Below are 55,626 nucleotides of genomic sequence, written 5' to 3'. Positions count from 1 at the left end.
CCGGCTCCTCGATGAAGCGAACCCCGGTCATGGACATGAGGCGATTTCCTTCCACTGGCATTGAGTCGATTGGCGGTTAAGTCGATGGGCTGAGCAGGGGCCGGCGCCGAGGCGCCGGCCGTTATTCGTCGGATCAGGCCGGCATCATCGGCTTGATGCGCTCGATGATGGCGGAGACGGCGTCCTTGACGGGCTTGCGCCCGAGAACAGCGAGCTGGACTTCCTCGAGGAAGGTCGCCTGGGCGCGCGCAGCCTCGGGAAATGGCGGGAAGGCGCCGCGCGCCGTCGCCAGGACCTTGGCCTCGACGGCGGCGAGCGCGTTCTTCGCCTTCAACCCCTCATCGGCATAGGTCGAGACGCGCACCGGCCCATTGCCGTTGATCGCCATGCCCAGCGTCACGCGCTTGCTCGAGACCTCCTTGATGAAGCTCCAGGCGAGCGCCTTGTCCTTGGCGTTCCGGGGGATCGCCATCGCCCAGGCTTCGACGACGGAAGCCATCGGAACCTTGCCCTTGATCGTCGCGGAGCCGGGGAACTCGATCGCCTTGATCCTGCCGGGGAACTTGCTCTGGTCGGGGTTGTTGAGCTGGGCGGCGCGGGCGAAGGGCAACGGCGAAAAGGCCGCCCTGCCTTGCTGCATCCAGGTGACGTGGTCGTCGTTCTTGGTAGTGGCATAGCTGCGCGGCAGCGCGCCGGCCTCGAACATGCCGCGCAGAGCCGAAAGCGCGGCTTCCATCGCCGCGCGATCGGGGACGAGCTTGAGATCCGCGCTGATGAAATCGCCGCCGAAGGCGCGTGCGAACATCACCGGGAAGACGGCGAGGTCGCTCGCCAGCACCATGCCGACGACCGGCGTGCCGGCTTTCGAGGTGAAGGTCGTCTTCTTGCATTGCTCGATCAGCTCTTCGAGCGTGGTCGGCGGTGCGGAGATGCCGGCCTCCTCCAGCAGCGCCTCGTTGTAGAACAGGCCCTGCGTGGCATGGCGGACGGGGATGCCGATCAGCTTGCCATCGATCGTCATGCCCTGCACGAGACCAGGCGCAATGTCTGCGAAGTCCTCGATCGCATCCTGCTTCTGATAGGGCTCGAGCGGCTCGAACAGCGCCGCGATCTGAGAGGTCGGGCGGTTGTCGATGAGATAGCCGACGCCGTATTCGGTTTCCTTCAGGCTGGCCTCGCGGAAGAGCCGGTCCTGCAGCGGGTTGGAATCGAAGGTCGTGAAGGCGATCTCCGCGTCCTTGGCCTTGAGCCAGTCCTTCAGCAGATCGCCGTCGCCGGAGCCCAGCACGGTCTGGTGGACCTTGTGGCTGAGCACGTTCAGCGTCTTGCCGGCTGCGAGCCCCGGCCGAACCGAGAACGCGGCTGCCGCGCCCATAGTGCCAGCGACGAATGTTCTGCGGGTCAGTTTCGTTTCAGGCTTCTTCGACATGGTTTCCTCCCTTTTATGGTTGGCTACCCCTTCGTCGAACCGGCGGTGAGGCCAGCCACGAGGTAGCGGTTCATGAAGACGACGAAGAGCAGGACGGGCACGAGCTGCACGGTCGAGGCAGCAAAGAGGATTCCCCAGTCCACGCCATCGATGGAGCCGATCATCTCGGAGATGACGAGCGGCGCCGTCTTGGCGCGCGTGGCCGTGAAGACGAAGGCGAAGAGGAACTCGTTCCAGGAGAACACGATCACGAAGACTGCGACCGCCAGCACGCCCGGCATCGCCAGCGGTACGATCACCTTGCGCAGGATCGTCAGGCGGCTGGCGCCGTCGATGGCGGCCGCCTCGTCGAGCTCGCGCGGGATCTGGTCCATGAAGGTGCGCATCAGCACCGTGCCGAGCGACACGAAGAAGGTCGCGTAAAGCAGGATCAGCACGAGATGCGTGTCGTTGAGGCCGAGCGTGTTGACGATCGGGAACAGCGGCAGCGTCACCACGATTGGCGGGATGAGGCGCACGATGATCAGCCCGGCGATGCTGGCGCCGAACCAGCGCCCGGAATGGCGGGAATAGACATAGCCCGCGCAGGTGCTGGCGACGATCGCGAGCAGCGTCGCGCCGACCGTGATCAGCAGGCTGTTCAGCAAGGCGTCGAAGAAGACGCCCCAGGAGCGCCAGAGCTCGACATAATGCTTCAGCGTCGGGGTGAAGATCCATTTCGGCGGCACCGCGAAGATGTCCTGCCCCGGCTTCAGCGAGGAGACGGCGATGAACAGGATCGGGAACAGCGACCAGAGCAGGATCGCTGCGACCGCGACCGCCTTGCCCAGCCCGATCAGCCAGCGCTCAGTGCGCCAGGAATCGGTGCGCCAAGAATCAGTGAGCATGGGCGAGCCCTCCCCGCCTGAGCAGGAAGACATAGGCACCCGCCAGCAAGAGCGAGATCACGACCATGATCCAGGCGGTCGCGGCGGCCGGGCCGAAGGCGTTGAAGCTGAAGGCCTCCTGGTAGAGATAGATCGCCACGACCTCGGTCGACCGGGCCGGACCACCTTTCGTCAGCAGCCACGCCTCCGAGAACAGGCGAAAGGCGAAGATGTAGCGAAACAGCAGCGCGATCAGCATCGCGGGCGCAAGCAACGGCAGCGTCACGCGCCGAAAGGCCTGCCAGCGCGTGGCGCCGTCGATCCTGGCCGCCTCGTAGAGTTCGGCGGGGATGGCAAGGCGCGCGGCATAGACGATGACGAAGGTGAAGGGCAGGTGCAGCCAGATCGTCAGGAGCCCGATCAGGGTCATCGCATGCGATGGCTCGAACGACCAATCCAGCGTCGGCAGGTTGAGCGCGCGCAGCGCCAGCGTGATCGGCCCGGCATCGGGATCGAACAGGAAGCGCCACATCACCACGGCGGTGACCTCGCTCACCGCGTAAGGCGCGAGCACCGCGACGAGCAGGAAGCGGCGGAACGGCAGGCCGCTGGCGAAGAGCAGCGCCATGCCGAGCCCAACAGCGAGTTCGAGATGGACCGCGACGACGACGAGCACGACCGTGTTCAGCAAGGCGTGGTGAAAGGCCGGATCGGCAAGGACGCGAACATAATTCTGCAGCCCGACGAAGCTCGGCGCCTGGCCGAAGCTCGACATGTTCAGGCTGAGCCAGACCACATAAAGCGACGGCAGCACGATCACGCTCAGGATGAGCAGATGCACCGGCGCAAGCAGCGGCAGAAGCCGTGCTGTTGTTGGAAGCTGCACTATTTCCTCCGGAACTCTCTTGATCCGGGCTCTCTTGGCCCGGTGATCACGTCGTCATTGTCTTTCAGTGGATGGCGTTCACCGCCGTCTTCGTCTCCTGGTCCTGCAACAGACTGAGGCTTTCGCTGTCGTCCTTGGCGGCAGGCGAAAGATCGCGCACGGAATCGCGTACCTGCAGGCTGGTCTGCAGAACCGTGCCCAATGGCGGCGAGGCATCGCCGGACATGCGCCGGCGCAAGCGCTCCCAGGCAGCGGCGGCGATCTCGGCGATCGGCTGACGGATCGCGGTAAGGCCGGTCTTGCGCGCGCTCATCCAGGGATAGTCGTCGAAGCCGACGACGGAGACCGGATCGGGGATATCGATGCGCAGCCGCGCTAATGCCGACAATGTGCTGAGCGTGATGACATTGGTCAGGGCGATGACCGCGCTCGGCCGCTTATGCCGTTCGAGCCAGTGCACGAAGGCCTCCGTGCCGCGCTCCGCATTCGATCCGAGCTCGATCACGGTCGGGTCGGCCCCCAATCTCGCGCGGATCAGCGCGGAGGCGCCGCGGACGCGCTCCCGAATCGGCGAAATCGCCAGGTTTGAGGCCGCGACGACGATGTCGCGGTGGCCGAGCTCGAGCAGATGGCGGGCGGCGATCTCGCCGGCCTCGCAATTGTCGATCGCGACCGTGTCGACGATCGACCCGTCCGGCGGCACGCGGTCGGCAAACACCATCGGCAGGCGCGCGAACTCGCTGTCCAGCCCGGCAGGGACGGCATCCGAACAGGGGATGACGATCAGGCCCGAGGGGCGCCAGGCCAGCAGCGTCCGCAAGCGCGACTGCTCCAGCCCGATATCGTCGCGCGAGCTGGCCACGATGATGTCGTAGCCGTCCTTCTGCGCCATGACCTCGAGCTGCGAGACGAGCGAGGTGAAGAACACGTCGTCGAGATCCGGCACGAGCACGCCGACGACCTTGGCCTGGCCCGAACGCAGTTGCGAGGCCGCGCGGTCAACCTGATAGGACAACTCGCGCGCCGCCCTCTGCACGCGCTCCTGCAGATCGGCATTCACCGGCTTGTTGCCACTGAAGACATTCGACACCGTGGCGATCGAAACGCCTGCGCGCGCCGCAACATCCTTGATCGTGACGCGCTTTGCCGACATGCGGTCCGCAGCCTGTTAAACGTTTTACTGTAAAACGTTTAACAGGCTGTTCGCGGCTTTGCAAATATCTTGCTCATGGGCTCGCCCCCCGGCGCCGGCCGATGGTGTCGGTCCGGAAATAGGCGGCCTTGGCTTCGATGTGCTGGGCAAATCCAATCTTGCGGTTTTGCAGCTGCATCGACAAGGATGCGTCCGCTTTCGTGCTGTCGATCATTGCCGTGCTGGTGAAGCCATGCGACGTCCCTGGCATCGACGCGAAAGTGAAGGCGTGAACGCGCCGCGTTTCGGGAGACGACCATGCAGCAGCCTGATCGCTATTTGATGGCCGGCGTGATGGGCTATCCCATCATGCATTCGCGCTCGCCCGTGCTGCATAATTATTGGCTGCGGGAGCACGGCCTGAATGGCGTTTATGTCCCGCTTGCGGTGAAACCCGAGGGGCTGGCGGCAGCATTGCGGGCGCTGCCCGCCCTCGGCTTCTCCGGCTGCAACCTGACGATGCCGCTCAAGGAGCTGGCGCTGTCCATCGTCGATCGCGTCTCTCCGATCGCACGCCAGATCGGCGCCATGAACTGCGTCATCGTCGCCCCCGACGGAAGTCTCGAAGGGCATAATTTCGAAGCGTTCGGATATGCCGAGTCGCTTGCCCAGGACGTGCCGGGATGGACGGCGGATGCGGGGCCGGTGATCGTCATCGGCGCAGGGGGCGGCGCCCGGGCTGTCATCGCCGGCCTTGCCGATCGCGGCGCCACGGATATTCGCGTCTGCAATCGCTCCGCGGCGCGGGCCGAGCAGCTTGCGGCGGAATTCGGTGTGAAGGTTCTGGCCTGGGATCGGCGGCACGACGCCATCGGAGATGCCGCCTTGCTCGTCAACACGACCAATCAGGGCATGGGCAAGGAGCAGGCGCTCGATCTCGACCTCGCTAAGCTGCCTCCCTCCGCTGTCGTCTCCGACCTGATCTACGTGCCCCGGGAAACGCCGCTGCTCGCAGCGGCGCGCGCGCGGGGCAACCGCACTGTGAATGGTCTGGGCATGCTGCTCAATCAGGCCCGGCCAGCGTTCAAGAATTGGTTCGGCGTCATGCCCGAGATCACGCCCGGTCTGCGCGCCGCCATCGAGGCGACGCTCTGAGAGCCCGTTTGGAAAGCTTCTGAGCCCTCATCCTGAGGAGCGCTCCGCAGGAGCGTGTCTCGAAGGATGCTTCAAGAGGCTCCGGAGATATCTGGAGCATCCTTCGAGACACCGCTGCGCGGCTCCTCAGGATGAAGGCTGGAGTTTCCAAACACGCTCTGAGCCTTGTCACGCGCCGAACTGGAACAGGCGCATCGGCGTATCCCACAACAGCTTGGCCCGGTCTGCGGCACGGGGAAACAGCAGATCGACCATCCCAAGCAACGGGCCGTAATCCATTCGCTCCGGTGCGCGAAGATGCGGCCAGTCGGAGGCCCACATGCAGCCATCGAGGCCGTATGACTCGACCAGCGCCTCGATGAAGGGCCAGACGTCGCGATGCGGAAAGCGCTCCTGCGAGAACTTGGCGAAGCCCGAGAGTTTGATAAAGCAGCGTCCGCTGGCGCCAAGGCGGCATAGCGCGGCAAAGCCCGGCTGTTTCAGCCCGTCAGTAATGATCGGCCGCCCGCAATGGTCGATGAGGATTTTGACGGCGCGATCCTCGATACGCGGCAGCAGGCCGAGAAACTGATCGCCTTCCGTCTGAATCTGCAGATACATGCCGAGCGCTTCGAGATGGCCGATCAGCGGAGCGATATCGGCATAATACGCGACGCTGTGATAGGTCGCGTTGATGGCGACCCCGACGATCCCCATCGCCTGCAGGGCCGTGAGCGTTTCGCGATCGCACGTGTTTGGCACGACCGCGATGCCCTTATAGCTGCCATTGCCACGGCTGATCGCGTCCAGCAGGCAGCGATTATCGTTTCCGTAGCCGGAATTGGGACCGACGATGAGGCAATGTTCGACGCCGTAGAAGGTGCGGACAGCCGCCAATTGCTCGGCGGTGCCGATCTCCTGGCCCGATGGCTCATATTTCACATCCGGCCCGTAAGGGAACCGCGCAGGATCCAGGATGTGGACGTGGCAGTCGATCTTGCGTTCTTCAAATGCGCTCATGCCGATCACACCCATGTTGCGCGATATCTATCGGCAAAAGCCATCCAGTAACCAGCCATATGCCGGCTTGACCCTCAGGCCACCGGCGCTGCCTCCGGCTTCAACTCCTCGACCGGCGGAATGCGGCCCTCGAACCAGTAGGCCGCCGCGGCGCGCGACATCGCCGCCCCATCATGGCCGATGCCGGGCACGCTGATCAGCGACCAGTTGCAGGGCAGACCGCGCCGCGCCGCCTCCGCTCTGGCGAAGTCGAGGACGAAATGCGCCCGCGCATAGCGCATCGGCCCCTGCGCCAGGGCCTCGGACTGCGCCGGCAGGTTGGGATCGCTGGTGACGATGTCCTGGTCGCCTGCGAAGATCACCATCGGCCAGGCCAGCCAGCGCGCCAGCTCCGCCTCGCCGAGGCGCAGCCCGTCGAGGCCCTCCGGGAAGCGCCGCTCCAGCGTCGGCAGCGTGTACCAGCCCGAATTGGCGGCGAAGGCCGTCTCGAACGGCGTCTGCGCTTGCGTCGCCAGCAGGCGGTGGACGAACTGGCCGCCGGCGGAATGGCCAAACAGCCTGACCTTGTCGCGCGTCGTCACGCCGGCCTGGCGCAGCGCCGCCAGCACGCGGGCGGGCACGGCATAGAGCCAGTCGCCTTCTGCGGCGATGGCGCCGTCTTCGCCGACGACGAGACCGTTATTATAGCCTTCCGCCCTCGGGAAATGGTCGTTGCCGAAGGTCGGGGCGACGATCAGCAAATTGTGCTTTTCGGCCGCCTCGATCCAGAAGTCGCGGTAGTCGTCGCCATTGCGCAGCATGCCGTGCTGGACGAAAACGACCTCGTCCTGCGGGCGATGGCGTGCCGGCCGGTAGACATTGACCTGCAATGGCCGCTGCGGGTGACGGGCGTCGATGAAAGGCAGCGTGCTGCGCCCCACCAGTGGATCGAGAACAAGCGTGGTCATGCGGCTTTCCCTGTGGTGTGCAGGTGGCAGGCGGCGCTGCGGCCAGGCGCGATCTCGACGAGGTCCGGGCGGACCTCGCGGCAAACAGCCATGGCGTGCTCGCAGCGCGGGTGGAAGGGACAGCCCGGGGGCGGGGCCAGCGGCGACGGCAATTCGCCCTTCAGCGGCTGGAAGCTGCTCTTGCGCCGCGCCGCCGAGGGAATCGCCTTGATCAGCGCGGCGCTGTAGGGGTGTGCCGGCTCGGCGAAGATCGCGGTGGCGCTGCCGATCTCGACGATGCGGCCGAGATACATGATCGCGACGCGGTCGCTGATATGGCGGACCAGGCCGAGATCATGGCTGACGAAAAGATAGGTCAGCCCGTGCCGCTCGCGCACATCCATGAACAGGTTGATCACCTGCGCCTGGATCGAGACGTCCAGCGCCGAGACCGGCTCGTCGCAGACCAGGAAATCAGGCTTCACCGCGAGCGCCCGGGCAATGCCGATGCGTTGGCGCTGGCCGCCGGAGAACTGGTGCGGGTAGCGCTCGCGATAGGCCAGATCGAGCCCGACTTCGCTCAGCGCCCGGTCGACCGCACCATTGAGCTCCGCCCTCGGCACGAGCTTGTGGACCGCAAGCGCCTCGCCGACGATACGACTCACCCGCATACGCGGATCGAGCGAGGCGTAAGGGTCCTGGAAGATCATCTGCACCTTGAGCAGATAATCGAGCCGCTCCTTGCCCTTCAGAGCCGCGGCCGAGCGGCCCTTGTAGAAGACCTCGCCCGCGGTCGGCGGCAGGATGCCGGTGGCGATGCGCGCCAGGGTCGATTTCCCGCAGCCGGATTCGCCGACCAAGCCGAGGACTTCGCCCTTCGCGACGCTGAGATCGACGCCGTCGACAGCCTTGAGGGTCGCAGGCGGCGCGTGCCGGCCGATCGCGGTCAGGATGCGCTCGGCGATATTGGCCTTGCCACGGAAGTATTTGCTGATGCCGCGCAGTTCGAACAGGGGCTCGCTCATGCCGCCACCAGGTTCGGTTTGGGGGCTGCGGGCACGGGGTTGTGGCAGCGCAGGGTGCGGCCGTCATAGGCCTGCGGCTGCGGATCGCTGTCGGCGCAGACCGGCAGCGCCCGCTCGCAACGTGGCCGGAACGGGCAGCCGGAGGGGCGCGAATCGATGCGCGGCGCGACGCCGTCGATCTGGTGCAGGCGCTCGCCCGGCTCGACCATGCTGGCCGAGGAGTTGAGCAGGCCGAGCGTATAGGGGTGGCGCGGCCGGTCGAGCACGGTCTCGACATCGCCGATCTCGACGATGCGCCCGGCATACATCACCGCCACCCGGTCGGCGAGCTCGGCGACCACGGCAAGGTCATGCGTGATCCAGATCACCGAGCAGCCGGTCTCGCGCGAGAGCTTCTGCACCTCGTAGAGGATCTGCGCCTGGATGGTGACGTCGAGCGCAGTGGTCGGCTCGTCGGCGATGATCAGGTCGGGGTCGTTCAGGAGCGCGGTCGCGATCGCCACGCGCTGGCGCATGCCGCCGGAGAATTCATGCGGGAACTGCTTCAATCGCGTCTCCGGCGAGGAGATGCCGACCCGCGCCAGCGCCTGTGCAGCCTTGGCCAGCGCCTCGTCGCGGCTGCAGTCGCGATGCTCGAGGATCGCCTCGCTCATCTGCTCGCCGATGCTGAGCACCGGGTTCAGCGTCATCAGCGGATCCTGGAAAATCATCGCGATCCGGTCGCCGCGCAATTGGCGCAGGCGTTCCTGCGAGGCGGCACGCAGATCGGTGCCATCGAACAGCACCTCGCCGGCAACGACCTCGCCCGGCGGGTCGATCAGCTGCACCAGCGAGAAGCCGGTCACCGATTTGCCCGAGCCGGACTCGCCGACGAGGCCGAGCACCTCGCCCCTGGCGACATCGAAATCGACGCCGTCCACCGCCGCCCAGGCGCCGTCCTGCGCATGGAACACGGTCTTGAGGCCGCGCACGGAAAGGAGAGGGGTTTTGCTCACGTCCACGTTGAAGCTCATGCGCGCACGTTGAAGCTGCGGCGCAGGCGGTCGCCGACGAGATTGAGCGACATGATCAGCAGCACCAGCGCGATGCCGGGGAAGACGGCGATCCAGTATTCGCCGGAGAGCAGGAACTCGAAGCCATTGGCGATGAGGAGGCCGAGCGAGGGCTGTGTCACCGGCACGCCGACGCCGAGGAAGGACAGCGTCGCCTCCAGCGTGATCGCCGAAGCGATGCTGATGCTGGCGACGACGAGCACGGCGCCGACCGAGTTCGGCAGCAGATGCGCCAGCATGATGTGGCGGGTCGGCAGGCCGAAATTGATGGCGGCCTCGATATACTCCTTGCGCCGCTCGACCAGCGCGGCCGCCCGCATCAGACGGGCGTATTGCGCCCATTGCACCAGCACGATGGCGAGGACGACCTTGTCGACGCCGCGTCCGATCGAGGCCAGCAGCACGAGCGCGACCAGGATCGAGGGAAAGCCGAGCATGAAGTCGACGATGCGCATGATGACGGCGTCGACCGCGCCGCCGAACTGCGCCGCGGTGAGCCCGGCGAGGATGCCGATGGTGAGCGCGCCAATGGTGGAGGCGAGGCCGACGAGCAGGCTGGTGCGCAGGCCGTAGAGGATGGCGCTGAACATGTCGCGGCCCTGGGCATCGCTGCCGAGCCAATAGGTGAAACCGCCCATGCCCTGCTCGCCGGGCGCCAGCCGGTTGTCCATCACGCTGAGCGCGCCGAGATCATGCGGGTTCTGCGGCGCGATCACCGGCGCCAGCAAAGCGAGCACCACCATGATGCCGAGCAGGATCACGGCGCCGCGCGTCGTCGGCCGGTTGCGCAGGCGGCGCAGGACCTTTTCGCGCAAGGGTGTATCGGCCTGCGCTGGGCCGGCGAGGCGGGGCAAGTCCGAGCGGGGCAAGTCCAGGCTCATGCCTGCTCTCCGGCGAGCTTCACCCGCGGGTCGAGCGCGGCATAGAGCACGTCGACCAGGAAATTGACGGTGACGAAGAGCAGCGTTGCCAGGAGGACATAGGCGACGACCACAGGCCGGTCGAGCTGGTAGACCGAGTCGATCAAGAGCTTGCCCATGCCCGGCCAGGCGAAGACGGTCTCGGTGATGGTCGAGAACGCGACGAGGCTGCCGAACTCGACGCCGACCACGGTGACAATCGGGATCAGGATGTTGCGCAGCACATGCCGATTGACGATGCGCCGGGGCCGCACACCCTTGGCGCGGGCATATTTGACATAGTCCTGCGTCATCGTCTCCGCGGTGCCGGCGGCGACGAGGCGCACGATCAGCGCGAGATTCGGGATCGCCAGGTTGAGGGCCGGCAGGGCGATATGGTGCAGCCCGTCCAGCGTCAGCAGGCTGGTCTGGAGGCCGAGCAGCGAGACCGTCTCGCCGCGCCCTGCCGTCGGCAGCCAGCCGAGCAGCACGGCAAAGAGCAGGATCAGCATCATGCCCTTCCAGAAGCTCGGCAAGGAGAAGCCGAGCACGGTTCCCGCCATGACGATGCGGGCGCGCCGGCTGTCGGGGTTGAGGCCGACCATCAGCCCGAGCGGGATGCCCGTAGTGAGCGCCAGCGTCATCGCCAGCAGCACCAGCTCGAAGGTCGCCGGCAACCGCGCCAGGATCAATTGCAGCGCCGATACGCCATGGACGAAGGAGCGACCAAGATCGCCCTTCAGGGCGTTGCCCATGAAGGTCAGGTATTGCTGCCAGACCGGCAGATCGAGCCCGAGCCGGCGGATCAGCGCCTGGCGCTCGGCATCGCTGACCTGCGGCGAGACCAGGAGCTCGATCGGGTCGCCGATGCCGTAGACGGCGAAGAAGACCACGACCGAGACCGCGAGCAGCACGAGCACGCTCTGGATCAGCCGCTGCAGGACATAGGCGGTCATGCCGAACCTCCAAGAGTGGAAGAGCTGACGGCCGGCTTTACTTCGCCGGCTTCACCGACATGGCGAGCATGAACTGGTCGGCACGGCCGGCGACCGCCAGCTCGGACTTGAAGGCCCAGATGCCGCTTTCGAAGTGCAGCGGGATGAAGGCGCCGTCAGCGAGGACGAGCGTCATCGCCTGCTGCAGCAACTCGGCGCGCTTTGTGTCGTCGAGCGTCGTCACCGCGGCGCGGATCACCTTGTCGAATTCGTCGTTCTTGTAGCCGCCATAATTCGAGCCGCCGAGCGTCTTGGCCTCGTTGGGGGTCGGCGGCCACTGCCGCAGGAAGGAGGCGGCCTCGCCGGTCCCCGAGCCCCAGCCGCCGAGCGCGACGCTGAATTCCTTCTTGGCGCGGCGCGGGAAATAGATCGCCCGCGTCATCGCGTCGACCTCGGTCTTGATGCCGATCTGGGTCAGGTACTGCGCGACGGCCTGGGTGATCTGGCTGTCGTTGATGTAGCGGTCATTGGTCGAGGACAAGGTGAGCTGGAAGCCGTTGGGGTAGCCGGCCTCGGCCAGCAGCTTCTTGGCCGCGGCCGGGTCATAGGCAAGCTTGGGCGGGTTCGCCAGCGTGCCGGACATGCCGGTCGGCAGGTACTGGTAGGCCGGCTCGGCGGCGCCATCCATGATGCGCTTGACGATGGCGTCGCGGTCGATCGCCAGCGACATCGCCTTGCGGACGCGGGCGTCCTTGAGCGGGTTCTTGCCGTCCGGCGCCTTGACGAAGGGGCTCTCGTCGCGGGCGACGTCGAGCTGGAAATAGATCACCCGGGTCGAGGGCGTGATGACATGGCCGAAGCGCTTGTCACCCTTGATCCGGGCAAGGTCGCGCGCGGCGGGGTTCTCGATCACGTCGTAATCGCCGGCGAGCAGGCCGGCCAGCCGCGGGCCGGCATTGGTCACCGGCAGGAATCGCACGGTTGCCCATGGCTCGGCAGGGCCCCAATAGCTCGGGTTGCGCTCAAGCTCGATCGCCGAGCCACGCACATAGCTCTTCAGCTTGTAGGGCCCGGTGCCGATCGCGGCCGTGCCGTCGTTGAAATTATTGACCGCAGGCCAGGGCCCGGTGACGCCGCAATTCTTGGCGACGTCGTAGCTGATCGGGCCATGCTCGACGATGGAGGCCGTAAGGATCGGCAGGCCCGAGAGCAGGGTCGGCAGCAGCGGCTCGGGCTCGGTCGTGTTGATGACGAGCGTGTGCGCATCCGGTGTCTCGACCGAGGCGAAATTGCCGGTGATGTCGGCGAAGGAACCGGAAACCTTGGTCTCGTTCTTCAGCGTGCGGCAGAAGGTGAAGACCACGTCCTCGGCGGTGAAGGGCTTGCCGTTCGTGAACGTCACACCCTGGCGCAGCTTGAAGGTCCAGCGATTCTTGCCGTCATTCTCCCAGGACGCGGCAAGGCCGGGCCGCAGCGCCTGCTTCTCATCCTGAAGCACGAGCCCGTCGAAGATATGCATCGCGAGCGCGTTGTTCGGGGTGAGGTCGTGATAATGCGGATCGACGGCGGTCGGCTCCGAGGCGAGCGCGATGCGTAGCGTCTGCGCCATGGCCGGCGCGCTCATATTGGCGCTCAGCAGGGTGGCGCCGAGCAGGATGGTGATGAGCGCGCGTTGACGCATCGATTTCGTCTCCGTTCCCTGAGCCTGTCGTTTCTTTGACAGCTTTATTTTCAGGAGTTAGGAAACATGAAAATGATCCGACGTCAATCAGTGGGAATGCCATGTCACGCGCCCTGAAGCCGACGACGGATCTCGCCAACCGCATCGCCCAGATCTACCCCTCGCTCAGCGAGGGCCATCGCAAGGCGGCCGACTTCGTGCTGCAGAGCCCGCTCGATTCCGCAACCGTGACGATCGAGGGGCTGGCCGAGAAGAGCGGCACCTCGACCGCGACCGTGACCCGCTTCGTCCGCGCCCTGGGCTACCGCAATTATGGCGACTTCCGCGCCGCCTTGTCGGCGGCGCTCAAGGTCGCGATGGGGCCGGTGGAAGGTCTCGCCGATGCCCGCGCCACGGCGGGCTCGGTCTTCGCCACCATGGCGACGACCCTGGAGCGTGAGGCCGCTAATCTCGACGAGGCGATCGCGACGCTGGAGGAGGAGACGGTCAACCGCGCCATCGCCCTGCTCCTGAAAGCGCGCCGCGTCTTCATCGTCGGCTCCGGCGCGAGCTATTATGTCGGCGCCTTCCTGGAGGACGGGCTCGCGCTCTATCTCGACGCCGAGGTCGTCTTCGCGTCCTCGCGCGGCGGGCCGGAACGCGCCGTCCGCCATATGCTCTCGGCCGGGCCCGACGACGTCGTCATCGCGATCTCGCTGCCGCGCTATTCGCGCAACACGCTCGAGCTCGCCAAGTTCGCCAGGAAGCGCGGCGCCGTCCTGCTCGCTTTGACCGACGGAGCGTCATCGCCGCTGGTGCCGCTGGCCGACATGACCTTCTTCGCCCCGGCCCGCAACAGCTTCCTGCCGAACTCGCCGACCGCCGCCTTCGCCGTCGCCGACGCGCTGATCACCACGCTGGCCCGCGAGCGCCCGGACGCGGTCGAGGCGCTGAAGGGCCTGAGCGAGAGCTTGCTCTGGACCTTCCACTATTAGCCCTGCGCCCACCGCGATTGACCGCGAAATCCGGCGCCCGTCATCTGCGGGAAAATGCCCCGGAAGTGATTGTTTGGAATCTCCCTGAGCCCTCATCCTGAGGAGCCATTCCCTTGGGAATGGCGTCTCGAGAGATGCTTCAGGAGGCTCCCCAACCGTCTGGACCATCCTTCGAGACGCCGCTTACGCGGCGCCTCAGGACGAGGGCTCGAATGTCCAAACGGGCTCTAAGCTCTCCGTGAAGAGTATGGGATACCCTAGTTGAGGTTCAGCCCGAGCTCACGGATGAGCGGCACCCATAATGTCCTTTCGGACTGGATCAGCTGCGCGAATTCCGCAGGCCCGCCCGCCAAGGGCTCCACGCCCAACTCGTTCATCCGCGCGCGCAAGGCAGCGTCTGCCAAGGCCGCCGCGTGAGCCTGGCCAAGGATTCCCGCCACCTCGTCGGAGGCCTTCCCGGTCGTCATCAAACCCTGCCATGCATAGGCTTCGAACGCCGATCGGCCATAGGCCTCGTCGATCGTCGGGACGTCCGGCAAACCCGCCAATCGCTTGGGCGAGCACACGGCGAGAGGGCGAACCTGGCCCGAGCGCATCAATTCGCCGCCTGCGGCATAGTCGACCATTCCGGTTTCGACGCTGCCTGACAGCAGGTCGGCGATCATCGGCGCCATCCCGCGATAGGGCACATGGGTCAGGCGCAATCCAAGATCCCGTGTCAGCCTCGCCATGGTCAGGTGATGCGGAGAGCCTACTCCAGGCGAACCGAAATTGAGGCCATCTGCCGTCGACTTGGCGCGCTCTGCGAAATCTTTCGCGCTCGCGATCGGCGATGAGCGTGCTGCGGTCAAGACGAGATGGAAGCGTGCGAGCAGCCCGATCGGCCTCAGGTCGCGATCCGGATCAAAGGGGAGTTTTGCGAAAAGGGCGGTGTTGTTGACCAGCGTGCCGTTATCCGCAGTCAACAGGGTGTAGCCGTCAGGAGGCGCCTTTGCCACCGCATCCGCCCCGATATTGGTCGATGCACCCGGCCGGTTCTCGATGACGATCGCTTGACCCAGCTTCGCGCTCATCGCGCTGCCCACGAGGCGCGCGATGATGTCGGCTCCGCCGCCCGCAGCGTAGGGCACGATCCATTTGACCGGCCGGTCCGGATAGGCAGCGTATGCCTGCGAAGCCAAGGCCAGGGCGCCAGCGCCGGTTGCCGCCAGGAAGCTTCTGCGTGTCAGTGTGTTGGTATCGGTCATCGTCTCCCCCTTTGTGATGTCTTCTTGTAAAACTCGGTTGCGTGACCCCGGGATTGGCTGTGATCGCCTGCCGCGATGCCGGGGATGGCTGACGTCATCGGCCTGCATCACGGCGCCGCCTGGATCTGGGCGCGGCACTCGCCAAAACCGATCGCGGCGAAGCCGGGCCGGCGGCAGCGGGCGCGTAAGGTAACCTCGTCGCCATCCTCGAGGAATTGCCGTTCCTCGCCACCTGGCAACAGGATCGGGTTCCGCCCACCCAAGGTTGCTTCCAGGAGCGAGCCGGCCTCAGTGGGCGCAGGGCCCGATATCGTTCCGGTTCCGATGAGATCGCCGGACCTGAGGTTGCACCCGCCGCTGGCGTGATGAGCCACGATCTGGGCTGCCGTCCAATACATGTAGCGCGCATTCGAGAGCGCCAGGCTGTGGGCGGCGAGCTCGTGCATGGCCATCCTCCGGCTCGAAATCAGCACCTCCAGCTCGATATCGAATGCCCCGCTCAGCCTATCATCGGCATCGACGAGATAAGGAAGCGGCGACGGGTCGCCCTCGGGACGCGCCGGCTGGGCTATCGCATAGGGCGCCAGCGCCTCCGGCGTGATGATCCAGGGCGATACGGTCGAGCTGAAGTTCTTGGCGAGGAAGGGCCCCAGGGGCTGATACTCCCAAGCCTGAATATCCCGGGCCGACCAGTCATTCAGCAGGCAGAAGCCGGCAATGTGCTCCGACGCCTCCGCAATGGGAATTGGGCTTCCCAGATCGTTGCCAGGACCGATCCAGATACCCAGCTCGAGTTCGTAGTCGAGCTTGCGGCAGGGGCCGAAATCAGGCGGCGAACCTCCCTCGCCCCTGGTCTGCCCGTTGGGTCGGCGGACGGACCCGCCGGATGCGCCGACGGAGGATGAGCGTCCGTGATAGCCGATCGGGACATGCTTATAATTGGGCAAGAGCGGGTTGTCGGGGCGGAAGAGCTGGCCGACGTTTCTTGCGTGATGGATGCCGACAAAGAAGTCGGTGAAATCCCCGATCGTGACAGGCAAGGGCAGGCTGCAGGAGGAGGCATGGTGCAGCATCGGCTCCACCCTGGAGCGCTCGACCGCGCCCGTCCGAAGCAATTCGGAGAGCCTGGTTCTCAACGCGCGTCGTGAGGCTGAGCCCAATGCCAGGGCATCATTGAGCACCCCGCTGCCGGCGGCCTCCACGAACGCCGCACTCCCGCCCGACAGCAAGCCCGCGCTCAAAGCGGCGGAAAGGTCGAAGATGCTGTCGCCGATCGCCGTGCAGGGCCGCCTGCGACCATCCTCGGCCGTGAAGATGCCGACCGGCAGGTTCTGGATCGGGAAGTCGGCATGACCATTCGCCGATGCCACCCAGCTCGTCAGCTGGATATCGTGCGTTTCATCGATACGCTGTCTCATGGGGTCACTGTTTGCTCGGACGGGCCGATCCATTCAGGTCGCATTCCATGCGCGCAGAGCTCTGCGCGCTGCAGGGCGCTTATCGCGGTTCGCGACGTTCCGGATCGAAATGCTTGGCGAGCTTGGCTCCGTAGTTGCCATAATCGCGCTGCAAGGTGCCGTTGCCAGCGGCGTAGGGGGTCACGGCCTGCGGGAAACGGCTCTCGAACATGAAAGCGAGGGTGTTCTCGAGTTTGTGGGGCTTCAGCTCGCTGTTCGAGGCTTTTTCGAAAGCGTCGACATCGGGACCATGCGGCAGCATGCTGTTGTGGAGGCTGATGCCGCCCGGCACGAAACCGCCTTCGGTCTTGGCGTCGTAGACGCCGTAGACCAGCCCCATGAACTCGCTCATGACATTGATGTGGTACCAGGGCGGCCGGAAGGTGTTCTCCGCCACGAGCCACCGGTCGGAGAACAGGACGAAGTCGATATTGGCGGTGCCCGGCGTCTCGGAGGGCGAGGTCAGCACGGTGAAGATCGAGGGATCGGCATGATCGAACAGGATTGGGCCGACAGGCGCGTACCGACGCAGATCGTATTTATACGGGGCATAGTTCCCGTGCCACGCCACGACATCGAGCGGTGAATGGGCGAGATCGCAGGCCCAAAGGTTTCCGCCCCATTTGACCATCATCTTGCCCCGCGCATCCCGGTCCTCATAGGCGGCAACGGGCGTGAGGAAGTCGCGCGGATTGGCAAGACAGTTCGCGCCGATGGGGCCGCGCTCCGGCAGGGTCAACGCGCCACCATAATTCTCGCAGATATAGCCGCGAGCCGATCCTTCGACGAGTTCGACAGTGAACTTGATGCCACGAGGAATGACGGTGATTTCGCCGGGCTCGATCGCGATCACGCCGAATTCGGTTCGAAACCTCAGCCGGCCCTGCTCGGGCACGATCAGCATCTCCGCATCGGCATTGTAGAAATACTCGTCCTGCATCGAGCGTGTGGCGACATAGACATGGGCCGCCATGCCGCTTTGCGTGCTGACATCGCCGCAGGTCGTGATCGTGCGAATGCCCTCGATGAAGGAGATCGGCTCGCTCGGGATCTCCTGCGGGTCCCAGCGCAGCGGCCCGATCGGCAGATCCGCGGCCGGATGCGGCGCCGAACACCACAAACCGGGAGCCATCCTGCTGAAACGTCCCCAATGCGCCACGGTCGGGCGGATCCGATACAGCCAGGATCTCTCATTGGTGGTGCGCGGTGCCGTAAAAGGCGAGCCCGAGATCTGCTCGGCATAGAGGCCGTAGGGACATGTCTGGGGCGAGTTGCGGCCGACCGGCAGGGCTCCGGGCAGCGCCTCGGTCTCAAAACCGTTGCCGAAACCCGACATGTAGCCCGCCGTAATTCCCGAGCCCGACGCGATCTGGCCTAGGGGCGATGGTGCTGGAGCGTTCATGGTCGCCTCTTTGGTTCGCGGTGTTCGATCTTGAAGCAGATGGCAGCGCGATGGCTCACTCGGCATCCGCCTGCTTGTCAGGGGCGGCATCAGTAAAAGCGGCGAGCGCCATGCAGCTCGCTTCTGCCGCCAGCAGGCGTGGCACGCTCGACAGATCGCAGCCGAAGCGGCGGGCGTTGGAAAGCTGCGGAACGAGACAGATGTCCGCCAGAGTGGGCGAGGCGCCAAAGCAGAACGGCCCCGGCGCACCGGCTAGAAGCGCTTCGCAAGCCTTCAGCCCGTCCGCGATGACATCACGCGCCCAGCTCGTGACCTCGGCCTCGGGTAAACCGAGTCTCCGGAGCCGCGCCAGAACCTTCAAGTTCTGCACGGGATGGATGTCCGCCGCGATAGCCAGTGCAAAGGCCCGGACGAGCGCGCGAGGCAGCGCATGCTCGGGCAGCAGGGGCGGCACCGGATGGGTTTCCTCCAGCCATTCGCATATCGCCAGCGACTGCGTCAGAACGCCTCCGGCCAGCTCAAGAACAGGAACCAATCCTTGCGGATTCAGCTGAAGGAAATCCGGCGCACGCTGCTCGCCATGGCGCAGATGGTGGAAGACATGCGTCGCCGTGAGGCCCTTGAGGTTGAGCGCGATGCGCACGCGCCACGCCGCGCTCGAGCGAAAATAGCCGTGGAGGGACAGCGCCCCCGCTCCCGGCCCGCCCGAATGCGCGGTATCTGCTGGGAGGCCCGAGCGATCCGGATCCTGCGCTGTGCCGTCGCACGCCACGACTTCCCCCTAGGTGCAACTGGAAACGTTGGATACGATATCAATATCCCGACCGGTTAATATCATTTCATATGAAATCAAACAAGCCGCCTGACCGGACATTTTCCCAGAGGGGCGATGGGAAGGATCCGGATATGTCTGCTGCTTCGGACGAGCCGCTGGTGCTGGCGCGTTTCCTGCCCTACCGATTCTCCATCCTGGCCGAGCGCATCAGCCGCGCCTTCGGAGCACGCTACGGCGCCGCCTTCGGCCTCGGCATCCCCGAATGGCGGGTGATGGCCGTGCTCGGCGAGTTGAGCAGATGCTCGACGAAGGAAATCATCGCCCGCACCGAGATGGACCCCGTAAAGGTCAGCCGCGCAGCCGGCCGGCTGGTGGATCTCGGCCTCGTTCAGCAAAAGCCGCACCCCGAGGACAAACGCGCGCAGATGCTGAACCTGACCCGCAAGGGGGGCGATGTTTACGGCAGGATCCTGCCGATGGCGCGCGCGCTCGAGGCTGAATTCACCAGCGTTCTGGATGCCGAGGAGCGGCGCGCCTTGGATGTCATCCTGACCAAGCTACATGGCAGCGCGGGGCGCCTGCAGGACAATTCCTGAAGACCGGGTCGTGGTCGGCGCCAATCGCGACCGACAAGACGCCCGTGATCGACAAGACGTCCGCCGAAATGCTGGAGGCACATATCGGCGGACGTCTGATCGCGGATCACCGCCGGCACGCGAGCGCCCGGATGCGGTCGAGGCGCTGAAGGGGCTGAGCGAGAGCCCGCTCTGGACGTTTCATTATTAGGCGGACCGGCCGGTTTTGGGGGTGGGCGGCATTCGGGTTGCCGGTCCGCCCGCATTGGGTGCCCTCTTTGGCTTCAGCCCACCCCGAATTTTGCAGAATTCTGTTCACGACGCTGGTCCAGGCGCGCAGGGATGCTGGCGTCGCACATGCTCAACTGGCGGCGCGCATCGAGCAGCGGCAGACATTCGTGTCGAAATACGAGACGGAGAAGCGGCGGCTCGATACGGCGGAGTGCATTGCGATCGGGCGGGCGATTGGGGGGAGCCATAGGGCGACAATGCGTAAGGCAGAATGGCCTGCATTGGTAAAATAGCTCAACGTGACCGAGATTGGCCCCTTGCGGACCCTCCCAAGGTCCGGGTTCGGGCAGGCCGGCTGGCCGAACGACTAGAGGCCGGGGCCGCCTTTCAACACCTCTGGAACTTCCGCGCGCCGCTAGCCGGGTTCGGGCTATCGCCGATCCCTTACGCCAATTCGAGCGGCCCAACCCCCAGTGACCGAGCCGTGACAGGACGAGCGCATGTCAGGCTCTAATACTGCTGGATGTTGCAAGGTTGCGAGAGGCAGCTTGCATCGAAGCTCCGAGCGAGCTCAGCGAGGCTGATCGTACTTAAACGCGTGAGCAAGAGCGTCTCAGCCGCCGCGAGCGCGTCTGCCAGCGCATTGTTGACGGCCTGCTCGACAGCGCATTCGGGATGGGCATGCTCGTTGCCGATAGCGAAAAGCCGTGGGCCACCAACCGCCCGGTGTATATCGAGAAGCGAGATCTTTTCGAGCTCGGCGGCGATCGCCCAGCCCCCGCCGTGGCCCTTCTCCGAGTGGACGTATCCCGCCGCTTTCAGGCCAGCCATCGTGCGCCGGACCACGACAGGATTCGTCCCCAGCATGCGAGCGATGGCGCCTGAGGTCATCGGGCCGTCGTGGCGAGCCATGTGCAGCAGCACGTGGAGCATTCTTGAAAGGCGACTGTCGTAACGCATGCCACAATCATTCTCGTCCCCCCTGGCATTGGCAAGGCAGAGCTATCAAGTTACTAATGAAGTTACATGACTTGTGAGGTCACATGAAGCGCGAGTTCGAACGTGCCGATCATTGGGATGCGACGGCCCGGCATTATGAGAAGACCGCGCATCCGTTTACCGCACGCTTCGCCGAAGCGGCACTGGCAAGGGTGAAGCTGTCGCCTGACAAGCGCGTGTTGGATGTCGCAGCTGGCACTGGCGCGCTGGCGTTCGCGGCCGCACGAACCGGCGCGCAGGTGCTTGCCACCGATTTCTCTGCGGGCATGGTAGCGCGCATCGCGGCTGCTGGGCTTCCCAACGTGGATGCGCGGGTCATGGACGGCCAGTCGCTCGATCTGCCTGACGCCGGTTTCGATGCGGTCTTCTCGATCTTTGGCGTCATCATGTTTCCCGACTGGCGAAAGGGTTTGGCGGAGATGGCCCGCGTGACGCGCCCGGGCGGGCATGGCGTGGTCGCGACCTGGCAAGATCGCGGGGCAGCGACCTTCCTGCTACTCGGCGAGGTGCGCGGGAGGCTATTCCCCGAGCGCAAGAGCATGACGATGCCGGAGGGGATGCTTGCGTTGAGCAAGCATGACAATTTCGCTCGCGAGCTTGTCGCCGCGGGTTACCGCGATGCGCAAATTGAGTTCGTCACTTACGACTATGAGCTCGACGTCTCCCAGCTTGCCACGCCTGATACGCTGTTCGGCATGTCCCCCGACTGGGCCGAGCTGAGCGGAGACGAGAAGGCCGCGGTAGTCGATGAAGTCCGGCGAATGGCTGGCGACCGGTCGGTACTCCCTGTTCCCTCCTCGGCCTTGGTCGCTGTCGCGAAACGATAACACGGTCGAAAGCGAACCTCATACGCATCCGAGATCGGGTCGGGAGCGGCCTTTCGACCCGGCAGCGCGGAAGGTCTGCGCTTCCTGGCGAGGATCCAGCTTCCGCTAGTTGGCGCTCGCTCGACGAGCCCCCTGCGTTCGCGGTCGACGACTGGCCCGGCGTGGTTTGCGGCCCGTGCTAGGGCGGAAACACCTGCGCGACTGGATCTCCTTTCCATCTGGGCGAGTGTCCGAAAGCACGTCTGAAGGCTTGGCCGAACGCGCTCTGCGACGTGTAGCCAACATGCGCCGCGACACTCGCGACGTTCCCGGTGCCATCGCTCAACATTTGGCGGGCGAGAACCATGCGCCAATGGGTCAGGTAATCAAGTGGTGGGCGACTGACTCGGCTCGTGAAGCGAGAGGAGAAGGCTGAGCGCGACATGCCGACGCGTGCTGCGAGCATCTCAACGGTCCAGGGACGGGCCACCTCGTCATGCATCAGCCGTAGCGCCTCACCAATCCGGCGGTCTGCCAACGCGCCGATCCAGCCGACGCATGCCTCGCCGTGCTCGGAGATGTAGGCGCGGACCGCCTCCACGATCATGACTTCGGCTAGGCGTGCCGTGATGAGCGAGCCGCCGATGCGAGCCTGTCCGATCTCGGCTTGCAGGAGTTCCAGGGTACGGGAGACGGCCATTGCCGACGGGGACGTCCTGGCTATCCGCATAAATACGGGAAGCGCGTCGAACAGGAACGTCGCGTCACGGCTCTCGAACGCGATCCCCCCACCCAACATGACCGTCTCGTCGCCTCGCAACCGGACGACCTCCCGGGTCGGATCCTCGTAAAGCGCCATGCCATCGACCGCTGCGATCGCGGGATCGCTTGCAATGGCGTAGGGCGTGTCGCCGATCAGGAAGACGTCCCCGGTCTCCAGATGCTGGGTCGGCTGGCCAGGGAGCAGGACAAAGCACCTTCCGCGTAACAGCGCGACGAATTTGAGCCGCGCCTGTCCTGGAAATGCCAATGCCCAATCGCCGGAAGCTTCGAAACGCGTGCGACGCACGCTGCGTACCCCGAGCGCTGCCAGCACCGCAGACAGGGGATCGGAAGGGCGATTGGACGATCGCGACAGTATCATGGCGTATCAAGCATAGATCATCCTGTGATGAGCTTCTAGGCTTTGCCGGAGGAGATCGAGCATGAGCATCGAAAACAAGGTCGTCGTCATCACCGGCGCTAGCAGTGGAATCGGTCGCGCCACCGCGCTTCTGCTCGCGTCGCGGGGCGCCAAAATCATCCTGGGCGCGCGACGCGAGACCCTGATCGCCAGCCTCGCGGAGGAGATCGTCAAGTCCGGCGGTCAGGCTTTTTTCCGGCCGACCGACGTGACGCGGCGCGGCGACTTGGAGGCGCTGGTGGCCCTGGCCTGCGAGCGCCATGGCCGCCTCGACGTGATCGTCAACAATGCCGGTATCGGTCCGATCTCGCGTTTCGACGCGCTGAGGGTCGATGACTGGGATGCGATGATCGACGTCAATATCAAGGGCGTCCTCTACGGGATCGCCGCGGCCCTTCCAGTCTTCGGAAGGCAGGGGAGCGGCCATGTCGTCAACGTCGTCTCGACCGCCGGCATCAAGATCCTGCCAACGATGGGCGTCTACGCCGCGACCAAGAACGCGGTGCGTACAATCACGGAAGCCTTGCGGCAGGAAGCCGGACCCCATCTCCGCGTAACCGAGATCTCCCCAGGGATGATCGCGACCGACTTCGCCGAGTCCATGACCGATGAGGCGGTGAAGGCAGCGATCCAGAAGCGCTCTTCCGCCATCGCGATTCCACCTGAGGCCATTGCCCGTGGCATCGCATTCGCGTTGGAGCAGCCTGCGGATGTCGATGTCGGCAGCATCGTGATCCGCCCGACCGCACAGGACTGACTGCAACGCCCCAAGGTACGACAGCGTGCAGTGGCCAGCCACTGACGCTCCGTGGCGAACCCAAGTGGGATTGGCTGCGGCTTTGGATCGAAGTATTCGCACTGGCCCTGGCAGGACATGTCAGCTTCGGGGGGAAGACCGAATGTCTGGAGTTGGCGCTTGCTGCATCTTGATCAGGCCTTCACCGCGTCGATGAACGCGCGAAGCCCTGCCGACATGTTCCGGCGGCTGGGATAGTAGAGGTAGAGCCAATCCTCGGGCGGGCACCATTCGTCGAGGCAGCGGATCAGGCGGCCGTCGAGGATCTCTCGCTCGGCCCGATTCTCCCAGACATAGGCCAGTGCCGCGCCCGACAGGGCGACCTGGACCATCAGCTCGTGATCATCGAGCGCGATCGGCCCCGTCGGGTGATAGGCGATCGCCTCGCCCTTCAGCTCGAACTCCCACGGGTAGCGGACGCCGCTCGGATACATGTTCTGCACGCAGACATGCTCGGAGAGTTCGCGCGGGGTCATTGGCATCGGCCGCTCGGCGAAGTAGGCGGGTGAGCCGACGATGGCCATGCGTAGTCGAGGCCGGATCTTCACCGCCACCATGCCCTCGCGCAGGCTTTCGCCGAGCCGGATGCCAGCATCGAAGCCCTCGTCGACGATATCGACGAGCCGGTCGGTCGCCACGATCTCGACTTGGAGCTGCGGGTTGGCCTTGACCAACGGACCGATCACACGGCCGAGGACAAAGGGCGCGATCGAACTCGGCACGTTCAGCCTGACTTTGCCGAAGGGCGTGTCGCGGAAGCTGTTCAAGGCATCGAGCGCCGCAACGATATCCGCGAAGGCGGGCGAGAGCTGTGCGTGCAGCACCCCGCCGGCATCGGTCAATGAGACGCTGCGGGTCGTGCGGTTGAGCAGCCGGATGCCGACGCGCTCCTCCAGGTTGCTGACGGCATGGCTGATGGCAGACGCCGTGACACCGCGCTCCTCCCCGGCTCGGCGAAAGCTCAGGTTCCGCGCGACGGCGTCGAAGGCGGAAAGCTCTGAGAGTTCTGTCGCACGCATTGATGATCCTCATTCAGCATCATGCGAAGAATTACCGATCTAATCGCGGAAGTCGAGTTGCGCCACCTTCGCGTCATTGCAGCCGGCATCCCGCCGGCCGATCACCGGACGGAGGTTTCCATGGCCGACTTCACCTTGCCCGCTCGCAACACCGCTTCGCCCTTCGCCGACCTGCGCGGCCACCATGTCGCGCTGCGCGTGCCATCCTTCGACGACGCGATCGCGTTTTATGTCGGAAAGCTCGATTTCCGCATCGTCCACCAATGGCCCTATGCCGACCAGAAGCTCGCCTATCTGGCGCTGCCCAATGACGACCACTTCATGATCGAGTTGCTGGCGGGTGGCGATCCGCTGCCGACACCGGCTCCGACCTATGCCGATCTCGGCGACAGCCTGCGCCAAGCCGGCCTGCACCATTTCTGCATCAACGTCGCCGACATGGATGCGAGCGTCGCGGCACTGCGGGCCCGGGGCGTCACGGTCGTCACCGAACCGTTCAAGCTCGACGACATCAGTCGGAAACTCGCCTTCATCGCCGACCCCTTCGGCAACCTGATCGAACTCGCCGAGGTCGTCTGACCATTTCGTGCGCCGAAATCTTCGGCGCGCGCCTCATCCCCTTCACTCATCTGGAGTTCCTCCCATGCCGCAGACATGGCTCATCACCGGCTGCTCGACCGGCTTCGGCCGCGCGCTGGCCCAGCACGTCGTCGCGCTCGGGCACAACGTCGTCGTCACCGCCCGCAACCCGGCGCAGATCGAGGATATCGCGACCGGCCACGCAGAGCGCACCCTCGTCCTCAAGCTCGACGTCACGCGGGAAGCCGACATCACAGAGGTCGTCCAGGCGGCCGAGGCGCGCTTCGGCCGCATCGACGTACTCGTGAACAATGCCGGCGTCGGTTATTTCGGCGCCTTCGAGGAAAGCGACATCGGCGCAGTGCGCGCCATGTTCGAGACCAATGTCTGGGGACTCGCGCAGATGTCGCGCGCCGTGCTGCCAGGCATGCGCCGCCGGCGCACCGGCACGATCGTGAACATATCCTCGATCGGCGGCCTGCGCGCCTTGCCCTCGCTCAGTTTCTACGCAGCTACGAAATTCGCGGTCGAGGCGCTGTCGGAGAGCCTGTCTCGCGAGGTCGCACCCCTCGGAATCAAAGTGCTGATCGTCGAGCCCGGTCCGTTCCGGACGGACTGGGCGGGCCGCTCGCCGGGTCACACCGGCACGTTCATCGACGATTACGCGGATACAGCTGGTGCCTTCCGCCGCACCATCACCGGCTATGACGGCCAGCAGCCGGGCGATCCCGAGCGCGCGGCGCGCGCCATCGTCATGGCCGTCAATGCGACCGAGCCGCCGCTGCGGCTGCTGCTGGGCAAGGCCGCGCTCGCCGGTGCGCGCGAAAAGCTCGCCGAACTCCGGACCGACTTCGACGCCTGGGCCACCGTCACCGAGGGCGCAGACTTTCCGGCTGCCTGAGGTGCCGGACGAGGCCCAATCCTGTTCAACTCACATTCAAGGATAACCATCATGTCGAAAACCGTTCTCATCATCGGAGCGGGTCCGGGTATCGGGCTCGCCACGGCTGAGCGCTTCGCGCGCGAGGATTTTCGTGTCGTGCTGGCCGCTCGAAACGCCGACAAGCTGAAGGGCATGTCGGATACGCTGTCGGGGCACGGTGCCGACGTCGTCGAGGAGATCGTTGACGTCCGCGATGCTGCCGCGGTCGACGCGCTGGTCTCCCGTTACGCGCCCGACATCGACGTACTGCACTATAATGCCGGCGTACTGCGTTATAGCGACGGGCAGTTGCGCACAGACCCGCTGGGCGACTTGGCCGTCGACACGATCGAGGACGACGTCGCCGTCAACATCACCGGCGCTCTCGCCGCACTTCGCGCCGCGCTACCCGCATTCTACGACCGTGGCTCGGGATCGATCCTGCTCACGGGCGGGGGACTTGCCACCACGCCCCATCCCGATCTGCTGACGCTCAGCGTCGGCAAGGCCGGGATCCGCGCCATGGCTCAAGGCTTGTTCGAGGTCAGCCGCGGCCACGGCGTCCATGTCGGGGTCGTCACCGTGGCGAAGTTAGTCAGCCCGGCTAGTGCGGACGCGGAGGAGGTCGCCGATCTGTTCTGGGGCCTTCACGCGCAGCCCAAAGCTGAGTGGGCTTGGGAAGAGCTCTATTCGTGATTCATCGATGCTGCGCTTCGATGTCATCGCAGCATTCGACACGCAAACTCAGCTGAGGGCGCGCCAATCGCGATCCGACGCGCGCGCTCGTCGCGTCCTCAGCGAATGCAACTCCTGCCTTGCAGTCTCGACATCGACGGTTCTCTGGCCCTCGTCGAATGCCTTATAGACCGGTCGGAGCGTCGCCTCTGCCTCATCGTAGCGTTTTGATCGTGACCGCAGATGAGCCAAGCGTGTCGCCGAGCGAAGTTCCCAGCCGCGCGCCGAGACATCGCGTGCCACGGCAATCGCACGGTCGAGAAGCGCCTCGGGGTTCGCACTGCCGGGTTCCGACACGAGCAGGATGTCTGCCTTCACGCGAAAGATCTCCGGGAGGTGCAGCGCGCTTCCACTGTCGATCGCGAGTTGTTCGCAGGACTCGATGACGTCTCGCGCCTGCCCGGCCTCTCCGCAAGCGAGCAGACCCTGCGCCGTGGCGATCATGAGCGGCGCAGTGAAAAGGCGATAATGCGCGTCATCGAGACCCCGCATTGCCGACCTGATCTGCGCGACACCGCCCTCCGGATCTCCTGTCGCGATCGCGACCTCGCCCCTGAACGCGCCAGCGAGCGCGGCATAGGGGCGAAGCGTACCGTGCTCGGCCGCGTCCTCGAGGCGCTTGATGTAGTTCAGCGCCTCCCCCCAGTCGCCACGCCAAATGAAGATCGGCGGGATGCCACTCAGTGCGACGGCCCGATGGAGCTTGAACTGTGACGAATCCACCTCGCGCACCGAAGCGCGTGCCATCGCCGCTGCTCGATCCGGGTAGCCCCGGAGCCACAACGCATGCGCCCGAATGATGCGGGCACGATTGGGATGGGTCGAATAGGAGGCGTAGCCGGCATGCGAGGCATCGGCCTCGACCAGCCCGATGGCCTCGTCGAGATGCGCCGCGACGGAGTCAAGTTGCCCGACCTGATGCAGCGAAACGCCCAGCGACAGATGAGAGGCGGCCAGCGCCAGCGGATCGGACATCGTCCGGGCGATCGCGAAGCTGTTTTGCGCGACGACGAGACCTTGGATGAAGTCCGCTCGCCGGCAGTACAGCACATGGAGATCCGCAAGGATCTCCAGCTGTTGTCGGCGTTCCCCGAATTTACTTGCGAGTGCGAGGCCCCTTTCGAAGGCCCCTTTGGTGTGCTCGCTATTCCCGCTGGAGTACATCAGCGCCTGAGCCAGTGCGGTCTGGAGACCCATTTCTGCCCTGGACCCGATCTCCTCCGGATCGAGCCGGGCGAGCGTGGCTTCGCAGACTGAGCGGCATTCCGCGAGCAGCGAGAGCGTCAGAAAGAGGCGGGCACTGCCGACCGCGAGAGGGGTCAGGACGCGAGGAACGCCATGCGGGCCGAAGCACCAATCGAGAGCGGCTCTTACATTGGGGATGTCGTCCTCGTCGGCGGACTGACGTAGGGGATCGGGCGCGACCCGCATGTCGGACCAGCGCAGAAATTCGGCAAAATAGATCGCGTGCCGCCGCGCCGCGGCCTGGAGTTCGTCCCCCGACGCCTCGGCCAGCAGATAGGCTCGCGTCGTGTCGAGCAGGCGGAAGCGCCTGGCTCCGTCGTGTCCGCTTACCGAAACCAGCGACTGGGCGACGAGGTCGTCCAGGATGCGCTCGACGTCGCATTTATCGGCCTCGCCATCCGATGCAACGGCACAGGCGGCTGCCAAACTGAAGGGGCCGACAAAGACGGCCAGCATGCGGAGTACGACCTGCGCGGGGCCATCGAGCAGATCGTAGCTCCAGGCGATCGTCTCCGTCAGTGTTCGATGGCGGCGCGCCGCCGTCCTCCTGCCGCCCCGTAGCGGCGCGAGCTGCCCTCTGAGCAACCCGGCGAGCGCCTCCAGTCCATATGTCGGCAGCCGTCCGGCGGCGAGCTCGATTGCCAGCGCGATGCCATCGAGTTGGCGGCAGATGCCGGCTATCAGCGCGGCGTCCGTATCGACCAGCCTGCGTCTGCTGCCCGCTGCGGCCGCTCTTTCGACGAAGAGGCGCGCCGCCGGATTCGACAATACGCCGTCGAGCGTCGTCTCTTGCTCCGGGGTCGGCAGTTCGAAGGGCAAAAGCGGATAGACGCACTCCTCCTCGAGCCGAATGGCCTCTCTGCTGGTCGCAAGTAGTCGTACGGTCGGCACGTCATCGACGAGGCGCTCGACGATCTCCGCCGCGGCGCCGATCAGGTGCTCGACGCTGTCGAGGATGAGGAACGCCTCTCGAAGACGAAGCCGCGCGACGATGTCCGGCATCGGATCGGCCCGTTGCACGGCAAGCCCGATCGCCGACGCGATCGCACTTTTGATAAGCGCATCGTCTTGGATCGCGCCCAGATCGATGAAGTGGATGTCGCCTGCGAACTCGGATGCGAACGCGTGCGCTGCCGCGACGGCAAGGGTCGTCTTCCCGATGCCGCCCGTTCCAACGATTGTCACGAATCGTCGCGAACGCATGCGATCGAGTAATTCCGAAAGCTCGGCTTCGCGCCCGATGGCGCGGGCCAATCGGGACGGTAATCGGATCGATCGATCGTCCGTCGGCGCGGGGCCTTGATAGGCTGCCTGCCGATCGATCGGCGTGACGGGCGCCACGAAGCAGTAGCCCTGTCCCGGCACGGTCGCGATGAAGGCGTTGTCGCTCGTCTCGCCGAGATGGCGGCGGAGTTCGACCAACTGAAATCGCAGGCTGCCCTCGCCGACGGGAATCCCCGACCAGACCTGCGCCCAGATCTCCGGTTTCGAAACGGTGCGGCCGGCGTTCTCGACGAGAAGGCGCAGAAGGTCGAATCCGCGCGCGCCGAGCTTGACGGGGACGCCTTTCCGCTCGACCCGGCGCTCCGCCGAGAAGAGACGATGATCGCCGAAGCCGTAGTCATATCGGGATGCGCCGCGATCGGGCCTCATCTCATCTGCTCCTGACCGCGCTGTCTCATCGGCCCGTTTGAACGAGGGATCAGAGACTAGCAGAGCCAGAAGGCCTCGGGCTCGCACAATATCGTTGGAACGCCTTCTGCCGCCGCTTCAGGTGGGCGGCGGCGGGAGAAGGCGAGTGGACCGGCTCGGTAAGTGGAGCCACGGACAACCTCAGCCGGACGGGCAGTTTGCGCCGGTGGCGATCCAGGCTTCGATCAGCGCCCCGAACTGCGCCTGCGTGCCCGGTGCGGGCTCACGGCCGTCGCCCGGATGCCACGCCCAGCCGACGAGGTGGTCCTCGGCCAAGTGGGATTTGATCTGCGCGAGCGAGCGCCCGCCATTCCGACCCGGGTCCTTGATCTGCTCGCAGATCTGACCGAGCGTTCGACCCTGCCAGGCCATGGAAGCTGGCGCGAGCCCCCAATGGGGCGCGCCGGGAATGGTCTTGATGCCGGCGCTGAGCGTGGCCGTGTTCTCCTGGCGATGACAGGTGGAACAGGGCAACCCTGGCGCCCCTGTGCCCATGTCGCCCGCAAACATCGGCGGAACATGGGGATGCAGGTTCTCGGCCTGCGTCGGTCGGCGGGTGGCGGGGTGGCAGTTCATGCAGCGTGGATGCTGAAGCACCTTGCCCACCTCCGTGAACAAGGCGATCGAGCGCTGGTTCGCGTCAGCGATCGACGCAAAGCTGGCGGAATCCTGGAGCGTCTTCGACCCTGGCTGAGCGCTGGCATTATCGGACTGCAGCAGTTCGATGCCGAACAACGCCGCCGCTGCCGCGACGAGACCGATCAAGGCCGTGCGGGCCGTGTTGGAGCGGAGCCATGCTGGTTGGGTGGTCATGCTGTCTGCACCATGGCGGGATCGAGCGGGAGAGCGAGGAGGCGTTTCCCGGTGATGCTGCGGATGGCATTGAGCACTGCCGGAGCAACGACCGCCGTACCGGGCTCCCCGACGCCTCCGGGTTCCTCTCGGCTGTCCATGACAACCACCTCGATCGTTGGCGCCTCGTTCATGCGCACGACTGGGTAGTCGTGGAAATTGGACTGCTCGACCTGGCCGTTGCGGACCGTAATCTTGCCGTAGAGCGCGGCACTCAGCCCGAAGATGATACCGCCTTCTATCTGCTGCCTGACGATGCCGGGATTGACCGCGCGGCCGCAGTCGACGACGCAGGTCATGCGGGGTACGCGGATGCGCCCCTGCTCGTTCATGTCGACCTGCGCGACGAGCGCGATGTGGCTCCCGAACGCCGAAAGGATCGCGACGCCGCGAGCGCTGTTGCGCGGCAAGGCTCCGTCCCAGCCGCTTTCCTTGGCCGCACGATCGAGAACCGCCAGCATGCGCGAACCAGGCTCCAGCAAGGCCCGTCGGTAGTCCACCGGGTCGCGGTCGGCCCGATGGGCCAGCTCGTCGACGACCGATTCGACGATGAAGCCGTTGCGGGTGTCGCCCACACCCCGCCAGTTCCCGACCAGAAGGCCGCTCGGCGGGTCGTTGCGAACGAAATCCACGGACAGGTTCGGCAGGACATAGGGACCGTACGCGCCGCCCGTGACGTCGAGATCGATGCCGTTCCTGAAATAGCCCGGCAGGAACCAGGCCATCACGGCCGGGCCGACAATGCGGTGGTCCCAGCTCACCGGCATGCCGCGCTCGTCCAGCCCGACCTTGACCCGACTGTGGTTGTGGAAGCGGTAGGAGCCCTGCCGCATGTCCTCCTCGCGGCTCCAGGTCACCTTGACCGGCGCATCGACCTGTCGCGCGATGAGCGCGGCTTGCGTGATCCATTCCGACTGGAGCCGGCGCCCGAAGCCACCACCGATGAGGTGGTTGTTGACCCGCACCGCTTCGGCCGGAAGATTCAGCGCCTTCGCGACGTCGTTGCGAGCCCGGCCCGGTGCCTGGCTGCCAACCCAGATCTCGCATGAACCAGGCCGGACATGCGCCGTGCAGCACAATGGCTCCAGGGCGGCGTGGGCAAGCATCGGCAGGCGGAAGTCCGCTTCGTAAGTCATCTTGGCTGCGCTCATCGCGCGCGCCGGCTCGCCCTTGGTCTCTGCGATCAGTCCCTGTGTTCCGAGCGCCGCGTCGCATGTCGCGACCAGTCCGGCGGTGTCCAGTGACGCATTTGCGCTGTCCGACCATTCCGGCTTCAAAGCCGCGAGACCCTTCCGAGCCGCGCCCGTATGGTCGGCGACGACGGCGATCGCATTGGCAAGTTCGACCACCTTCCGAACCCCCCGCACCGCCAGTGCCGGCGCGTGGTCGACGCGCCTCAGGGTCCCGCCGAACACCGGGCAGGCCATGACGCTCGCATAGCGCATTCCCGGCAACCGGACGTCGATTCCGAAGATCGCCGATCCGTTGACCTTCGCCGGGGAGTCGATGCGCGGCAGGGTCTTGCCGATGACCCGTAGCGTTCCGGCTTTGAGCGGCGGATCCTGAGGAACCGCCAATGTGCGGGCGACTTCGACGAGAGCTCCATAGCTGACCCGGCGGCCGCTTGCAGGATGTACGACCCGGCCCGCCTCGGCATGACAGGCGACAGCGGGGACAGACCAGCTGCGCGCCGCCGCCTCGACCAGCATCATACGTGCTGCCGCCCCCGCTTGCCTCATCGGCTTCCAGGCGCCGCGCAGGCTGAGTGAACCGCCCGTGATCTGCTCGCCCAGCAAAGGGCTGGCGTAGAGCACGTTATCGCCGATCGCGTGTTCGATTTTCACGGCGGATGGCTCGATCTCCAGCTCCTCGGCAACCAGCATCGCGACCGACATCAGCGCACCTTGCCCCATCTCGGCATAGGGGACGACGAGGGTGACCGTGCCATCGCGATCGATTCGGACGACGCTGTTGGGCCGAAACGACGACGCGTCCGCCGATTGCGCCATGGCGGTCTTGTCTGAGAGACGGAAGCCCAGCGCGAGTTCGCCCGCAAAGCCAGCGGCGATGGCAAGGAGGGCGCGGCGGGTCGGCGCAAAAGCAGAATTGGGCGCGTTCATGTCAGGGAGCCTTGGCCGGAAGCGGAAGGTCGGCGGCGGCCTGCTTGATGGCGGCGCGTATCCGCCCGTAGGTCCCGCAACGGCAGATGTTGCCCGACATGGCGGCGTCTATGTCGGCGTCGTCTGGGGTGGATTTGGCTTCGAGCAGCGCCGCTGCCTGCATGAGCTGCCCTGACTGGCAATAGCCGCACTGGACCACGTCGACCGCCAGCCAGGCCTTCTGCAAGGCTTGGCCCGTCGTGCTGCCCTCGAGTGCCTCTATCGTCAGGATCGGTTGCTCGCCGATATCGCCGACGGGCGTGACGCAGGCGCGCCTGGGCTGACCGCCCACGTGAACGGTGCAGGCGCCGCACATCGCGATACCGCAGCCGAACTTCGTGCCGGTCAGTCCGAAAACGTCTCGCAGCACCCAAAGCAGCGGCGTGTCAGGGTCGACATCCGCCTCGCGCCTGCTGCCGTTCACCTGGATCAACATCGGCCGTCATTCCTTTCGTGCCCGAAGGCGCCACGTATCAGCATGCAGGCTGCCGTCGCGGCCGTCAGGTTAGGAGTTGCTAGATCGCGTTAGCCGGGTCGCCAGAGCGCCAAAGCTCAGTGGCGAGTGTCGCCTGTCGGCTCACCGGAGCTGGTGCGCTCGTCCCGAAACCGACGAAGGATCGTATCTCCCAGCCAAGGCCCGACAGCCTCCCGGTCCAGCCCATTCGGGACGACGGCCTCATCAAGGGCGATCAAAACCTCGATCCCGATATCCCAGAAGACCGGCATAGAGCCTGCGGGTGCAGCGTGCGGAACATGGCCAGTGAGATAGGCCCGCAGTGCCCGCTCGTCGTCTCCCAGGACGATGTCGCTGGGCTTGCCGTCGCTGATGACGATGAGGGCCGGCCCATGGACCGTCGGTGCAATCGCGTAGCGAGGCCTTTTAAGAAAAGCATGACTGGCCGCCGCGACGAGGCCGGACAAGCGTCCGAGGCTTGTGAACCGGTGCAGGTCTGCCAAGCTCGAACACATGTCAGATCTCCTGTGCGGCGACGGGTCGCGCGGCGCCGTCTCTGTCGATGGAGGAGTGAAAGGGGGGGCCTCGGAAGGCCTTCGCCTTGAGGCGGACGGCGTGGCTCAGGCTGCGACTGCGAAGTCGGTACTGATGGAGGCCTCACGCCATAGCGCGAGCTCGCCGGCCACGAAGGCGTTCTTCGCCTCGATCGCGGCGACCGTGTCGCTGCCATAGGGCATGCGAAGGGGCGGATTGGCCGATCCGGCGAGCGTCAGGATCGCCTTGGCGAGCTTGGCAGGATCGCCTGGCTGGCGATGGCTCAGGCCGGCGGCGTGCTCTCGGACCAGTCCGGCCGTCCCGTCATAGTCCGCGATCCGCGACTCGCTGACGCTCAGCGAGCGCGCGTCGAGGAAGTCGGTCCGGAAATAGCCGGGCTCGATGATCGTGACCTTGATGCCGAGCGGCTCCAGCTCGGCGGCGAGCGCCTCGGAAAGGCCTTCGACGGCGAACTTCGTCGAGCAATACACGCCAAAACCGGCCCCGCTGCGATAGCCGCCGATGGAAGAGATATTCAAGATCCGCCCGCTTCGAGCGGCGCGCATATGTGGCAGCACGGCGCGAGTGACGTTCAGCAGGCCAAAGACGTTCGTCCGATAGAGCGCCTCGATCTCGGTGCTCGTCGCTTCCTCGACCGCTCCCAGAAGGCCGAACCCGGCATTGTTGAGGAGGACATCGATCCTGCCGAACCGCTTTATGGCCTGGTCAGCGGCGACCAAGGCTTGGCTTTCGTCGGTCACGTCGAGCGCAACCGCCAGAAGACTGGGATGCTCGCCGAGCGAAGCCGTGACCGATTGAGGGTCGCGAGCAGTGGCGACGACTGCGTCACCATTGTCCAACGCAAGCTTGGCGACGAGGGCCCCGAAGCCCCGGGATGCGCCGGTGATGAACCAGGTTTTCATGGTCGTCGTCCTTCCGTTCCGGCGGATTGCCGATGAACGAGAAGTAGCGCACCGTTTTTCGAGCGATAATCGTCCTAGTCGTCAGCGCAATAATGATTCTGGCTCAGCAATGAGCCTGCCACGAAGTTTGTAACTCTGTCTTCTACCGGTCACGGGCACGCTCCTGCGGCCGGGCCTGTTTGCATATTTGGCACGGGCGAACGTCCGCGTAGGCGGCTGTCACGGGCCGCAACTGGGTCAGGATTGCCCCCGAAGCATGCGGATGTGGACGTCCGCTTTCTGGCGATGTGCCAACTACTGCTTACGGCGCGAAGCTGACCATGTAACCATACGGCAACCACGGACTTTCGCGGCATTTCGGAAAGGCCGCGGAGGGCCACGGCCCAAAACGCAAAAAGCGCCGGGAAACCCGGCGCCTTCGGCAGTCTTCAATGCTAAGATGTCCTGGAGCGGGAGAAGGGATTCGAACCCTCGACCCCAACCTTGGCAAGGTTGTGCTCTACCCCTGAGCTACTCCCGCGTCCGGACATGGTCGCGTCGTTTCCGGCGCGAGGCCGGCTTATTGCCTCAAAGCCGGACCCAGTGCAAGCCTCTTGTTGCAAATCTTCGCGCATGACCTCGAATAAGAACCGCGCTGCGCCCTATCGACCATGCGCAACGCGGCAGTAAATCATTGAAATTATGACGATAAATGCGACATCCAGCCGAACCGACAAAGGCTTGAACGCGCCGCTTCGCGCTGTGCGCAACGGGCTGGTGGGCTTGCTTGCCTTGATGCTGGCATCGGGAATAGCCCTGCTTCTCGGCGCGCTGCCCTATGGCTCGGGCGCGCAACCCTCCCCAGGCGATGCCGTGACAATCCACGTCGCGACCAACGGCTTTCATACCGATATCCTGGTGCCATCAGTCACCGCGACCAGGGACTGGCGGCCGCTGCTTGAGGCATCCCCGATCACGCGCGAATCGGCGGACGCGCCGATGATCGCCTTCGGCTGGGGCTCGCAGAGCGCCTATACCGAACTCGGCGCGATCACCGACCTTTCGCCGCGCCTGCTCCTGAAAGCCGCCGCCTTCGACGCCTCGGTCGTGCATGTGCAGCCGGTCGCAGCCATCCGGCCGGGCCCGAACCTGCTCACCTTCGATGTCACGCAAGCCGGCTACCAGGCCCTCGTCGATCATATCGAGCAGAGCCTGCAATATGGGCCCAGCGGGTCGCCGATCGTGCTGGAAGGGCTCAGCCACGGCCTGGGCGATGCGTTCCTGCGCGGGCGCGATCGCTTCTGGCTGTTGCGCAGTTGCAATGTCTGGGTCGGCGAAGGCCTGCGCAAGGCTGGGTTGCCTGTGGGACTGTGGACGCCGCTGGCGCAATCGCTCATGTGGTCGCTGAGCTGGAATGCGCCAGCCGCAACGAGGCCGTGATGATACCCCTGACGCCAGACGAACTCTGCGCCCATCTCTCCGCCCAGGGCCTTTCCTTCCACCGGCTCGACCATCAGGCCGTGTTCACGGTCGAGGAATCGGCGACGCTGCGCGGCAAGGTGCCCGGCCTGCACTCCAAGAACCTGTTCCTGAAGGACAAGAAGGGCCGGCTCTTCCTGGTCTCGGCGCGCGAGAACGCCCGCATCGACCTGAAGCGCCTGCATGAGGTGATCGGCGCGAGCGGGCGGCTGTCCTTCGGCTCGGCGCAATTGCTGCTGGAGAAGCTCGGCGTCACGCCGGGCTCGGTCACCGCCTTTGCCGTGATCAACGACCGCGCCCACGAGGTCACCATGGTGCTCGACGCCAATCTGATGACCGGTGGCGAGATGAATTTCCACCCGCTGATCAACACCGCGACGCTGCGCATCGGCCGCGATGACATGCTCGCCTTCCTGCGCGGCACCGGCCATGAGCCTATGATCGTCGATTTGCCGGTGCCGGACGATGTCAGCGCGAACCACGCCGTTATTGCGGGGCAGGCCACAGGTCTGAGCCCGGAATGACGGCGTGGTTCCCACCAAGACACCGTTCGGCAAACCCCTCAGCCCTCATCCTGAGGAGCGCTCCGCAAGGAGCGCGTCTCGAAGGATGCTCCAGGAGGCTCCCGAACCATCTGGAGCATCCTTCGAGACGCCGCTTCGCGGCTCCTCAGGATGAGGGCTAGAGGTTCCAAACGGGCGCAAAAGCCATCCGGCACTGGAGCCCGCTGATTTCGGATGGACCGAACGCATGAGAGCAATATCAATGCGAAAACCGGCTTCCACTTTTTCGCATCATGCTCTTGCCTCCCGATGGACAGAAGCGCTCAGCCTCCCCATCTATGGGCGGGATTGCGGCGATGGCCCGGTCCACCTGATTCCGACGACCTGATAGCGACGAAGGACGACCCATGCTGGTCAATGGCGATGCGGCCGAACAACCCGGCCTGATCAAGGACACCACGACGCAAGCGTTCCGCCAGGATGTCGTGACCGAATCGATGACGCAGCCCGTGCTCGTCGATTTCTGGGCGCCCTGGTGCGGCCCCTGCAAGCAATTGACGCCGATCATCGAGAAGGCGGTCAAGGACGCCAAGGGCAAGGTCAAGCTCGTCAAGATGAACATCGACGAGCATCCGCAGATCCCCGGCCAGCTCGGCATCCAGTCGATTCCCGCCGTGATCGCCTTCAAGCAGGGCCAGCCGATCGACGGTTTCATGGGCGCGCAGCCCGAAAGCCAGGTCAAGGCCTTCATCGAGAAGCTGGTCGGGCCGGTGGGGCCGGGCGAGGCCGAGGAGTTGATCGCGGCCGCGCAAGGCGCCATCGAGGCCGGCGACACCGCTGGTGCGAGCGAGCTCTATGCCGGGGTGCTTGAACTCGAGCCCGAGAATCTCGCCGCCATCGCCGGCCTCGCCCGCCTGCATCTCGACATCGGCGATCTCGAAGGCGCCAAGGGCATCCTGGCGATGACGCCGCAGGACAAGGCGGCCGACCCGGCGATCGCCGCGGTGCGGGCGGCGATCGAGCTCGCCGAACAGGCCGCCTCGCTCGGCGACACCGCCGAACTGGAAGCCAAGGTCGCGGCCGATCCCAAGGACTACCAGGCCCGCTTCGACCTCGCCGTGGCGCTGAACGCCCGCGACCGGCGCGAGGAGGCGGTCGATCATCTGATCGCCATCATCAAGGCCGATAGAGCCTGGAACGACGATGGCGCGCGCAAGCAGCTGCTGCAGTTCTTCGAGGCCTGGGGCCCGATGGACGAAAACAGCCAGGCCGGCCGCCGCAAGCTCTCGACCCTGCTCTTCTCGTAAGTATCAAGGAACCACCGCAGATGGGCATGAATGCCGTCTACAACGGAGCCGAGGATTGCCCGCTGGTGATCCCTGTCTTCCCGCTGGCCGGCGCCCTGCTCCTGCCGCGCGGGCAGATGCCGCTCAATATCTTCGAGCCGCGCTACCTCGCCATGGTCGACGACGCGATCCGCACCCATCGCGTCATCGGCATGATCCAGCCCGAGCCCGAGGATGGCCGCCAGACCGGCGAGCCCGAGCTGCTCCAGGTCGGCTGCCTCGGGCGGATCACGCAGTTCGCCGAGACCGGTGACGACCGCTATGTGCTGACGCTGACCGGCATCAGCCGCTTCCGGATCGTCGAGGAGCTCTCGGTCACCACGGCCTATCGCCAGGCCCGGATCTCCTATGATGATTTCCTGATCGACTTCACCGCCCGAGCCGGCGAGGACGAGGTCGATCGCAACGGCCTGCTCAAGGCGCTGCGCGCCTTCGCCAAGGCCAATGAGCTCAAGATCGACTGGAAGGGCGTCAACGAGGCGCCCAACGAGGCTTTGGTCAACGCGCTCTCGATGATGTGCCCCTTCGGCCCGCGCGAAAAACAGGCGCTGCTGGAGGCGCCCAGCCTGAAGAACCGTGCCGAGGTGCTGGTCGCGATCACCGAGATCGAGATCGCGCGCGGCGGCGGCGCCCCGGAGACCACGCTGCAGTGAACCTGGCCGTCGCGAGCGCGGATGCGCAGTCCATCAGCTATCCGCCGCGCCGCGCCGTCACGGCCTGGCTGTTCTTCGATTGGGCGGCCCAACCCTTCTTCACCCTGATCACGACCTTCGTCTTCGCGCCCTTCTTCGCCGCGGCTTTGGCCTCGGACCCGATCGAGGGCCAGGCGCTCTGGGGCTATGCGACCGGCTTCGCCGGCCTCTGCATCGCCCTGCTCTCGCCTTTGCTCGGCGGCATCGCCGACCGCACCGGTCCGCGCAAACCCTGGATCGCGACCTTCGGGGCCCTGCTGGTGCTCGGCTCAGGCATGCTCTGGTTCGCGGTGCCGGGCGCGGCCTCAGCGGTGCCGATCGCGCTTGCCGGCTTCGTCATCGCCACGATCGGCGCCGAATTCGCCACCACCTTCAACAATGCGATGATGACGCGGCTCGTCCCGCCGGAGCGATTGGGCTGGCTCTCGGGCACCGGCTGGGCGATCGGCTATCTCGGCGGCCTGCTCTCCCTGGCGATCACGCTCGCCTTGCTTGCAGCCGACCCGCAGACGGGCAAGACCCTGGCAGGGCTGACGCCGATCCTGGGTCTCGACGCCGCCGCCCGCGAGGGCGACCGCTTCTCCGGACCGCTCACGGCGCTCTGGTTCATCGTTTTCGTCGCGCCGATGTTCTGGCTGACGCCGGATTCGGCCAAGACCGGCATGCGGCTCGGCGAAGCGGCCAAGGGTGGCGTCGGCCGCCTGAAAGCCACGCTCGCCGAATTGCCGCGCCTGCCCTCGCTCGGGCGCTTCCTGCTCGCCAATATGATCTATCAGGATGCGCTGGTCGCACTCTTCGCCTTTGGCGGCATCTACGCCGCCGGCGTCTTCGGCTGGCAGACCATCGAGCTTGGCATCTTCGGCATCCTGCTCACCGTCACCGGCACGCTCGGCGCCTGGCTCGGCGGCAAGCTCGACGATGCGATCGGCGGTAAGCCCGTGGTGCTGGGCGCGATCGCCTGCCTGCTATTCGCCTGCCTCGGCATCCTCTCGCTCGGGGCGGACCATATCCTCTTCCTGGTCCCAGCCGCTCCCGCCACGGCGGGCGACGGCCTCTTCGCCTCGCTGCCTGAGCGGGTCTATCTCGGCCTTGGGCTGCTGATCGGCCTCGTCGCCGGGCCCTTGCAGGCCTCCTCACGCAGCCTGATGGCGCGGATCGCGCCCGAGGGCCGCGTCGGCGAGTTCTTCGGGCTGTTTGCGCTCTCGGGGAAGGTCACATCCTTCATGGGGCCGACGCTGGTGGCGCTGGCGACGACGATCTTCGACAGCCAGCGCGCCGGCCTGGCCGTGCTGATCGCCTTCTTCCTCGCCGGCGGGGCGCTGCTGGCCGGGGTTCAAGCGCCGGGACGACGCGGCGGCTGAAGGGCGCGGGGAGATGTCGTGGGTCAAGCCCGACCATGACGCGCGCCGTCATTCCAGGCTCGATCCTTCGGATCGCCCCGCGAAACCTCAAGGCGACAAGCCCAGCCGCCCAAGCGCCTCGCGCGCCTCCTGGAGCTGCGGATCGAGCGAAAGCGCACGCCGGTAATCGGCGACCGCCTCATCCCGGCGGCCGAGCGCCTCGCGGACATGGCCGCGCGTGTCATAGGCATAGGCCGCGCTCGGCGCCTTCGCGACTGCGCTGTCGGCGGAGGACAGGGCCTCACTGGCGCGGCCGAGCTTGAACAATGACCAGGCCCGCAGATTATGCGCGGTTGCGCCATCCACCCCGCGCGCCAGCGCCTTGTCGACATCGGCGAGCGCGGCTGCAAAATCGTCCTTCTCCGCCATCAATCGCCCGCGCTCGTAGAAGGCCGAAGCGAGCCCGGCCTGGCCGATATCGATCACGGCATTGAAATCGGCCAGCGCCGCCTCGGCATCGCCCTTGCGGGCGCGCAGCCTCGCCCGTTCGAACAGCACGGCGCCGGGATTGCCCGGGTCGAGCTCCAGCACGCGGCCGAGATCGGCAATGGCGCGGTCGAAATCATCGAGCCTGGCGCGCAGGAAGGCGCGCGACCAGTAGAGCCGCGGATTGGTCGGCTCGCGGGCGATCAGGTAGTCGTAATCGGCGAGCGCGAGATCGACCTTCTGCTGGCGGGTCAGAAGCTCGGCGCGCAGGCGCAGCGCCTCGACCGTGTCGGGCGCGCGCAACAGCGCCTTGTCGAGATCGACCAGCGCCTCCTCCGGGCGGTCCCGCTGCACCAGGATGCCCGCGCGCGCCGTGAGGGCGCCGGGCGAGGCCGGATCGAGCACGAGCGCCGCCTGCGCATCGGCAAGCGCGCCATCGAGATCGCCGCGCTGCGCCTTGGCCTGGGACCGGCCGAGAAGGCCTTGCAAGGCCTGCGGCGCCAGCCGCACCGCATCGTTGAAATCGAGGATGGCGCGGTCGAGATCGCCGCTGGCGCGATAGGCTTCGCCGCGCCCGGTGAGCACCGCGGCGTCATTGGGCCGCAGCCGCAGCAAATTGGTGTAGTCGGCGACGGCACGCGCCGGTTCCTTCAGACGCAGCGCCGCCTCGGCCCGCAATTGCAGCGCCTCGGTCGAGCCGGGCGCGAGGCGTAGCGTCTGCGAGAATTCGGCGACCGCGCGCTGGTCGTCGCCTTTCAAGGCAAGCACCTTGCCGCGTTTGACATGCACCGAGGCATCCTGCGGCACGAGCCTGACCGCCTCGTCGAGATCCTTCAGCGCGTCGTCGAGCCGGCCCTGTTCGAGGCGCAGCACGCCGCGATTATAGCGGGCATTGGCGAATTTCGGGTCCAGCGCCAGGGCCTTGTCGAAATCCGCCTCGGCGGCCGCGAAATCCTGCTTGAGGAAGAAGGCGGCGCCGCGGTTGTCATAGGCCTCGTGGAAATCGGGCTTGAGCCGGACGGCCTCGCTGAAATCCGCGATGGCGAGATCGAACTCGCGGCCATCGGCATATTCGACGCCGCGGTTGAAGTAATGCAGCGAGTTGCGCGGATCGCGCGCGATGATCAGGCCGTAATCGGCGATCGCCCGATCGCGCTCGCCCTTGTAGGAATAGGCCACGGCGCGGTTGGAGACATAGCGCAGATTATCGGGGTCGAGCGCGATCGCCGCGTTCAGCTCCTGGATCGCCCGCTCCTGGTCGCCGCGCTGGCGGAACAGATCGGCGAGGCGGCCATGCGCCCGCGCCCGGACCGCCGGCGCCTCCCGCGCGATACCGACAGCCGCGCGGCAATGCTTCCACAGCCCGGCCTCGTCGCTGACCGAGAAACAGGCACGCGCCTCGCGGCTGCTCTGGGCGGATGCGGTCTGCGCCGTACCGGGCCCAAAGAGCAGGGCGGTCGATGCGAAAAAGGCCGCCGGGCCAATCCGGAGCGCCCGCTTCATTCGGTCTCGCATGCCCTCTCCTGGGTCGTGGCGCCGCTGCCGGAGGCGGCCGGGCGCGGGCGCCAGCGGCGCGCCATCTCCTCGCCCTTGCGGATCTGCGCCGGCGTCAGCTTCGGCTTGAGCCCGTCGAGGGCGCTGCGCGCATCCGCGCCGTTCTGCGCGGCAGCCAATGTCAGCCACATCAGCGCCTGCACCGGATCGGCGGCGACGCGGGTGCCGTCCCGGTAGAAGGCGCCGAGATTGGTCTGGCCGTCGACATTGCCGCGCTCGGCGGAGAGGCGGAACAAGCGCAGCGCCTCGCCAAGATTCTGTGCCACCACGGTTCCGCGCATATGCATGACGCCGAGCGCATTGAGCGAATAGGCGAAATCCTGGTCGGCCGCCTTGCGGAACCAGCTAAGCGCTGCGGCATCGTCTCGGGCGACGCCCTCGCCGCGCGCATAGCGCAGGCCGAGATTATGCTGCGCTGCCGGGTCGCCGGCCTCGGCCGCCTCGCGATAGAGCGCAACCGCGACCGAAAGGTCGGCGGGCAGGCCGAGCCCGCGCTGATAGGCGAGCGCCAGCGAGGTCTTGGCCGGGGCGCAGCCGGCAGCCGCCGCCTTGCGCAGCCAGTCGACGGCCTGGGCCCGATCGCGTGCCACGCCGCGACCGTTCTGGAGCATCTCGGCAAAGCCCCGCTCGGCATTGACATGGCCCTGCTCGGCCGCCTGGCGCAGGAGGCCTGCGGCACGGCGATCGGCCTCGGCGTCGCCAGGCTTCGCCTTCAGCAGGGCGGCCGCCAGGTTGTATTGCGCGACGGCATAGCCCGCCGCAGCGGCCCGCTGATACAGCGCCAAGGCTCGCGCGGCGTCAGTGCGAACGCCGTCGCCGCGTTCATAGGCGGCGGCGAGATTATTGACCGAAGGCCAGTGATCGAGCGCCGCGGCGCGGCGGTAATAGGCCAGCGCCTTCTGCTGGTCGTGGCGCACGTCCAGGCCGTGCTGATAGGCCTTGCCGAGCGCAAACAAGGCCGCCGCATCGCCGCCATCGGCGCGGCGCTGCAACTCTGCGAGATCAGGAGCGGCGCTCGCCACTGAGGCGAGCGCGAGCAGAAGGGGAAGGCATAGCAAGGCCAGGCGCAGCATGACGCTCAGGCAAGCCGCGAAAGACGGCGATTTTGGGGAGAGGGCCGGCCGCATCTCCAGAGAGCGCGGCCGGCCCATGATAGCGCGTCTCACCGCACCAGGATGTTCCGGAACTGCCAGGGATCGCTCTCATCGATGTCCTCGGGGAAGAAGCCCGGGCGGTTGTCGAGCGGCGTCCAGTCGGTATAGGCGCCGGTGACCGGTCCGAGATAGGGCAGTTGCACCTCGAGGCAGCGGCGGAAATCCATCTCGTCGGCCTCGACGATGCCGGCGTTCGGGTTTTCCAGCGCCCAGACCATGCCGGCAAGCACGGCCGAGGTCACCTGCATGCCGGTGGCGTTCTGGTAAGGCGCGATCCGGCGCGTCTCCTCGACGGAGAGCTGCGAGCCGTACCAATAGGCATTCTTGCCATGGCCGTAGAGCAGCACGCCGAGCTCGTCGATGCCGTCGACGATCTCGTCCTCCTCGAGGATGTGCTGCTCCTCCTGCACCTGGCCGGCATTGCCGAACATCTCGTGCAGCGAGAGCACGGCGTCATTGGCCGGGTGATAGGCATAGTGGCAGGTCGGCCTGTAGACCGGCTTGCCTGCCTCGTCGCGCACGGTGAAATAATCGGCGATCGAGATCGACTCGTTATGGGTCACCAGGAAGCCGTATTGCGGCCCCGGCGTCGGGCACCAGGTCCGCACGCGGGTGTTGGCGCCGGGCTGGAGCAGATAGATCGCAGCCTTGCAGCCGGCCTCGTGCTCGCGGCCGTTTTCCGGCATCCAGCTCTCATGCGTGCCCCAGCCGAGCTCGGCCGGCTGCATGCCCTCGGAGACGAAGCCCTCGACCGACCAGGTGTTGACGAAGACACCGCGAGGCTTGGGATGTTTGGCGCGCTGCGTGTCGCGCTCGGCGATGTGAATGCCCTTGACGCCGACCTGCTGGGCGAGCTTGCCCCACTCCTCGCGCGTCTTCGGCTCCGCCACCTGCAGGCCGAGATCGGCAGCGATGTTGAGCAGGCCCTGCTTGACGAACCAGGAGACCATGCCGGGATTGGCCCCGCAGCAGGAGACCGCTGTGGTCGTGCCGGCCGGGCGGGCATGCTTGGCGCCGATCGTCGCCTCGCGCAGCGCATAGTTCGAGCGCTCGGCCGCGCCCTTGCTGTGGTCGAAATAGAAGCCGAGCCAGGGCTCGTTGACGGTGTCGATATAGAGGGCGCCGAGATCGGAGCAGAACTGCATGATGTCGAGCGAGCCGGTATCGACCGAGAGGTTGACGCAGAAGCCCTGGCCGCCGCCGACCGTGAGCAGCGGCTCCAGCAGCGTCTTGTAGTTCTCCTGCGTCACCGCCTCCTGAATGAAGCGGATGCCGCGCTCGTCGAGCAGGTCACGATCGGCATCGTCGGGCGCGATCACCACGAAGCGCGACCGGTCGTACTCGAAATGCCGTTCGATCAGCGGCAGCGTGCCGCGGCCGATGGAGCCGAAGCCGATCATCACGATCGGGCCGGTGATCTTTCCGTGTACAGGCCAGTTGCTCATTCTCGGGTTGTCTCCTTCGCGATTGCGCGTCGTTGGTGGAAATGGCCTTGCATGGCCATCGCCGGCTCGTAGGGGGGAAGCGAGCCCTGAGTCAAATCATGACCGGCCGGCTTTGCTAATGAGCTCCGGGATAATCGGCATCGAGCACGAAGGGATACGGCCCCGCGAAACGCTCGACATAGGCCGTGTGACTGACGAAGCCCGCGCCCTCGCGCCAGCTGTGCAGCAGATAGGCCGGCGGCTCCATATGGAAGGTCGCCGCGCCGTCATCGCTCAGGTCGAGCGTGACCTGATGCGTCACGCTGGGCGCGATCTGCGCGATGGTGCCGGCAAAGCGCGTCACGATCGGCCGGTGGTGATGGCCGCAGACGATACGCTCGACATTGGGATGGCGCGCGACGATGGCGGCGAAATCCGCAGCGCCTTCCAGCAGGCGGATCGCGTCCATATGCGCAATGCCGCAATCGAAGGGCGGGTGGTGCATGAAGATCGCCACCGGCTTGCCGTTCGCCTCGGCCAGCGCCCGCTCGAGCACGGCAAGCCGCGCAGAGCAGAGCCCGCCAAAGCTCTGCCCCGGCACCAGCGTGTCCAGGCCGATCAGGCGCATCGGCCCGAGATCGGCGACGAACTGGATGAAGCCGCCATCCCGCACGCTATGCGGATCGAGCGTCAGCCCGGCGACCAGCGTCTCGCGGCGATCGTGATTGCCCGGCAGCAGCAGGACCGGCATATCGAGCCGGCTCAGCAGGCTCTGCAGCAACTCATATTCCTCGGCCAGCCCGCAATCCGTCAGGTCCCCGGTGATGACCAGGAGATCGGGACGCGGCCGCAGGCTTGCGACCGCATCGAGCGCGCGCTCGGTCAGCGCATTGGTCTCGGAGACGCGATAGGCCGGCTTGCCGCGCGGGCGGATATGCAGGTCGGTGATATGGGCGATGAGCATGGCTGGTCTCTGAGATGGCAGCTCCGCCGTCATGGTCGGGCTTGTCCCGACCATCCACGTCTTCATCTGCCGAGGGTGGTGTCCAAGACGTGGATGCTCGCCACAAGGGCGAGCATGACGGTTGTGCGCGGGAAGGCCGGCCTCAATTCGTCGGCAGCTTCAGCGCGGTCTGCTCGACATAGGGGCGCATGACCTCGTCGGCGGTCTTCTGCGCCGCGACGAGCGCTTCCTTCGGCGACTTCTTGCCGGAGAGCACCGCCTGCAATTCGTCCTCGATCGCCTTGCGCACGGGGACGGTCTTGTAGGTCGCGAACCACGGCTTGGCGAAGGCGAGCTGCTTCACCGCGATGCCGGCATCGGGATTCTTGGCCAGAAACTCCTTCATCTCCGGCAGGTCGTAGGCGGCCATGTTCGGCGCGAAATAGCCGGTGGCGCGGCTCCACCAGCCGGACTTCTCGGGCGCGGTCAGCCAGTTGATCAGCGTCCAGGCGGCCTCGCGGCGCGCGCCCTCGACACCGGTCGGGATGACGAGCGAGGCGCCGCCGATCGGCACCTCGTTCTTCACGTTCCGGGGCACGAAGGCGACCTTGTAGGGGAATTTCGCATTGCTGCGGATATGCGTCAGCGAGCCGGTCGAGAGCAGCACCATCGAGGACTGGCCCGAAAGGAAGGCGCTGGAGACCGCGCCGCCCGCCTGCACGCCGGCGGGATGGACCTTGGCCTTGGCGACGAGGTCGGACCAGAAGGTCAGCGCGCCGAGCATGGACGGGGAGTTGTAATAGACCTCGCCGCCGTAATCGACATTGAACCACTGCCCGCCATTGGACTGGGTCAGCGCCTGCAGGATCCAGCCGCCGTAATCATAGTTGGACGGCATCGTGATGCCCCAGCGGGTGACGCGGTCGCCCTCGCGCTTGGTCAGCTTCTTGGCGGCGGCGGCAAACTCTTCCCAGGTGGTCGGCAGCTTGTCGGGGTCGAGGCCGGCTTCCTTGAAGTGGTCGGCATTGATGTAGAGCAGCGGCGTGGAATTGTGGAACGGCACGCCATAGACCGAGCGGTCGAGCACGGCATTGCCGTAGAGCGCCGGGAAGAACTGGCCCATGAACTGGTCGTTGCTCTTGCCGTCGGCCTTGATCAGCCCGTCGAGCGGCTGGATCTCGCCTTCGATCTTGAGGTCGAGCAGGAAGTTCGCCGACATGATCGCCGCCGCCGGAGGCTTGCCCGCCTTCATCGCGGCGCGGGTCTTGATCAGCGTCTCGTCATAGCTGCCGGTATAGACCGGCGTCGCCTTGATCGCGGGATGCGTCTCGTTGAACTCCTTGATCATGGTGGCCATGTCGCGGGCGAGCTGCCCGTCGACCGGAACCGGGAAGAACAGTTCGATCTCGGTGGGCGCCTGCGCGAAAGCAGGCGAGAGCGCAAGGCTCGCGGCGATGGCCGCGCCTGCGAGGACGGAGCGACGCGTGGTCGTCATGCGAGTGATCGTCATGTTGGCTACCTTTTACTTGATACCGGATGAGGCGAAGGAGTTGACGAAGGCGCGCTGGAAGAGCGCAAAGGCGATCAGGAGCGGTGCGCTGACCAGCAGCGTGCCGGCCGCGATGACGCCCCAGGCCTGCGCGCCCTCGGCGCCGCGCGTGAAGGTCGCGAGCCCGACGGTGAGCGGGCGCAGATCGGGCGAATTGATCACCATCAGCGGCCAGAGGAACTCGTTCCAATGCGCGGTGACGGAGACGATCGAGAAGGCGATCAGCGAGGGCTTCGCCAGGGGCAGATAGATGAAGCCGATGCGCTGCCAGACATTGGCGCCGTCGATCAGCGCCGCATCCTCGAGCTCGCGCGGGATCACCTTGAAGGCCTGGCGCATCAGGAAGGTGCCGAAGGCCGAGGCGAAATAGGGCGCCATCACGCCAAGCAGCGTGTCGTAGAGCCCGAGTTTGGCGACCATCACCAGATTGGGCACCATCAGCACGACCGGCGCGAGCATGAGCTGGAGCAGGAAGAGATAAAAGCAGAGCGTGCGGCCGGGAAACTCGATCCGCGCGAAGACATAGCCGGCTAACGTCACCGTGACGAGCTGGACGGCGAGGATGCCGAAGCTGATGATCGTGGTGTTCAGCGTGTAGCGCGGGAAATCGGCCGAGCCCCAGGCCTCGGCGAAATTGGCCAGCGTCGGGATGTAGCGCGGCACCAGCGAGGCCATGCCGGCGCCGACGCTCTCGGGGTTGAAGGCCGCGACCAGCATCCAGATGAAAGGCACCATCCAGAGCGCCGCGATGGCGAGCGTCGCGCCATAGCCGAGCCTGGGCGAAATCTCGCGATTGGCGACGCTCATGCCTCGCGCTCCCCGAAGGAGCGCTCGAGCGTGCGCAGCGAGGAGGCGGTGATGGCAAGCAGCAGCGCCAGCATCACCAGCGTGCCCGCCGCGGCGCGGCCAGCGTCATAGCTCTCGACCGCCTGCTGATAGACATAGAACAGCAGCAGATTGGTCGAATCCGACGGTCCGCCCTTGGTCAGCACGAAGACGTGGTCGACCTGCGTCACCACATTGAGCAGGCCGATGACCAGCACGAAACCGATCGTCGGCTTGAGATAGGGCAGCGTGATGTAGCGCAGCCGCTGCCAGGGACCGGCGCCGTCGAGGATCGCCGCCTCATAGGCATCCGCCGGCACGGCCTGGAGGCCCGCCAGGAAGAACAGCATGTAGTAGCCGGCGTTCTTCCAGATCGTCAGGCCCATGATCGAGTAGAGCGCGACATCGGGATCGCCGAGCCAGTTCGGCCCGCTCAAGGCGAGCTTGGCGAGGTGGTAGTCGAGCAGGCCGACATTGGGCAGGAACAGGAACAGGAAGATCGAGGCCGCAGCCACCAGCGGGATCAGGACCGGCAGGAAGAACAGCGCTCGGACAAGCGCATTGACCCGGTTCGACTTGGCCAGCGCCATGGCGAAGCCGAGCGCCAGGACGAGGCTGGGGACCACCGTGCCGAAGGCGTAGACCAGGTTGTTGGCCAGCGCCTTGCGGAAGGCCGAATCGGCGAAGAGCTTGAGGAAGTTGTCGAGCCCGACATAGACCTGCGGCCCGCCGATCTTGCGCTGGTTGTGCAGCGCCTGCCAGGCGACCTCGACCACCGGCCAATAGGTGAACAGCGCCAGGAACAAGAGCGAGGGCGACAGCATCGCGAAGGCGAGCAGCGTCGTGCGCCGCGGCCGCCATTTCGCGGCCCGCCACTGCGTTGCCATTCCCGTCACGAGTACCGCGTCCGCCATCATCCCACCTTTGGCGGGGGTCATGGCGGCGATGGGCGACGAAGCCGCTACAGATCAATGACGAAACCATGACAGACCCGGCCAATGGCCGGGTCCGGGTGGCTTATTTTCAGGCAGCGCGCCGGATCGGCTCCGCGAAGACCGGTGCGGCGTCCAAGCGGCCCGTCGCGGTCAGCATGCCCCTGGCGCCCGCGAGCGCACCGTCGCGCAATTCGAGCCCGAGGAAACGCTCGCGCTCCACGGGACCCGGCATGGCGAGGTCGCGCGTCAGCGCGGCAGAGAAGCCGAAGCGCTCGTAATAGGGCGCATCGCCGACAAGCAGGATCGCGCCATGACCACGGCAGGCGGCGCGCCAGATCACTTCCCGCATCATCGCCTTGCCGACGCCCTCGCCCTGCAGCGCAGGCGCGACAGCCAGCGGGCCGAGCAGCAGCGCCGCGACGCCGCCGGCCTCGACATGCCAGAGTCGCACGGTGGCGACGACTTCGCCGTCGCGCTCGGCGGTCAGGGCGAGACCTTGCGCCGGCAAACGGCCCTCACGCAGGCGCTCGCTCGACTTCGCCGCCCGGCGCTCGCCGAGGCACAGATCGAGCAGGGCCTCGCGGGCCACGGCATCGGAGGGGATTTCCTCGCGGATCGTGATCATGACGCACCTCCGGCCGGAGCGCCTGCAAGACAGCCAAGGCTGCCCAGACCTTCCCGGCGCCGCGCGAACGCGGCCACAAGACTAAAGGGATGTGTGGAAGAGGGTCCGGCGGGAGCCACGGCCGCGGCGCTCCCTTCTGGAGGCGCGGACGCTCCGCCCGAAATCGCTGGGCGGCCTGCCGCTCATGGCAGGGCGCTTCGTCGGACCCGATTGGTGAGGAGCGCGGGAGGCCGCGCCCCGTTTCGTCAGATGACGTACTGCCTCAGCGGCGGGAAGCCGTTGAAGGCGACGGCCGAATAGGTCGTCGTATAGGCGCCCGTGCCCTCGATCAGCACGCGATCGCCGATCTCCAGGCTGAACGGCAGCATGTACGGGGTCTTCTCGTACATGACGTCGACCGAATCGCAGGTCGGGCCGGCGAGCACGCAAGGCACCGTCGCATCGCCGTCACGGGCGGTGCGGATCGGGTAGCGGATCGCCTCGTCCATGGTCTCGGCGAGACCGTTGAACTTGCCGATGTCGAGATAGACCCAGCGCACATCGTCGCTCTCGGCCTTCTTCGAGATCAGCACGACCTCCGCCTCGATCAGGCCAGCCTCGCCGACCATGCCGCGGCCCGGCTCGATGATCGTCTCGGGCAGCTGGTTGCCGAAATGCTTCGACAGCGCCCGGAAGATCGCATCGCCATAGGACGGCACGCCCGGGATCGGCTTCAGGTAGCGCGCCGGGAAGCCGCCGCCGAGATTGACCATCGACAGCGAGATACCGCGGGTGGCGCACTCCTTGAAGACCGCAGAGGCCGAGGCCAGGGCGGAATCCCAGGCGTTCACATTCGCCTGCTGCGAGCCGACATGGAACGAGATGCCATAGGCGGTCAGGCCCAGACGATGGCCGTGCTCGAGCACGTCCGCGGCCATTTCGGGCACGCAGCCGAACTTGCGCGAGAGCGGCCAGTCGGCGCCGGCGCCGTCGCAGAGGATGCGGCAGAAGATGCGCGCATCCGCCACGCCGACCTTCTCGGCCGAACGGGAGACCTTATCGACCTCGGCCGTGCAGTCGACGGCGAAGAGGCGCACGCCGAGCTCCATGGCGCGCACGACGTCGCGCTCCTTCTTGATGGTGTTGCCGAAGGAGATGCGGTCGGCGGTTGCGCCAGCCGCGAGCGCGAGCTCGATCTCGACGACCGAGGCGCAATCGAAGCAGGAGCCGAGCTTGGCCAGCAGCCCAAGCACTTCCGGCGCGGGATTCGCCTTCACCGCGTAGAACACGCGCGTGTCGGGGAGAGCCCGCGAGAAGGCATGATAATTCTCGCGCACGACATCGAGGTCGATGACGACGCAGGGCCCATCCTCACGGCGGGTACGAAGGAATTCACGGATGCGCTCGGTCATGAGACGCTACTCCTCCGGCGCAAGCGGCGCCGATGCGACGTGAAGCCGGCTGAGCCGTCAGCGATTCAAGGCGCGATGGAGACGCCGAGAACAGCCGAACAACTAAGTCCGGACTCTGATAACCGTCGCTTGGGGAGACCCCGCACGCCCGGCAATGAAGGACAAGCCTCTTCGGTGCTGGTCTTTGGAGGACCAGCGAGACCAAAAAAAGCCCGTTCCGTCGTTGCTTTAAGCTGCGTCCCCCGTGGAGATTCGGGGTTCGCCGGTTTCGCCTCCGGCTGCCAGTCGCTGTTCGGTGACAGTTCCCTTGGGAGGAACCGGGAGCGTGATTTGAGGGGATATCCATCCCCCTCCATCCGTCTCCAACACCTGGCGGCTGTCCGGCCTCTTGTCCGGATGCCCACCGACTGACACGCGGCCACAGGCACGTGCGAATTGGGTGAACGCGATATACGGATTGCGGACCCCCACTACAAGTTTTTTTTGACCCTCGCCGCGGATTTTTTGACGAACGCGGCCGGCAGGCCGCGTTCGTCTTTCCCATGAAGGACTCAGGCCCGCTTCTCGCAGAAGCGGATGCGATTTCCGAACGGGTCCGGCACTTCGAGCATGCGCCCGCCCGGCCCCTCCTCCTGGATTCCGGGCTTGGAGTAGGCGTAGTCCTTGCCGATCAGCTCAGTGCGATAAGCGTCGACGCCCTGCATCCAGACGAACACGGTCGAGCCCGGGCTGGCATCGCCGTGATGCTCGGAGAGATGCAGCTTCAGACCGGAGCGCGAGAGCTGCATGTAGATCGGGAAATTCTCGCCATAGCGATGGTCCCAATCCAGGCTGAAGCCGAGGAAGCCCAGATAGAACTCCCGGGCCTTCCCAACATCGAAGATCCGCAGGATCGGAATGCCCATCTGCAGGCTGACGCCGTCGGCAGCGGCGCCCTCGCCGGCCGGCACCGCACCCGTATCGCCGATCTTGTCGCCGATCTTGGCGGCGAGCACGTTCCAGTCGTCATAGCCGAACTGGCGGGCGACGATCTCGAGCGACTCCGAATGGGAAAGCGGGACGTGTCGTGCGGCCCGGGTCTCACGCAGAGATAAGGTCTCGCGCAGAGTCCTGGCCATCAGCTTCGCATCGCGAAAGCTACGCATCATGGTGATCCTTCTCGTCGGCGGACGCAGCGATCAGGGCTCGCCTTGCTGATGACGTCCACCGGATCGAGCGGGATCAGGAACGGGATCTGGATGCATTCACCATACCCTTGCGGGCGCGAGCGGCTGGCTGCATCCGGCCAGGACGAAAGAGTAGAAATCCGCCTGCGGGATTGTCAACGGCGCGCGGCGCGCCAAGCTGCCGCGCCTATGCCCTAGACCGGCCCCAATTCATCGCCTAAGTCACTGTCTCGACACGCCTTCACAGGCAATCGCGATAGGGTTTCCGCGTCACATGATCCAAACCGACCGCCGCCAGGTCCTGGCAGGCCTCGCCGCCGTTTTGAGCCTCTCAGCGGCGCCTTCCGCCTTGCTGGCGCAGCAGCCCGAGCCGCAGCAGCCGGCGCCGGCGCCGCCGCAGCCGCGCTTCGGCTTCGATGAGGTGGTGCGCCGCGCCCGCGAGATCTCCGGCGTTCCCTATGAGCCGGGCCCGACGCTGCCGGAGCCGCTCTCGAGGCTCGATTTCGATTCATGGCGCGATATCCGTTTCCGGCCGGACCGGGCGCTGCTGGCGCAGAACGGCTCGCCGTTCCGGATGCAGATGTTCCATCCCGGCTTCCTGTTCACCCGCCCGGTGGTGGTCAATGTGGTGCGCGACGGCGTACCGACGCCGGTGCCCTACTCCGCCAGCCTTTTCGACTACGGCAAGGTCAAGTTCGAGAAGCCGCTGCCGGTCAATCTCGGCTTCGCCGGCTTCCGGCTGCACTACCCGCTGAACGATCCGCGCGTGCTGGACGAATTGATCTCCTTCATCGGCGCGAGCTATTTCCGCGTGCTCGGCCGCGAGCAGCGCTATGGCCTCTCCGCGCGCGGGCTGACCATCGGCGCGGGCGTGCCCGGCGGCGAGGAGTTCCCGATGTTCCGGGAGTTCTGGGTCGAGGCGCCCGCCGCCAATGCCGACCGCGTCACGGTCTACGCCCTGCTCGATTCGGCCTCCGTCACCGGCGCCTATCGCTTCCACATCTATCCCGACGTCGACAGCGTGGTCGACATCGCCGTCACCCTGTTCCCGCGCAAGCCCATCGAAAAGCTCGGCCTCGCGCCGCTGACCTCGATGTTCTTCACCGGCGAGAACGATCGCCGCTTCCATGACGATTTCCGCACCGAATTGCATGATTCCGACGGGCTGATGATCCATTCCGGCACCGGAGAATGGATCTGGCGGCCCTTGCGCAACCCGCGCCAGCAGGCGGTCTCCTCCTTCGTCGAGCGCAATGTGCGCGGCTTCGGCCTGATGCAGCGCGACCGCGTCTTCGAACACTATCAGGATCTCGACCTGAGCTATGAGCTGCGGCCGTCCTATTGGATCGAGCCGCTGGGCGATTGGGGCGAGGGCGTCGTCGAGCTGGTCGAACTGCCGACGACCGACGAGACCAACGACAACGTCGTCGCGCTCTGGGCCCCGAAGGCGCCGCTCGAACCCGGCCGCGAATTCTCCTTCGGCTACAAGCTGACCGCGATGCTCGATTCTGCCGATCTGCATCCGGGCGGGCGCATCATCAACACCTATCAGGCCAAGCCCAAGGCACTCGGCTCGGGCGAGCCGGTCACCGAGGGTGCCCGCCGCTTCATCGTCGATTTCGCCGGCGGCGACCTCGAATACCATCTGCGCCAGCCCGACAAGGTCGAGATCGTGCCCTCGATCGCCTATGGCCGCATCGACCGCGCCTTCATCGTGCCCAACCCCAAGACGCAAGGCTTCCGCGCCTTCATCGACATCGTCGTCGAGCCCGGCCAGATCGCGGAGATGCGCGCCTTCCTGAAGAGCGGCGAGAAGACCCTGACGGAGACCTGGAGCTATCCCTGGCGGGCGGAAAGCTGAGGCCCACTCAGGTCAGCAGCTTGACCAGCCAGTCCGGATGCAGACCCCAGCCGAGGAAGCCCGCCAGCCCCATCACGATGCCGGTGCCGCCCGACACCCAGGCCAGGCACAGCAGCATCCAGCTCTCGGTCAGGGCCGCGACCGCCGCCGCCGCGATGGCGATCGAGATCAGTGCATCGGAGATGTCGAACTGATCGTCCTGGAAGTTGAGCTTCTCGATCGAGGCCTCCAGCCCCTTCGCTTTTGCGAACAGCGTCTTGGACGAGGCGTCGTAGCCGGCGATCGCCTCGTCGTTGCGCTTCCGCTCCGTCGCGACCGCCTGCGCATCGAGACCGGGCAGGTTCGCCGTGAGGCGGATCGTCTGATTGGCCGCCTCGACGATGCGCAGCTTCATCCGCGCCGCCTGATATTCGTTCCAGCTATCGACCGAATCGGCCTTGGCCGTCTGGATGGCCTGGACGATGTTGTCGTCCTTGATCTTGGAGACGGCGGTGAATACCGACAGGATGACCACCGTCACCGCGACGAGGCTGTTCATGCGCTTGTTGGCGCTGTCGCTCTTGGTCTCGATATCCATGATGCCCCGCTTGTTCCGTCTACTCCGGCAATAGCTGATTCCCGGCGCGTGCGGGCATCGCGCCCCGGAATCTCTCGACCGCGCCCGGCGCGGCCGCTCTCACCCGTCCGAAGCTGCGGCGACGACCTCGATCTCGACCTTGAAGGCCGGCAGCGTGAAGCCCGAGACGATCATCAGCGTCGAGGCCGGCGGCGGCGAACCGACATGGGCGTCGCGGGCTTCCATATAGCCCTTCATATGGGCGCGGTCGGTGACATAGGCGTTGATGCGGACGATATCGGCCAGCGTCATGCCGGCTTCACCAAGGATTGCCGCGATATTGGAAAAGCAGAGATCGGCCTGGGCGCGGACATCCTCCGGAACCGTCCCGTCCGGGGCGACGCCGAGCTGGCCCGAGCAGAAGACGAGCCGCTGGCCGGCCGGCACTTCGACGCCATGGCTGTAGCGGGCGAAGGGTTTGGCGATCGTGGACGGCGCGAGCGGCTTCATGGCACGAGTGACTTCATGGCAAAGGTCTCCAGGCAGGCAGCAAGACTATGCCCCGCGAGCGCGCCTGGAACCAGAGCGCGCGGCGCGGGTTCGCAAGAGGCCGGCCCTGTTCTAGATCATCGGCCCGAAAAGTGGGAACCGGTTTTCGGGACAAGCCGATGCACAATCAATGTTTTACAGCATCAGACCGAATACGATATTCGGTCTGATGCTGTAAAAGAGCGTAACGATGTCCTGCTCATGCCATGTTCAGCCGGCGTAGCCATGATCGGAAACAAGACGTGCAGAATGATGATCGGATGGAACGCCGCATGACGACCAAGATCGCAGGCAGGCCTCGCACCGCAAGCGCGGCCATGTTCCTCAAGGCCGCCGGCCTCGTGCCTCTGCTCGCCTTGACCGCCTGCGCGGGCTCGCAGCGTTTCAGCTTGGACGGACCTGGCCGATCAGGCATGCCGACCTACGATCCGCCGCCGCTGCAATCGGCGCCGCCGATCAGCTCCGCGCCCGTGACCTCGGAGCCGCTGCCGCCGCCGGGCGGCTATCCCGTCGCCTCCGCGCCGGCCTCGCCCGGCGCGTTGCCGCCGCCGCAGGACCCCTACTACAATCCCAATGCCGGCGCTCCCGTAAGCGCGGCCCCGCCCGCCGCCCAGCCCGGCGAGGTGCCGACCTTGCGTGGCGGCGGCGGTCAGGTCGCCACATTGGGCGGCGGAGCCGGCCCGGCGCGCGGCGCGGTCTCGTCGCGCGATGGCATCATCGGCAAC

Annotated in this window: 53 protein-coding genes and 1 tRNA gene (2 of these 54 running past the window's edge); 15 read left to right on the top strand and 39 right to left on the bottom strand. The window is 65.9% G+C overall.

Annotation, left to right across the window (positions count from 1 at the left end):
- The 6 genes from J2Y55_RS23210 to J2Y55_RS23185 form a co-directional block, all read right to left on the bottom strand.
- Positions 1–37 carry the start of an FAD-dependent oxidoreductase gene (locus J2Y55_RS23210; RefSeq protein ID WP_310158341.1) on the bottom strand. Its footprint begins 1,403 nt before the window's first position, so 37 of the gene's 1,440 nt are visible here — the first part of the coding sequence; the start codon lies at positions 35–37; its stop codon lies beyond the left edge, outside the window.
- Between the two features lie 96 nt (positions 38–133).
- Positions 134–1,429 (bottom strand): ABC transporter substrate-binding protein, encoded by a 1,296-nt coding sequence (locus J2Y55_RS23205; protein ID WP_310158340.1) that lies wholly within the window; start codon positions 1,427–1,429, stop codon positions 134–136.
- A gap of 23 nt (positions 1,430–1,452) precedes the next feature.
- The gene (locus J2Y55_RS23200; protein WP_310158339.1) at positions 1,453–2,316 is read right to left on the bottom strand and encodes a carbohydrate ABC transporter permease; all 864 of its coding nucleotides are present in this window, start codon (positions 2,314–2,316) and stop codon (positions 1,453–1,455) included.
- Positions 2,306–3,181, bottom strand: coding sequence for a carbohydrate ABC transporter permease (locus tag J2Y55_RS23195; RefSeq protein WP_310158337.1), 876 nt, complete (start codon positions 3,179–3,181; stop codon positions 2,306–2,308). The genes J2Y55_RS23200 and J2Y55_RS23195 overlap by 11 nt, the downstream gene beginning before the upstream one ends.
- 64 nt (positions 3,182–3,245) lie before the next feature.
- The gene (locus J2Y55_RS23190) at positions 3,246–4,334 is read right to left on the bottom strand and encodes a LacI family DNA-binding transcriptional regulator (RefSeq protein ID WP_310158335.1); all 1,089 of its coding nucleotides are present in this window, start codon (positions 4,332–4,334) and stop codon (positions 3,246–3,248) included.
- 73 nt (positions 4,335–4,407) lie between these two features.
- Entirely contained in the window at positions 4,408–4,548 is a 141-nt protein-coding gene (locus J2Y55_RS23185; RefSeq protein WP_310158334.1) for a hypothetical protein, read from the bottom strand.
- 83 nt (positions 4,549–4,631) lie between these two features.
- On the opposite strand from J2Y55_RS23185, the gene J2Y55_RS23180 reads away from it, so the two are divergent.
- A complete protein-coding gene (locus tag J2Y55_RS23180) occupies positions 4,632–5,468 on the top strand; it encodes a shikimate dehydrogenase (RefSeq protein ID WP_310158333.1) in 837 nt (278 codons plus the stop codon).
- 168 nt (positions 5,469–5,636) lie between these two features.
- Here J2Y55_RS23180 and J2Y55_RS23175 read toward each other — a convergent pair whose 3' ends face one another.
- The 7 genes from J2Y55_RS23175 to J2Y55_RS23145 form a co-directional block, all read right to left on the bottom strand.
- Positions 5,637–6,467 carry an amidohydrolase family protein gene (locus J2Y55_RS23175; protein ID WP_310158331.1) on the bottom strand — a complete coding sequence of 277 codons (831 nt, stop codon included), beginning with the start codon at positions 6,465–6,467 and terminating at the stop codon, positions 5,637–5,639.
- A 74-nt stretch (positions 6,468–6,541) separates the two neighbouring features.
- Entirely contained in the window at positions 6,542–7,414 is an 873-nt protein-coding gene (locus tag J2Y55_RS23170) for an alpha/beta hydrolase family protein (RefSeq protein ID WP_310158329.1), read from the bottom strand.
- The gene (locus J2Y55_RS23165) at positions 7,411–8,418 is read right to left on the bottom strand and encodes an ABC transporter ATP-binding protein (RefSeq protein WP_310158327.1); all 1,008 of its coding nucleotides are present in this window, start codon (positions 8,416–8,418) and stop codon (positions 7,411–7,413) included. Before J2Y55_RS23165 ends, J2Y55_RS23170 begins: the two co-directional genes overlap by 4 nt.
- Positions 8,415–9,431, bottom strand: a complete 1,017-nt coding sequence (locus J2Y55_RS23160; protein WP_404979014.1) for an ABC transporter ATP-binding protein — start codon at positions 9,429–9,431, stop codon at positions 8,415–8,417. The genes J2Y55_RS23165 and J2Y55_RS23160 overlap by 4 nt, the downstream gene beginning before the upstream one ends.
- Complete coding sequence (locus tag J2Y55_RS23155) at positions 9,428–10,351, bottom strand: ABC transporter permease (protein WP_310158326.1); 924 nt, start codon at positions 10,349–10,351, stop codon at positions 9,428–9,430. The genes J2Y55_RS23160 and J2Y55_RS23155 overlap by 4 nt, the downstream gene beginning before the upstream one ends.
- Complete coding sequence (locus J2Y55_RS23150) at positions 10,348–11,325, bottom strand: ABC transporter permease (RefSeq protein ID WP_310158325.1); 978 nt, start codon at positions 11,323–11,325, stop codon at positions 10,348–10,350. The genes J2Y55_RS23155 and J2Y55_RS23150 overlap by 4 nt, the downstream gene beginning before the upstream one ends.
- A 37-nt stretch (positions 11,326–11,362) precedes the next feature.
- Positions 11,363–12,985 carry an ABC transporter substrate-binding protein gene (locus J2Y55_RS23145; protein WP_310158323.1) on the bottom strand — a complete coding sequence of 541 codons (1,623 nt, stop codon included), beginning with the start codon at positions 12,983–12,985 and terminating at the stop codon, positions 11,363–11,365.
- A gap of 101 nt (positions 12,986–13,086) precedes the next feature.
- Between J2Y55_RS23145 and J2Y55_RS23140 the strand changes: the two genes are divergently transcribed.
- Positions 13,087–13,959, top strand: a complete 873-nt coding sequence (locus J2Y55_RS23140) for a MurR/RpiR family transcriptional regulator (RefSeq protein ID WP_310158321.1) — start codon at positions 13,087–13,089, stop codon at positions 13,957–13,959.
- A gap of 257 nt (positions 13,960–14,216) precedes the next feature.
- On the opposite strand, the gene J2Y55_RS23135 is transcribed toward J2Y55_RS23140, so the two are convergent.
- From J2Y55_RS23135 to maiA, 4 genes are all read right to left on the bottom strand, one after another.
- On the bottom strand, positions 14,217–15,314 hold the full coding sequence (locus tag J2Y55_RS23135) for a Bug family tripartite tricarboxylate transporter substrate binding protein (RefSeq protein WP_310158319.1): 1,098 nt from the start codon (positions 15,312–15,314) through the stop codon (positions 14,217–14,219).
- Positions 15,314–16,624: a fumarylacetoacetase gene (gene fahA, locus J2Y55_RS23130; RefSeq protein WP_310158317.1), complete on the bottom strand. Its 1,311-nt coding sequence runs from the start codon at positions 16,622–16,624 to the stop codon at positions 15,314–15,316. The genes J2Y55_RS23135 and fahA overlap by 1 nt, the downstream gene beginning before the upstream one ends.
- A gap of 79 nt (positions 16,625–16,703) precedes the next feature.
- A complete protein-coding gene (gene hmgA, locus J2Y55_RS23125) occupies positions 16,704–18,065 on the bottom strand; it encodes a homogentisate 1,2-dioxygenase (RefSeq protein WP_310158316.1) in 1,362 nt (453 codons plus the stop codon).
- A 55-nt stretch (positions 18,066–18,120) separates the two neighbouring features.
- A complete protein-coding gene (gene maiA, locus J2Y55_RS23120; protein WP_310158384.1) occupies positions 18,121–18,750 on the bottom strand; it encodes a maleylacetoacetate isomerase in 630 nt (209 codons plus the stop codon).
- A 248-nt stretch (positions 18,751–18,998) separates the two neighbouring features.
- Between maiA and J2Y55_RS23115 the strand changes: the two genes are divergently transcribed.
- A complete protein-coding gene (locus J2Y55_RS23115; RefSeq protein ID WP_310158315.1) occupies positions 18,999–19,436 on the top strand; it encodes a MarR family winged helix-turn-helix transcriptional regulator in 438 nt (145 codons plus the stop codon).
- Between the two features lie 720 nt (positions 19,437–20,156).
- Here the strand turns inward: J2Y55_RS23115 and J2Y55_RS23110 are convergent.
- The gene (locus tag J2Y55_RS23110; protein WP_310158314.1) at positions 20,157–20,606 is read right to left on the bottom strand and encodes an Rrf2 family transcriptional regulator; all 450 of its coding nucleotides are present in this window, start codon (positions 20,604–20,606) and stop codon (positions 20,157–20,159) included.
- Positions 20,607–20,689: 83 nt separating this feature from the next.
- On the opposite strand from J2Y55_RS23110, the gene J2Y55_RS23105 reads away from it, so the two are divergent.
- Complete coding sequence (locus tag J2Y55_RS23105; protein WP_310158312.1) at positions 20,690–21,472, top strand: class I SAM-dependent methyltransferase; 783 nt, start codon at positions 20,690–20,692, stop codon at positions 21,470–21,472.
- Between the two features lie 178 nt (positions 21,473–21,650).
- Here the strand turns inward: J2Y55_RS23105 and J2Y55_RS23100 are convergent, their stop codons facing one another.
- A complete protein-coding gene (locus tag J2Y55_RS23100) occupies positions 21,651–22,595 on the bottom strand; it encodes an AraC family transcriptional regulator (protein WP_310158311.1) in 945 nt (314 codons plus the stop codon).
- Between the two features lie 61 nt (positions 22,596–22,656).
- On the opposite strand from J2Y55_RS23100, the gene J2Y55_RS23095 reads away from it, so the two are divergent.
- The gene (locus tag J2Y55_RS23095) at positions 22,657–23,391 is read left to right on the top strand and encodes an SDR family oxidoreductase (protein ID WP_310158310.1); all 735 of its coding nucleotides are present in this window, start codon (positions 22,657–22,659) and stop codon (positions 23,389–23,391) included.
- Positions 23,392–23,564: 173 nt separating this feature from the next.
- Here J2Y55_RS23095 and J2Y55_RS23090 read toward each other — a convergent pair whose 3' ends face one another.
- The gene (locus tag J2Y55_RS23090; protein ID WP_310158308.1) at positions 23,565–24,449 is read right to left on the bottom strand and encodes a LysR family transcriptional regulator; all 885 of its coding nucleotides are present in this window, start codon (positions 24,447–24,449) and stop codon (positions 23,565–23,567) included.
- Positions 24,450–24,569: 120 nt separating this feature from the next.
- Between J2Y55_RS23090 and J2Y55_RS23085 the strand changes: the two genes are divergently transcribed.
- The 3 genes from J2Y55_RS23085 to J2Y55_RS23075 all read left to right on the top strand — a co-directional run bounded on the left by J2Y55_RS23085 (position 24,570) and on the right by J2Y55_RS23075 (position 26,646).
- The gene (locus tag J2Y55_RS23085; protein WP_310158306.1) at positions 24,570–25,028 is read left to right on the top strand and encodes a VOC family protein; all 459 of its coding nucleotides are present in this window, start codon (positions 24,570–24,572) and stop codon (positions 25,026–25,028) included.
- A gap of 64 nt (positions 25,029–25,092) precedes the next feature.
- Positions 25,093–25,929: an oxidoreductase gene (locus tag J2Y55_RS23080; protein ID WP_310158304.1), complete on the top strand. Its 837-nt coding sequence runs from the start codon at positions 25,093–25,095 to the stop codon at positions 25,927–25,929.
- Positions 25,930–25,980: 51 nt separating this feature from the next.
- On the top strand, positions 25,981–26,646 hold the full coding sequence (locus J2Y55_RS23075) for an SDR family NAD(P)-dependent oxidoreductase (RefSeq protein ID WP_310158302.1): 666 nt from the start codon (positions 25,981–25,983) through the stop codon (positions 26,644–26,646).
- A 48-nt stretch (positions 26,647–26,694) separates the two neighbouring features.
- Here the strand turns inward: J2Y55_RS23075 and J2Y55_RS23070 are convergent, their stop codons facing one another.
- From J2Y55_RS23070 to J2Y55_RS23040, 7 genes are all read right to left on the bottom strand, one after another.
- Positions 26,695–29,583: an ATP-binding protein gene (locus J2Y55_RS23070; protein ID WP_310158300.1), complete on the bottom strand. Its 2,889-nt coding sequence runs from the start codon at positions 29,581–29,583 to the stop codon at positions 26,695–26,697.
- A gap of 180 nt (positions 29,584–29,763) precedes the next feature.
- The gene (locus J2Y55_RS23065; RefSeq protein ID WP_404979013.1) at positions 29,764–30,435 is read right to left on the bottom strand and encodes an Isoquinoline 1-oxidoreductase subunit; all 672 of its coding nucleotides are present in this window, start codon (positions 30,433–30,435) and stop codon (positions 29,764–29,766) included.
- Entirely contained in the window at positions 30,432–32,594 is a 2,163-nt protein-coding gene (locus tag J2Y55_RS23060) for a xanthine dehydrogenase family protein molybdopterin-binding subunit (protein ID WP_310158298.1), read from the bottom strand. Before J2Y55_RS23060 ends, J2Y55_RS23065 begins: the two co-directional genes overlap by 4 nt.
- Position 32,595: 1 nt before the next feature.
- The gene (locus J2Y55_RS23055; protein ID WP_310158297.1) at positions 32,596–33,069 is read right to left on the bottom strand and encodes a (2Fe-2S)-binding protein; all 474 of its coding nucleotides are present in this window, start codon (positions 33,067–33,069) and stop codon (positions 32,596–32,598) included.
- A gap of 116 nt (positions 33,070–33,185) precedes the next feature.
- Positions 33,186–33,602: a hypothetical protein gene (locus tag J2Y55_RS23050; RefSeq protein ID WP_310158296.1), complete on the bottom strand. Its 417-nt coding sequence runs from the start codon at positions 33,600–33,602 to the stop codon at positions 33,186–33,188.
- 105 nt (positions 33,603–33,707) lie between these two features.
- The gene (locus tag J2Y55_RS23045) at positions 33,708–34,544 is read right to left on the bottom strand and encodes an oxidoreductase (RefSeq protein ID WP_310158294.1); all 837 of its coding nucleotides are present in this window, start codon (positions 34,542–34,544) and stop codon (positions 33,708–33,710) included.
- A gap of 445 nt (positions 34,545–34,989) precedes the next feature.
- A tRNA-Gly gene (locus J2Y55_RS23040) sits at positions 34,990–35,064 on the bottom strand.
- A 200-nt stretch (positions 35,065–35,264) separates the two neighbouring features.
- Between J2Y55_RS23040 and J2Y55_RS23035 the strand changes: the two genes are divergently transcribed.
- The 5 genes from J2Y55_RS23035 to J2Y55_RS23015 all read left to right on the top strand — a co-directional run bounded on the left by J2Y55_RS23035 (position 35,265) and on the right by J2Y55_RS23015 (position 39,904).
- A complete protein-coding gene (locus J2Y55_RS23035) occupies positions 35,265–35,963 on the top strand; it encodes a DUF2459 domain-containing protein (protein WP_310158292.1) in 699 nt (232 codons plus the stop codon).
- The gene (locus tag J2Y55_RS23030; protein WP_310158291.1) at positions 35,963–36,526 is read left to right on the top strand and encodes a prolyl-tRNA synthetase associated domain-containing protein; all 564 of its coding nucleotides are present in this window, start codon (positions 35,963–35,965) and stop codon (positions 36,524–36,526) included. Before J2Y55_RS23035 ends, J2Y55_RS23030 begins: the two co-directional genes overlap by 1 nt.
- Positions 36,527–36,912: 386 nt before the next feature.
- The gene (gene trxA / locus J2Y55_RS23025) at positions 36,913–37,812 is read left to right on the top strand and encodes a thioredoxin (RefSeq protein ID WP_310158290.1); all 900 of its coding nucleotides are present in this window, start codon (positions 36,913–36,915) and stop codon (positions 37,810–37,812) included.
- A gap of 20 nt (positions 37,813–37,832) precedes the next feature.
- A complete protein-coding gene (locus tag J2Y55_RS23020; protein WP_310158289.1) occupies positions 37,833–38,504 on the top strand; it encodes an LON peptidase substrate-binding domain-containing protein in 672 nt (223 codons plus the stop codon).
- Positions 38,501–39,904, top strand: a complete 1,404-nt coding sequence (locus J2Y55_RS23015) for an MFS transporter (protein WP_310158288.1) — start codon at positions 38,501–38,503, stop codon at positions 39,902–39,904. The genes J2Y55_RS23020 and J2Y55_RS23015 overlap by 4 nt, the downstream gene beginning before the upstream one ends.
- 87 nt (positions 39,905–39,991) lie before the next feature.
- Here J2Y55_RS23015 and J2Y55_RS23010 read toward each other — a convergent pair whose 3' ends face one another.
- The 10 genes from J2Y55_RS23010 to J2Y55_RS22965 form a co-directional block, all read right to left on the bottom strand.
- Complete coding sequence (locus tag J2Y55_RS23010) at positions 39,992–41,884, bottom strand: tetratricopeptide repeat protein (protein ID WP_310158286.1); 1,893 nt, start codon at positions 41,882–41,884, stop codon at positions 39,992–39,994.
- Entirely contained in the window at positions 41,869–43,089 is a 1,221-nt protein-coding gene (locus J2Y55_RS23005; protein ID WP_310158285.1) for a tetratricopeptide repeat protein, read from the bottom strand. The genes J2Y55_RS23010 and J2Y55_RS23005 overlap by 16 nt, the downstream gene beginning before the upstream one ends.
- Positions 43,086–44,522, bottom strand: a complete 1,437-nt coding sequence (locus J2Y55_RS23000; protein ID WP_310158283.1) for a homospermidine synthase — start codon at positions 44,520–44,522, stop codon at positions 43,086–43,088. Before J2Y55_RS23000 ends, J2Y55_RS23005 begins: the two co-directional genes overlap by 4 nt.
- A gap of 115 nt (positions 44,523–44,637) precedes the next feature.
- The gene (locus tag J2Y55_RS22995; protein ID WP_310158281.1) at positions 44,638–45,465 is read right to left on the bottom strand and encodes a phosphodiesterase; all 828 of its coding nucleotides are present in this window, start codon (positions 45,463–45,465) and stop codon (positions 44,638–44,640) included.
- Between the two features lie 142 nt (positions 45,466–45,607).
- Positions 45,608–46,939 (bottom strand): ABC transporter substrate-binding protein, encoded by a 1,332-nt coding sequence (locus J2Y55_RS22990; RefSeq protein ID WP_310158280.1) that lies wholly within the window; start codon positions 46,937–46,939, stop codon positions 45,608–45,610.
- 27 nt (positions 46,940–46,966) lie between these two features.
- Positions 46,967–47,800, bottom strand: a complete 834-nt coding sequence (locus tag J2Y55_RS22985) for a carbohydrate ABC transporter permease (RefSeq protein WP_310158279.1) — start codon at positions 47,798–47,800, stop codon at positions 46,967–46,969.
- Positions 47,797–48,705, bottom strand: a complete 909-nt coding sequence (locus J2Y55_RS22980) for a carbohydrate ABC transporter permease (RefSeq protein ID WP_310158383.1) — start codon at positions 48,703–48,705, stop codon at positions 47,797–47,799. Before J2Y55_RS22980 ends, J2Y55_RS22985 begins: the two co-directional genes overlap by 4 nt.
- A 136-nt stretch (positions 48,706–48,841) precedes the next feature.
- Entirely contained in the window at positions 48,842–49,378 is a 537-nt protein-coding gene (locus tag J2Y55_RS22975; RefSeq protein ID WP_310158277.1) for a GNAT family N-acetyltransferase, read from the bottom strand.
- Between the two features lie 245 nt (positions 49,379–49,623).
- Positions 49,624–50,769 (bottom strand): type III PLP-dependent enzyme, encoded by a 1,146-nt coding sequence (locus J2Y55_RS22970; RefSeq protein WP_310158275.1) that lies wholly within the window; start codon positions 50,767–50,769, stop codon positions 49,624–49,626.
- 551 nt (positions 50,770–51,320) lie between these two features.
- Positions 51,321–51,914 (bottom strand): glyoxalase superfamily protein, encoded by a 594-nt coding sequence (locus tag J2Y55_RS22965; protein WP_310158273.1) that lies wholly within the window; start codon positions 51,912–51,914, stop codon positions 51,321–51,323.
- Positions 51,915–52,209: 295 nt separating this feature from the next.
- Here J2Y55_RS22965 and J2Y55_RS22960 point away from each other — a divergent pair, with 295 nt between their 5' ends.
- Positions 52,210–53,796 (top strand): OpgD/OpgG family glucan biosynthesis protein, encoded by a 1,587-nt coding sequence (locus J2Y55_RS22960; RefSeq protein WP_310158270.1) that lies wholly within the window; start codon positions 52,210–52,212, stop codon positions 53,794–53,796.
- 7 nt (positions 53,797–53,803) lie between these two features.
- Here the strand turns inward: J2Y55_RS22960 and J2Y55_RS22955 are convergent, their stop codons facing one another.
- Together J2Y55_RS22955 and J2Y55_RS22950 are read right to left on the bottom strand one after the other, a co-directional pair.
- Entirely contained in the window at positions 53,804–54,373 is a 570-nt protein-coding gene (locus J2Y55_RS22955) for a DUF4337 domain-containing protein (protein ID WP_310158268.1), read from the bottom strand.
- 99 nt (positions 54,374–54,472) lie between these two features.
- The gene (locus J2Y55_RS22950) at positions 54,473–54,862 is read right to left on the bottom strand and encodes a RidA family protein (protein WP_310158266.1); all 390 of its coding nucleotides are present in this window, start codon (positions 54,860–54,862) and stop codon (positions 54,473–54,475) included.
- Positions 54,863–55,173: 311 nt separating this feature from the next.
- Here J2Y55_RS22950 and J2Y55_RS22945 point away from each other — a divergent pair, with 311 nt between their 5' ends.
- Positions 55,174–55,626, top strand: partial view of an AprI/Inh family metalloprotease inhibitor gene (locus tag J2Y55_RS22945; protein ID WP_310158264.1) — the 5' portion only. The gene runs 258 nt beyond the window's last position; 453 of the gene's 711 nt are visible here — the first part of the coding sequence; it begins with the start codon at positions 55,174–55,176; the stop codon falls past the right edge of the window.

Origin of the sequence: Allobosea sp. BE125 (assembly GCF_031456075.1) — a bacterium.
GTDB lineage: Bacteria > Pseudomonadota > Alphaproteobacteria > Rhizobiales > Beijerinckiaceae > Allobosea.
The sequence above is the reverse complement of the archived record's forward strand: the minus strand, read 5'-3'. Positions and strand labels throughout refer to the sequence as shown.

Excerpts from the sequence above, each read along its gene's own strand:
- J2Y55_RS23190 (WP_310158335.1), bottom strand. The coding sequence starts at position 4,334 with ATGTCGGCAAAGCGCGTCACGATCAAGGATGTTGCGGCGCGCGCAGGC.
- J2Y55_RS23135 (WP_310158319.1), bottom strand. The coding sequence starts at position 15,314 with ATGCAGGCCGATGACGTCAGCCATCCCCGGCATCGCGGCAGGCGATCA.
- J2Y55_RS23110 (WP_310158314.1), bottom strand. The coding sequence starts at position 20,606 with ATGCGTTACGACAGTCGCCTTTCAAGAATGCTCCACGTGCTGCTGCAC.
- J2Y55_RS23165 (WP_310158327.1), bottom strand. The coding sequence starts at position 8,418 with ATGAGCGAGCCCCTGTTCGAACTGCGCGGCATCAGCAAATACTTCCGT.
- J2Y55_RS23200 (WP_310158339.1), bottom strand. The coding sequence starts at position 2,316 with ATGCTCACTGATTCTTGGCGCACCGATTCCTGGCGCACTGAGCGCTGG.
- fahA (WP_310158317.1), bottom strand. The coding sequence starts at position 16,624 with ATGAGACAGCGTATCGATGAAACGCACGATATCCAGCTGACGAGCTGG.
- J2Y55_RS23070 (WP_310158300.1), bottom strand. The coding sequence starts at position 29,583 with ATGAGGCCCGATCGCGGCGCATCCCGATATGACTACGGCTTCGGCGAT.
- J2Y55_RS23175 (WP_310158331.1), bottom strand. The coding sequence starts at position 6,467 with ATGAGCGCATTTGAAGAACGCAAGATCGACTGCCACGTCCACATCCTG.
- J2Y55_RS23100 (WP_310158311.1), bottom strand. The coding sequence starts at position 22,595 with ATGATACTGTCGCGATCGTCCAATCGCCCTTCCGATCCCCTGTCTGCG.
- J2Y55_RS23000 (WP_310158283.1), bottom strand. The coding sequence starts at position 44,522 with ATGAGCAACTGGCCTGTACACGGAAAGATCACCGGCCCGATCGTGATG.
- J2Y55_RS23045 (WP_310158294.1), bottom strand. The coding sequence starts at position 34,544 with ATGAAAACCTGGTTCATCACCGGCGCATCCCGGGGCTTCGGGGCCCTC.
- J2Y55_RS22990 (WP_310158280.1), bottom strand. The coding sequence starts at position 46,939 with ATGACGACCACGCGTCGCTCCGTCCTCGCAGGCGCGGCCATCGCCGCG.
- hmgA (WP_310158316.1), bottom strand. The coding sequence starts at position 18,065 with ATGAACGCTCCAGCACCATCGCCCCTAGGCCAGATCGCGTCGGGCTCG.
- J2Y55_RS23085 (WP_310158306.1), top strand. The coding sequence starts at position 24,570 with ATGGCCGACTTCACCTTGCCCGCTCGCAACACCGCTTCGCCCTTCGCC.
- J2Y55_RS23020 (WP_310158289.1), top strand. The coding sequence starts at position 37,833 with ATGGGCATGAATGCCGTCTACAACGGAGCCGAGGATTGCCCGCTGGTG.
- J2Y55_RS23105 (WP_310158312.1), top strand. The coding sequence starts at position 20,690 with ATGAAGCGCGAGTTCGAACGTGCCGATCATTGGGATGCGACGGCCCGG.
- J2Y55_RS23060 (WP_310158298.1), bottom strand. The coding sequence starts at position 32,594 with ATGAACGCGCCCAATTCTGCTTTTGCGCCGACCCGCCGCGCCCTCCTT.
- J2Y55_RS23155 (WP_310158326.1), bottom strand. The coding sequence starts at position 10,351 with ATGAGCCTGGACTTGCCCCGCTCGGACTTGCCCCGCCTCGCCGGCCCA.
- J2Y55_RS22955 (WP_310158268.1), bottom strand. The coding sequence starts at position 54,373 with ATGGATATCGAGACCAAGAGCGACAGCGCCAACAAGCGCATGAACAGC.
- J2Y55_RS23170 (WP_310158329.1), bottom strand. The coding sequence starts at position 7,414 with ATGACCACGCTTGTTCTCGATCCACTGGTGGGGCGCAGCACGCTGCCT.
- J2Y55_RS22975 (WP_310158277.1), bottom strand. The coding sequence starts at position 49,378 with ATGATCACGATCCGCGAGGAAATCCCCTCCGATGCCGTGGCCCGCGAG.
- J2Y55_RS22950 (WP_310158266.1), bottom strand. The coding sequence starts at position 54,862 with ATGAAGCCGCTCGCGCCGTCCACGATCGCCAAACCCTTCGCCCGCTAC.
- J2Y55_RS23160 (WP_404979014.1), bottom strand. The coding sequence starts at position 9,431 with ATGAGCTTCAACGTGGACGTGAGCAAAACCCCTCTCCTTTCCGTGCGC.
- J2Y55_RS22970 (WP_310158275.1), bottom strand. The coding sequence starts at position 50,769 with ATGACCGAGCGCATCCGTGAATTCCTTCGTACCCGCCGTGAGGATGGG.
- J2Y55_RS23185 (WP_310158334.1), bottom strand. The coding sequence starts at position 4,548 with ATGATCGACAGCACGAAAGCGGACGCATCCTTGTCGATGCAGCTGCAA.
- J2Y55_RS23090 (WP_310158308.1), bottom strand. The coding sequence starts at position 24,449 with ATGCGTGCGACAGAACTCTCAGAGCTTTCCGCCTTCGACGCCGTCGCG.
- J2Y55_RS23030 (WP_310158291.1), top strand. The coding sequence starts at position 35,963 with ATGATACCCCTGACGCCAGACGAACTCTGCGCCCATCTCTCCGCCCAG.
- J2Y55_RS23150 (WP_310158325.1), bottom strand. The coding sequence starts at position 11,325 with ATGACCGCCTATGTCCTGCAGCGGCTGATCCAGAGCGTGCTCGTGCTG.
- J2Y55_RS23050 (WP_310158296.1), bottom strand. The coding sequence starts at position 33,602 with ATGTGTTCGAGCTTGGCAGACCTGCACCGGTTCACAAGCCTCGGACGC.
- J2Y55_RS23065 (WP_404979013.1), bottom strand. The coding sequence starts at position 30,435 with ATGACCACCCAACCAGCATGGCTCCGCTCCAACACGGCCCGCACGGCC.
- J2Y55_RS23095 (WP_310158310.1), top strand. The coding sequence starts at position 22,657 with ATGAGCATCGAAAACAAGGTCGTCGTCATCACCGGCGCTAGCAGTGGA.
- J2Y55_RS23205 (WP_310158340.1), bottom strand. The coding sequence starts at position 1,429 with ATGTCGAAGAAGCCTGAAACGAAACTGACCCGCAGAACATTCGTCGCT.
- J2Y55_RS22995 (WP_310158281.1), bottom strand. The coding sequence starts at position 45,465 with ATGCTCATCGCCCATATCACCGACCTGCATATCCGCCCGCGCGGCAAG.
- J2Y55_RS23080 (WP_310158304.1), top strand. The coding sequence starts at position 25,093 with ATGCCGCAGACATGGCTCATCACCGGCTGCTCGACCGGCTTCGGCCGC.
- trxA (WP_310158290.1), top strand. The coding sequence starts at position 36,913 with ATGCTGGTCAATGGCGATGCGGCCGAACAACCCGGCCTGATCAAGGAC.
- J2Y55_RS23075 (WP_310158302.1), top strand. The coding sequence starts at position 25,981 with ATGTCGAAAACCGTTCTCATCATCGGAGCGGGTCCGGGTATCGGGCTC.
- J2Y55_RS22960 (WP_310158270.1), top strand. The coding sequence starts at position 52,210 with ATGATCCAAACCGACCGCCGCCAGGTCCTGGCAGGCCTCGCCGCCGTT.
- J2Y55_RS23145 (WP_310158323.1), bottom strand. The coding sequence starts at position 12,985 with ATGCGTCAACGCGCGCTCATCACCATCCTGCTCGGCGCCACCCTGCTG.
- J2Y55_RS22965 (WP_310158273.1), bottom strand. The coding sequence starts at position 51,914 with ATGCGTAGCTTTCGCGATGCGAAGCTGATGGCCAGGACTCTGCGCGAG.
- J2Y55_RS22985 (WP_310158279.1), bottom strand. The coding sequence starts at position 47,800 with ATGAGCGTCGCCAATCGCGAGATTTCGCCCAGGCTCGGCTATGGCGCG.
- J2Y55_RS23055 (WP_310158297.1), bottom strand. The coding sequence starts at position 33,069 with ATGTTGATCCAGGTGAACGGCAGCAGGCGCGAGGCGGATGTCGACCCT.
- J2Y55_RS23010 (WP_310158286.1), bottom strand. The coding sequence starts at position 41,884 with ATGCGAGACCGAATGAAGCGGGCGCTCCGGATTGGCCCGGCGGCCTTT.
- J2Y55_RS22980 (WP_310158383.1), bottom strand. The coding sequence starts at position 48,705 with ATGGCAACGCAGTGGCGGGCCGCGAAATGGCGGCCGCGGCGCACGACG.
- J2Y55_RS23140 (WP_310158321.1), top strand. The coding sequence starts at position 13,087 with ATGTCACGCGCCCTGAAGCCGACGACGGATCTCGCCAACCGCATCGCC.
- J2Y55_RS23180 (WP_310158333.1), top strand. The coding sequence starts at position 4,632 with ATGCAGCAGCCTGATCGCTATTTGATGGCCGGCGTGATGGGCTATCCC.